This is a genomic window from Rhizobium sp. FKY42 (assembly GCF_005222835.1).
GTDB lineage: Bacteria > Pseudomonadota > Alphaproteobacteria > Rhizobiales > Rhizobiaceae > Neorhizobium.
Genome location: NZ_STGA01000015.1, coordinates 1 through 57,671, shown reverse-complemented (window position 1 = coordinate 57,671; position 57,671 = coordinate 1). Strand labels below are relative to the sequence as shown.

46 protein-coding genes and 3 pseudogenes (1 of these 49 running past the window's edge) are annotated in these 57,671 nt (G+C 55.4%); 28 read left to right on the top strand and 21 right to left on the bottom strand.

Annotation, left to right across the window (positions count from 1 at the left end; genetic code table 11):
• The 3 genes in view from E8M78_RS06935 to E8M78_RS06925 are tightly spaced (each overlapping or abutting the next) and all read left to right on the top strand, a layout consistent with a single transcriptional unit that may run on beyond the window.
• A protein-coding gene (locus E8M78_RS06935; protein WP_170973348.1) for a glycosyltransferase family 4 protein crosses the window boundary here: on the top strand, positions 1 to 430 show its end. It extends 824 nt beyond the left edge of the window; 430 of the gene's 1,254 nt are visible here — the last part of the coding sequence; the start codon falls outside the window, past its left edge; the stop codon is at positions 428 to 430.
• The gene (locus tag E8M78_RS06930; RefSeq protein WP_137134371.1) at positions 430 to 1,722 is read left to right on the top strand and encodes a glycosyltransferase family 4 protein; all 1,293 of its coding nucleotides are present in this window, start codon (positions 430 to 432) and stop codon (positions 1,720 to 1,722) included. The genes E8M78_RS06935 and E8M78_RS06930 overlap by 1 nt, the downstream gene beginning before the upstream one ends.
• Entirely contained in the window at positions 1,722 to 2,879 is a 1,158-nt protein-coding gene (locus E8M78_RS06925) for a glycosyltransferase (RefSeq protein ID WP_137134370.1), read from the top strand. Before E8M78_RS06930 ends, E8M78_RS06925 begins: the two co-directional genes overlap by 1 nt.
• Here E8M78_RS06925 and E8M78_RS06920 read toward each other — a convergent pair.
• From E8M78_RS06920 to E8M78_RS06895, 6 genes are all read right to left on the bottom strand, one after another.
• Complete coding sequence (locus E8M78_RS06920) at positions 2,861 to 3,469, bottom strand: putative colanic acid biosynthesis acetyltransferase (RefSeq protein ID WP_137134369.1); 609 nt, start codon at positions 3,467 to 3,469, stop codon at positions 2,861 to 2,863. The genes E8M78_RS06925 and E8M78_RS06920 overlap by 19 nt on opposite strands.
• Positions 3,469 to 4,746 (bottom strand): hypothetical protein, encoded by a 1,278-nt coding sequence (locus tag E8M78_RS06915; RefSeq protein WP_170973347.1) that lies wholly within the window; start codon positions 4,744 to 4,746, stop codon positions 3,469 to 3,471. Before E8M78_RS06915 ends, E8M78_RS06920 begins: the two co-directional genes overlap by 1 nt.
• Positions 4,743 to 5,453 (bottom strand): YdcF family protein, encoded by a 711-nt coding sequence (locus tag E8M78_RS06910; protein ID WP_137134368.1) that lies wholly within the window; start codon positions 5,451 to 5,453, stop codon positions 4,743 to 4,745. Before E8M78_RS06910 ends, E8M78_RS06915 begins: the two co-directional genes overlap by 4 nt.
• 4 nt (positions 5,454 to 5,457) lie before the next feature.
• Positions 5,458 to 6,609, bottom strand: a complete 1,152-nt coding sequence (locus tag E8M78_RS06905) for an MraY family glycosyltransferase (protein WP_137134367.1) — start codon at positions 6,607 to 6,609, stop codon at positions 5,458 to 5,460.
• Between the two features lie 356 nt (positions 6,610 to 6,965).
• The gene (locus E8M78_RS06900; RefSeq protein WP_246658248.1) at positions 6,966 to 8,279 is read right to left on the bottom strand and encodes a DUF4038 domain-containing protein; all 1,314 of its coding nucleotides are present in this window, start codon (positions 8,277 to 8,279) and stop codon (positions 6,966 to 6,968) included.
• A 78-nt stretch (positions 8,280 to 8,357) separates the two neighbouring features.
• Positions 8,358 to 9,557, bottom strand: a complete 1,200-nt coding sequence (locus tag E8M78_RS06895; RefSeq protein ID WP_137134365.1) for a glycosyltransferase family 4 protein — start codon at positions 9,555 to 9,557, stop codon at positions 8,358 to 8,360.
• Positions 9,558 to 9,796: 239 nt separating this feature from the next.
• Between E8M78_RS06895 and E8M78_RS06890 the strand changes: the two genes are divergently transcribed.
• The 3 genes from E8M78_RS06890 to E8M78_RS06880 all read left to right on the top strand — a co-directional run bounded on the left by E8M78_RS06890 (position 9,797) and on the right by E8M78_RS06880 (position 13,537).
• On the top strand, positions 9,797 to 10,999 hold the full coding sequence (locus E8M78_RS06890) for a polysaccharide pyruvyl transferase family protein (RefSeq protein WP_137134364.1): 1,203 nt from the start codon (positions 9,797 to 9,799) through the stop codon (positions 10,997 to 10,999).
• 92 nt (positions 11,000 to 11,091) lie between these two features.
• Complete coding sequence (locus tag E8M78_RS06885) at positions 11,092 to 12,567, top strand: oligosaccharide flippase family protein (protein WP_137134363.1); 1,476 nt, start codon at positions 11,092 to 11,094, stop codon at positions 12,565 to 12,567.
• 4 nt (positions 12,568 to 12,571) lie between these two features.
• Entirely contained in the window at positions 12,572 to 13,537 is a 966-nt protein-coding gene (locus tag E8M78_RS06880) for a glycosyltransferase family 2 protein (RefSeq protein WP_137134362.1), read from the top strand.
• A 128-nt stretch (positions 13,538 to 13,665) separates the two neighbouring features.
• On the opposite strand, the gene E8M78_RS06875 is transcribed toward E8M78_RS06880, so the two are convergent.
• On the bottom strand, positions 13,666 to 17,952 hold the full coding sequence (locus tag E8M78_RS06875; RefSeq protein WP_137134361.1) for a chemotaxis protein CheB: 4,287 nt from the start codon (positions 17,950 to 17,952) through the stop codon (positions 13,666 to 13,668).
• Between the two features lie 494 nt (positions 17,953 to 18,446).
• Here E8M78_RS06875 and E8M78_RS06870 point away from each other — a divergent pair, with 494 nt between their 5' ends.
• The 4 genes from E8M78_RS06870 to E8M78_RS06855 all read left to right on the top strand — a co-directional run bounded on the left by E8M78_RS06870 (position 18,447) and on the right by E8M78_RS06855 (position 23,574).
• Positions 18,447 to 19,217: a response regulator transcription factor gene (locus E8M78_RS06870; protein WP_137134360.1), complete on the top strand. Its 771-nt coding sequence runs from the start codon at positions 18,447 to 18,449 to the stop codon at positions 19,215 to 19,217.
• A gap of 247 nt (positions 19,218 to 19,464) precedes the next feature.
• Positions 19,465 to 20,838 (top strand): glutamate-1-semialdehyde 2,1-aminomutase, encoded by a 1,374-nt coding sequence (locus E8M78_RS06865; protein WP_137134359.1) that lies wholly within the window; start codon positions 19,465 to 19,467, stop codon positions 20,836 to 20,838.
• Between the two features lie 298 nt (positions 20,839 to 21,136).
• On the top strand, positions 21,137 to 22,210 hold the full coding sequence (locus tag E8M78_RS06860; protein ID WP_137134358.1) for an NAD(P)-dependent oxidoreductase: 1,074 nt from the start codon (positions 21,137 to 21,139) through the stop codon (positions 22,208 to 22,210).
• 71 nt (positions 22,211 to 22,281) lie between these two features.
• On the top strand, positions 22,282 to 23,574 hold the full coding sequence (locus E8M78_RS06855; RefSeq protein ID WP_137134379.1) for a DUF4910 domain-containing protein: 1,293 nt from the start codon (positions 22,282 to 22,284) through the stop codon (positions 23,572 to 23,574).
• Here the strand turns inward: E8M78_RS06855 and rfbC are convergent.
• Entirely contained in the window at positions 23,542 to 24,105 is a 564-nt protein-coding gene (rfbC, locus tag E8M78_RS06850) for a dTDP-4-dehydrorhamnose 3,5-epimerase (RefSeq protein WP_137134357.1), read from the bottom strand. The genes E8M78_RS06855 and rfbC overlap by 33 nt on opposite strands.
• 293 nt (positions 24,106 to 24,398) lie before the next feature.
• Here rfbC and E8M78_RS06845 point away from each other — a divergent pair, with 293 nt between their 5' ends.
• The 6 genes from E8M78_RS06845 (at position 24,399) to E8M78_RS06820 (ending at position 31,400) form a co-directional block, all read left to right on the top strand.
• On the top strand, positions 24,399 to 25,691 hold the full coding sequence (locus E8M78_RS06845) for a class I SAM-dependent methyltransferase (RefSeq protein ID WP_246658247.1): 1,293 nt from the start codon (positions 24,399 to 24,401) through the stop codon (positions 25,689 to 25,691).
• On the top strand, positions 25,688 to 26,503 hold the full coding sequence (locus E8M78_RS06840; protein WP_137134356.1) for a sugar phosphate nucleotidyltransferase: 816 nt from the start codon (positions 25,688 to 25,690) through the stop codon (positions 26,501 to 26,503). The genes E8M78_RS06845 and E8M78_RS06840 overlap by 4 nt, the downstream gene beginning before the upstream one ends.
• Positions 26,500 to 27,153 carry a PIG-L deacetylase family protein gene (locus tag E8M78_RS06835; protein WP_137134355.1) on the top strand — a complete coding sequence of 218 codons (654 nt, stop codon included), beginning with the start codon at positions 26,500 to 26,502 and terminating at the stop codon, positions 27,151 to 27,153. Before E8M78_RS06840 ends, E8M78_RS06835 begins: the two co-directional genes overlap by 4 nt.
• A gap of 77 nt (positions 27,154 to 27,230) precedes the next feature.
• The gene (locus E8M78_RS06830) at positions 27,231 to 27,917 is read left to right on the top strand and encodes a response regulator transcription factor (RefSeq protein ID WP_137134354.1); all 687 of its coding nucleotides are present in this window, start codon (positions 27,231 to 27,233) and stop codon (positions 27,915 to 27,917) included.
• A gap of 58 nt (positions 27,918 to 27,975) precedes the next feature.
• On the top strand, positions 27,976 to 30,129 hold the full coding sequence (locus tag E8M78_RS06825) for a polysaccharide biosynthesis tyrosine autokinase (protein WP_137134353.1): 2,154 nt from the start codon (positions 27,976 to 27,978) through the stop codon (positions 30,127 to 30,129).
• 50 nt (positions 30,130 to 30,179) lie between these two features.
• Positions 30,180 to 31,400 carry a polysaccharide biosynthesis/export family protein gene (locus tag E8M78_RS06820; protein ID WP_137134377.1) on the top strand — a complete coding sequence of 407 codons (1,221 nt, stop codon included), beginning with the start codon at positions 30,180 to 30,182 and terminating at the stop codon, positions 31,398 to 31,400.
• 110 nt (positions 31,401 to 31,510) lie between these two features.
• Here E8M78_RS06820 and E8M78_RS06815 read toward each other — a convergent pair whose 3' ends face one another.
• The 5 genes and pseudogenes from E8M78_RS06815 to E8M78_RS06795 all read right to left on the bottom strand — a co-directional run bounded on the left by E8M78_RS06815 (position 31,511) and on the right by E8M78_RS06795 (position 34,350).
• Complete coding sequence (locus E8M78_RS06815) at positions 31,511 to 32,032, bottom strand: 2'-5' RNA ligase family protein (protein ID WP_137134352.1); 522 nt, start codon at positions 32,030 to 32,032, stop codon at positions 31,511 to 31,513.
• A gap of 87 nt (positions 32,033 to 32,119) precedes the next feature.
• Positions 32,120 to 33,541 (bottom strand): annotated as a pseudogene (locus tag E8M78_RS06810) (IS66 family transposase).
• 69 nt (positions 33,542 to 33,610) lie between these two features.
• The gene (tnpB, locus tag E8M78_RS06805) at positions 33,611 to 33,964 is read right to left on the bottom strand and encodes an IS66 family insertion sequence element accessory protein TnpB (protein WP_137134351.1); all 354 of its coding nucleotides are present in this window, start codon (positions 33,962 to 33,964) and stop codon (positions 33,611 to 33,613) included.
• Positions 33,961 to 34,173, bottom strand: coding sequence for a hypothetical protein (locus E8M78_RS06800; RefSeq protein ID WP_137134350.1), 213 nt, complete (start codon positions 34,171 to 34,173; stop codon positions 33,961 to 33,963). The genes tnpB and E8M78_RS06800 overlap by 4 nt, the downstream gene beginning before the upstream one ends.
• Before the next feature lie 3 nt (positions 34,174 to 34,176).
• A complete protein-coding gene (locus E8M78_RS06795) occupies positions 34,177 to 34,350 on the bottom strand; it encodes a transposase (RefSeq protein WP_137134349.1) in 174 nt (57 codons plus the stop codon).
• Positions 34,351 to 35,194: 844 nt separating this feature from the next.
• Between E8M78_RS06795 and E8M78_RS06790 the strand changes: the two genes are divergently transcribed.
• Both E8M78_RS06790 and E8M78_RS06785 read left to right on the top strand, forming a co-directional pair.
• Positions 35,195 to 36,172: a GDP-L-fucose synthase gene (locus tag E8M78_RS06790; RefSeq protein ID WP_137134348.1), complete on the top strand. Its 978-nt coding sequence runs from the start codon at positions 35,195 to 35,197 to the stop codon at positions 36,170 to 36,172.
• 163 nt (positions 36,173 to 36,335) lie between these two features.
• Positions 36,336 to 37,925, top strand: a complete 1,590-nt coding sequence (locus E8M78_RS06785) for an MBL fold metallo-hydrolase (RefSeq protein ID WP_137134347.1) — start codon at positions 36,336 to 36,338, stop codon at positions 37,923 to 37,925.
• Between the two features lie 87 nt (positions 37,926 to 38,012).
• Here the strand turns inward: E8M78_RS06785 and E8M78_RS06780 are convergent, their stop codons facing one another.
• The 3 genes and pseudogenes from E8M78_RS06780 to E8M78_RS06770 all read right to left on the bottom strand — a co-directional run bounded on the left by E8M78_RS06780 (position 38,013) and on the right by E8M78_RS06770 (position 39,120).
• On the bottom strand, positions 38,013 to 38,402 hold the full coding sequence (locus E8M78_RS06780) for a DUF302 domain-containing protein (protein WP_137134346.1): 390 nt from the start codon (positions 38,400 to 38,402) through the stop codon (positions 38,013 to 38,015).
• A gap of 119 nt (positions 38,403 to 38,521) precedes the next feature.
• A pseudogene (locus tag E8M78_RS06775) lies at positions 38,522 to 38,719 on the bottom strand (VIT1/CCC1 transporter family protein); the annotation flags it as partial.
• Complete coding sequence (locus E8M78_RS06770) at positions 38,716 to 39,120, bottom strand: OsmC family protein (protein WP_137134345.1); 405 nt, start codon at positions 39,118 to 39,120, stop codon at positions 38,716 to 38,718. The pseudogene E8M78_RS06775 and the gene E8M78_RS06770, both read right to left, overlap by 4 nt.
• Before the next feature lie 247 nt (positions 39,121 to 39,367).
• On the opposite strand from E8M78_RS06770, the gene E8M78_RS06765 reads away from it, so the two are divergent.
• From E8M78_RS06765 to E8M78_RS06720, 10 genes are all read left to right on the top strand, one after another.
• Positions 39,368 to 40,444 carry a histidine kinase dimerization/phosphoacceptor domain -containing protein gene (locus E8M78_RS06765; protein WP_137134344.1) on the top strand — a complete coding sequence of 359 codons (1,077 nt, stop codon included), beginning with the start codon at positions 39,368 to 39,370 and terminating at the stop codon, positions 40,442 to 40,444.
• 134 nt (positions 40,445 to 40,578) lie between these two features.
• On the top strand, positions 40,579 to 41,385 hold the full coding sequence (locus tag E8M78_RS06760; RefSeq protein ID WP_137134343.1) for a transglutaminase family protein: 807 nt from the start codon (positions 40,579 to 40,581) through the stop codon (positions 41,383 to 41,385).
• 86 nt (positions 41,386 to 41,471) lie between these two features.
• Positions 41,472 to 42,551 carry an AI-2E family transporter gene (locus E8M78_RS06755; RefSeq protein WP_137134342.1) on the top strand — a complete coding sequence of 360 codons (1,080 nt, stop codon included), beginning with the start codon at positions 41,472 to 41,474 and terminating at the stop codon, positions 42,549 to 42,551.
• 224 nt (positions 42,552 to 42,775) lie between these two features.
• Positions 42,776 to 43,027: a hypothetical protein gene (locus E8M78_RS06750; protein ID WP_137134341.1), complete on the top strand. Its 252-nt coding sequence runs from the start codon at positions 42,776 to 42,778 to the stop codon at positions 43,025 to 43,027.
• A complete protein-coding gene (locus E8M78_RS06745) occupies positions 43,024 to 43,311 on the top strand; it encodes a DUF1488 family protein (protein ID WP_137134340.1) in 288 nt (95 codons plus the stop codon). The genes E8M78_RS06750 and E8M78_RS06745 overlap by 4 nt, the downstream gene beginning before the upstream one ends.
• A gap of 125 nt (positions 43,312 to 43,436) precedes the next feature.
• Complete coding sequence (locus E8M78_RS06740; RefSeq protein WP_137134339.1) at positions 43,437 to 43,757, top strand: hypothetical protein; 321 nt, start codon at positions 43,437 to 43,439, stop codon at positions 43,755 to 43,757.
• A gap of 215 nt (positions 43,758 to 43,972) precedes the next feature.
• Positions 43,973 to 44,227, top strand: a complete 255-nt coding sequence (locus E8M78_RS06735) for a hypothetical protein (protein WP_137134338.1) — start codon at positions 43,973 to 43,975, stop codon at positions 44,225 to 44,227.
• 273 nt (positions 44,228 to 44,500) lie between these two features.
• The gene (locus E8M78_RS06730; RefSeq protein WP_137134337.1) at positions 44,501 to 46,780 is read left to right on the top strand and encodes a glycosyltransferase family 4 protein; all 2,280 of its coding nucleotides are present in this window, start codon (positions 44,501 to 44,503) and stop codon (positions 46,778 to 46,780) included.
• Entirely contained in the window at positions 46,777 to 48,177 is a 1,401-nt protein-coding gene (locus tag E8M78_RS06725) for a glycoside hydrolase family 130 protein (RefSeq protein ID WP_137134336.1), read from the top strand. The genes E8M78_RS06730 and E8M78_RS06725 overlap by 4 nt, the downstream gene beginning before the upstream one ends.
• Complete coding sequence (locus E8M78_RS06720) at positions 48,174 to 49,337, top strand: AGE family epimerase/isomerase (RefSeq protein WP_137134335.1); 1,164 nt, start codon at positions 48,174 to 48,176, stop codon at positions 49,335 to 49,337. The genes E8M78_RS06725 and E8M78_RS06720 overlap by 4 nt, the downstream gene beginning before the upstream one ends.
• 316 nt (positions 49,338 to 49,653) lie before the next feature.
• Here the strand turns inward: E8M78_RS06720 and E8M78_RS06715 are convergent, their stop codons facing one another.
• The 5 genes and pseudogenes from E8M78_RS06715 to E8M78_RS06695 all read right to left on the bottom strand — a co-directional run.
• Entirely contained in the window at positions 49,654 to 50,334 is a 681-nt protein-coding gene (locus E8M78_RS06715; protein WP_137134334.1) for a CBS domain-containing protein, read from the bottom strand.
• A gap of 129 nt (positions 50,335 to 50,463) precedes the next feature.
• A complete protein-coding gene (locus E8M78_RS06710; protein WP_137134333.1) occupies positions 50,464 to 53,127 on the bottom strand; it encodes an HAD-IC family P-type ATPase in 2,664 nt (887 codons plus the stop codon).
• A gap of 236 nt (positions 53,128 to 53,363) precedes the next feature.
• Entirely contained in the window at positions 53,364 to 55,772 is a 2,409-nt protein-coding gene (locus E8M78_RS06705; RefSeq protein WP_137134332.1) for a phosphoketolase family protein, read from the bottom strand.
• A gap of 74 nt (positions 55,773 to 55,846) precedes the next feature.
• Positions 55,847 to 57,046, bottom strand: coding sequence for an acetate/propionate family kinase (locus E8M78_RS06700; RefSeq protein ID WP_137134331.1), 1,200 nt, complete (start codon positions 57,044 to 57,046; stop codon positions 55,847 to 55,849).
• Positions 57,046 to 57,603, bottom strand: a pseudogene (locus tag E8M78_RS06695) (bifunctional enoyl-CoA hydratase/phosphate acetyltransferase); the annotation flags it as partial. The pseudogene E8M78_RS06695 and the gene E8M78_RS06700, both read right to left, overlap by 1 nt.
• Positions 57,604 to 57,671 lie beyond the last annotated feature (68 nt).

Sequence of the window (57,671 nt, the reverse complement as noted above, 5' to 3'; positions counted from 1 at the left end):
CGACAACGTTATCTTCAAGCCTCTGCAACCTGTTTCGAGCCTGGCCGAAAGCCTGAGCGTAGCAGATGTCCATCTCATTTCACTGTTGCCAGAGCTGGAGCACTGCATAATTCCCAGCAAATTCTACGGCATTCTTGCAGCAGGGCGCCCAACCATATTCATCGGCGATCTCGACGGGGAAGTGCCCCGCGTTCTTCGTGCCAAGAGATGCGGCGAGAGCGTTGCAATCGGCGATGTCGATGCGCTTGTTACGATGATCGAGCAATTGCGCGACAGTCCGGAAACATGCGCTCAAATGGGTGAGGCGGCACGGCTGCTCCAGATCACCGAATATTCCCGCGACAAGGCCGCAGACGCCTGGTGCACCTTGATCGGAAGACTTCAAGAGGCGCAAAATCCAATAGCAACCAAGCCGCAGGAGATTGCATGATGAACGGCAAGGTGGTGGTAAGCCAATTAGGCGCCCGCATGCATTACGCGGTGCCCAGGATATTTGCTTCAGCCGGGAGGCTCGCCCATTTTTACACTGACATTTGCGCGACAAAAGGCTGGCCAAGAATTGTAACATCCCTTCCGTCCATGATGTTTCCGGCACCTGTCAAACGTCTTTCCGGTCGTCGGCCAACCGGAGTGCCATCCAAGCTAACAACGGTTTTTTCGAACTTCGGGCTTCGCTCCGTCATTCGCCATATGCAGACGAAAGACGCTGTAGAGGAAACCGCCCATGCAATCTGGGCTGGCTCTCTCTTCTCGCAAATGGTCGCGCAGAACGGATTTCATGAGGCCGCAGGCCTCTACGCCTTTAGCGGCGACGCTCTGGAACAAATGCAGGCCGCCCGGCAATTGGGGATGTGGACGGCCGTTGAACAGATGATAGCACCGCGCAATACGCTGGATATGCTGATTGCGAAAGAGGAAGAGCGATTTCCCGATTGGGCCATAACATCGCGAAAAAACCCCTATGCACAAGTCTTTGCTGACCGTGAAAAAGCCGAATGGGCGCTGGCAGATTTCATTATATGCCCCTCGGAGTTTGTGCGGACACATGTGATTGCACAGGGCGGCGATGCAGATCGCTGCGTGCTCGTGCCCTACGGTGTTGATCCAAACTTCGCTGCAGACCGCAGCGCGCGCAGGCTTGGTCCGCTTCACATTTTAACAGTTGGAGAAGTGGGGCTTCGCAAGGGATCGCCCTATGTGGCCGAAGCGGCGAGGATCGTAGGTGTGGCCGGGTATTTCAGGATGATCGGAAAAGTGGCGATTCCGGACAAGATTGTCAGACATATCTCCCAAACAGTGCAGCTAAAAGGAACTATTCCGCGCGCGCAAATGGCAGCCGAGTTCCGCTGGGCTGACGTTTTCCTGTTGCCCTCGGTTTGCGAAGGCTCTGCGACGGCAGTCTTCGAGGCACTTGCGGCCGGATTGGCAGTCATCACAACCGAAAATACCGGAAGCGTCGTACGCGATGGCATTGAGGGCTTCATCGTCCCTGTTGGCGATGCTCGTGCGATCGCAGCAGCTGTGGCAAAACTTGCCGCCGACGACGGATTGCGCGCGTGGATGTCGGGCAATGCGCTGAGGAGAGCCGCTGAGTTTACGGTGGAGCAGTACGGAAAGCGACTACTGGCGGCATTGCCCGATCATGAATCCTTGCCACCTTCCCATCACTCTTCCTACGGCCGCGGGAACTTTTCGATCTTCCCAGAGAGGCGCTACCCCTGATGAAGATTGTCCATATCATCGCCTCCATCGATCCCAAGTATGGTGGACTGCAGGCCGTTGCAATGCGTATTGCGGCTGCCCAGTGCGGTCTTGGCCTTCAGGTTCATATTGTCAGCTATGGCAGTCCCGCCGTGCAAAGGCAGGTTCGGGAGATCGGGCTGGGTATTCCCAACTTTTCCTCAATACAGTTTCATGTGCTGCCTGACCCGGGCAGGATCGAAAGGCTTTTGTGTATTGAAGGTCAGCGGGTCCTGCGTCAGGTGCTGGAGGGAGCGTCTTTCCTCCACATCCATGGTGTGTGGGAGCCGATCCTGGTCTATGGATCGAAGTTGGCGAAGGCCAAGGGAATTTCCTATTGTGTCTGCCCTGCGGGCATGCTCGATCACTGGAGCTTGCAGCAGAAATCCTGGAAAAAGTGGCTGGCCTTGCGCCTTTGCCACAGAAAGATGCTGAACGAGGCAGCGTTCCTGCATCTCCTGAATATAGACGAAGTTAATGCAATTCAGCCGATGGGTTTGCGTTCTGCAAGACTTGTCATTCCAAATGGAGTGTTCAAGGAGGAGTTCGACCCTCTGCCCGAAGAAGGTCTTTTCAAGAAGGCGATGTGCCTTCCTCCTGAGCGGGGCTACATTTTGTTTCTGTCCCGTCTGCACATCAAGAAGGGGCCGGATATTCTGGCCATGGCTTTTGCTGCAATCTGTGACTCCTTTCCCAACATTGATCTGGTGATAGCCGGTCCAGATGGCGGGGCGGAAGGTGACATCATGGATCTGATAGAGAAGCTGGATATCGATCATCGGGTTCATCTGGTCGGGCCGATCTATGGCGAGATGAAGATCAGGGCGATGGTGGATGCGAATTGCTTTTGCCTGCCGAGCCGACAGGAAGGTTTCAGCATGGCGATAACCGAAGCGCTTGCTTGCGGCACGCCGGTTGTGATCACGGACCAGCGCCATTTCCCTGAAGTTGGTTCTGCCAATGCAGGCCTCATTGTTTCCCTGGAACCTGCCGAAGTGGCAAAGGCGCTGGCAGTTATGCTGAACAACGCGATGCAGGCCAAATCGATGGGCAGCAATGGCCGCAGGCTCATCCTGGAAAACTACACCTGGCCCGCCATTGCCGATGCCACGCTTCGAGGCTACCGCCTCAGCGCATAGGAGGCTGCGGCCTCCTCGCGGCGGCGACCTACCGGTTTGGCAGGGTTCCCCACGTATATCGTCCATGGCCTCAGAGACTTGGCAGTTACGCCTCGCGCGCCGAGCACCGCTCCTTCTCCCACAACGACGCCCGGCCCGACGAAGGCCTCCGCCGCGACCCAGGCGTTGGCGGCAATTTCAATCGGCTTGGTCAATAACGGAAAGGCGCTATCCTGGACATCGTGCGAGCCGGTACACAGATGCGCCCGTTGAGAGACGGTCGCGAATTCGGCAATAGTAACCGTATCGACGCAATAACAGATCACGCCTGGCCCGATCGATGAATAGCGCTGCATGACGAGATGGCCCGGCCACCAGATGACGGCCTTTGCATGCACCATGGCAGTCGAATGGATATCGGCGCCGAACAGTCGCAGAAGATAATTGCGCCAAGGCCTGAAGAATGGTGGCGTCCAGACCGCAAACAGCTTCCAGGTTACCATCCAGATCAAGCGCTTCAGGCGAAATCTCAGCGCAAATGTAGGTCCGCCAAAACGGGGCAGCGTGGTGGTGGAATGGCTGAAGGCGGGATCTTTGTAACGTGAGAGCATTAATAGCCACCTGTCGCAGGATCGAGAGCAGTTGTCTGACGCCGGTTGCCTGCTTCCGCCGGGATGACCGCCAGCAGCAGGGCCGGAGCCGCAAACATCAGCATGTGCACCCATACCATCAGCACCCAATCGGTCTGATGCGAGATTGCATGCATTGCGGGGATGATCGAGAGCACATAAGTGAATTGTGCGGCAAACTCTCCCTGGTTCGCCGTGACCCAGATACGCCGCACAAGATAGGCCAGAAGATAGAATTTCAGCGCACCGAAATACCAGAATGACTGAAAGGCGTCTGCCATACCGGTTTCAGTCGTCCCGATAATCGGGTCGTAGTCCCGTGGCATGCTGGGAACGGGAAGCATGAAGGATTGCTTTATATCCGCGCCGACCAATTGTGCCGGGACGAAGTTGAAGACAAGCCGGTTCCAATGAAACTTGCCGAAATCGAATTGTAGCGTCGTCGCGGTATTTTGCATCCTGAAGATGGCATTACGCATCTCGTCTCCGCCATCAGTCAGTACCTTGGAAAGATTTCCGAGGAAATCGATTTGCCGGATCTCCTCCCACAAGGGGGCGGCGTTGGCCTTGGTGATGGCGCGGTAGTCGCCCATACTGTTCATGGAAAGCGTGCCAAGCAGAACGGCAGCGAGAACCAGCAGGCGCGGAATGGCCTTGCGGCGATAGAACCAGCAGGAGAGCGCAAAAATTATGATTAGTTCGATAGCTTCCGCGCGCTTGCCTGTGACGATGATGCGATCAAGATAAAAGACGAGGTCGAAGGTGACGATGGCGATGGCCCACCAGGAGAAGCGGCGGGCTATGCATAGCACTGAAATCGCCAGCCCGTAGCTGAGCAGGCGCGAAAAGAAGATATACACAACCGGAACACCGGTCATCTGGACAGCAATAGTCAGTTCACCGGGCAACCTACTTAGCTCGTAGTAGAAATAGGCCCCGGCAACGGAAAGAAGGGCGGCCACCAGTAACAAGCGACCCTCGTCGAAATCGATGCGAAAGAAAGATATCGGTTTTGCTTTGCTGTTCCATCCCCACCAGCACATGAAAAGGCAGAGCATCATGAACACTATCGTTCTGGCAAAGGCTCCGGCGGGTAGAAAGCTTTCCGATGCCAGGCCCGGTGCCTGTGGCAAGATGAAGCTGAACGTGATGACGCCCGTCAAAAAAGGAAATTCGTAGATTCTCTCCTGCCGCAGCATTCCCCATCCCAGCAGTAACAGGGTCGTCAGCAGAAGGCAGATCGCCAGAAAAGTGTTCATGGCAGCCTGCTTGTCTTGGCTGCTGCTTTGCGCGGCAACGCTGCACCCACTCCGAAAAGGCTGGTGCGCAGATCGTAGGCAATTGACTTTACATATTCCTTGAAGATTTGTGGTCCATCGACGTCAAGGGCCAGAACCCAGTAAGGTTTCGTAGTCTCCGCTGGCACTGAGACCCACTGAATGGACGGAATGACGGAGCGGAACCGTTTCACTGCCCGCTTGGAATGATACCAACTGGTGACGAGGATTGCGCGGTTGACCCTGAGGTCGTCCAGGATTGGCTGCGATAGCGTTGCATTATCCCATGTCGTCTTTGAGCGGCATTCTGTGACGATCGCCCGCGTCTCGACGCCTGCCGCAACCAATGCCTGCCGCAGATACTCGCACTCGTTATACCCTGTCACAAGAACGAACGCCGCCTTTCCGTGGTGCCACAGAGCTGCGGCCTGCTCAACGCGCGGCGGGCCGTCCCCGCCGAGCACTACGATTATGTCGGCATCAATCGGCTCATCCCGCTCCACCAGAAACGTCTCGGCAGAAACCAACGCTAAACCGTATAAACCCGTGCAAGCGATGGCGGTGACTGCCAGATAAAGAAGCGTACTGCCCGCCAGCCGTAAGCTACGGTTCAGTCTCGATGGTCCGGATCGTCTTTTCACGCTTTCGGTTCCGATGCCGCGGTGTCCCAAAGGTTCTCGCTTGTCCATCGCCTCATTCTCCGGCCAGAGGTGGAATGGTGACGCGTGGCGACAAGATCGCCTCTGAAGTGGATTGTTTGTCACTGCGATGATCGGCCAAAGGGCGAAAAGCGCCCTTGTGCACCCCGAGTTTCGATAGATTGCCGTCCGCCGCCAAGACCAAAAGAGTGTGCAGACCAATTGGAACGACAAGACCTATTGCCATCAGCTCGCTCGCGATATTTGCGCGAATTCCGAAATAGCCGATGGCCCCGCAAATGGCGGAGACGATCATAAGAGCATTTGTTGTTGCGGTGGCGCTCAGGCCATAATCCATCAAGAGATGATGAATGTGCCAGCGATCGGCAGACATCGGGCTGCGACCGGCCATAAGGCGGCGGACGATCAAACTCATGGTATCCGCGACCGGGAGGATCACCACCCATATCAGAGCCGGGAATGCAACTGCCATGCTCCCTGTGGCCAGAAGCAGAATGATGTAGCCAATCGTCGCGCCCAGAGCGGTACTTCCGGCATCGCCTAAAAACACGCTTGCACGCACCTGCCATGGGCTGCGCATATTGAAAACAAGGAATGCGCACAGGCACGCCGCCAGCGTCTCCAGCGGCGCTACGAGCCGCGTCATTCCCGCCAAATTCGCGATCAACATCAGCCAGATCAATGCAACGAGTGCAGTTCCGCCGGCAAGTCCGTCGACCCCGTCAAGCATGTTCCAGGCGTTCAGGAGGCCGGTGACGAACAGAACACCGACAAACAGGAACAACGGAAGAAAGATATGGGGATTTTGGAAAAACAACGCTCCGATGGAAAGTGAGCCGATATTCGTGCTGCTCACGAGTGCAACGGCCATGACCAGCTGCATCACGAACCGTACAGCAACAGGAAGTGGACGGCGATCATCGATGACTCCCATCAGGAGAATGACCATCAGTGAAAACCAGAAGCTGAAGCCCAATGTGTCCGTCTGCACAGTCGCCACGGAAACGATGGCGAATGCCGCGAATATGGCAATGCCACCGCATAGAGGAACAGCGCCGCTATGCCGCTTCCTCTTGGAATCGGGCAGATCGACAAGCTGGATGGCGACAACCAGACGACGGAGAATCAAAACAAGTGCTACGCTCAGGACAAATGTCACAATGGTATTGATGAACAATGCAGGCATAACTGTCCTCCTTTTCTCAATTCGGGCATTGGGCGGGAGAGGAGGGAGGTAGCGAGGCTCTGCCTTTTTCCTTCCGCATTGAATAGTCGAAAGCCGTTCGTGCTGCGCAGGCAGAGGCTCAGTTCTTAGAGTGATGGTGGTGACCCAGAGCCGATCGCAACTCTCAACCAGATCCTATGAGACCTCTATGCTGATGGGTATGAGCACCAATGAGTGTTGGTCCTCCACCATCGGATCAGGGAGTGGAGATTAGAGGCCGCCCGCCTTCAACCTATGGCGACCGGGAATCCAAAAGCGGTAGGATGTGCATCAATTGAGTTAGAAATGATCTGACGCGTCACAGTTTTGTAGTTTGCCTATTCGAAGCCAGACGCCTCAGCATTTGTGAATATGCCGATCCAATCGTGAAAGCCGGAACCGTTTGACTGATGGGGGGTGCCTACTGTCGGAGTTGAGGATCCATCAAGGTGTTCAAATTCAGATAGGGAAGAACCGTTGGAGGGATCGATCCACAGTAATCGTTTTGTTCCATCCGGGAGTAAACTGAGATCAAGCGTAACTCTGTCGATGCCGCGGGCATAAATAACGGCAAACCTTCCATCTATATCGCGTGCGGCAAAAATCGCGCCTTTTGCTCCCGTTGTGGCTTTCACCAAGACCCCCTGATCTGGCTGCAGCTTCCACCATTCAAGCTGTTTGAATAGGCCGGCAAGGATGCTGATGCTGCGCGCTCCCTCGCTGTAAAGAGCTTGCTTCCAAGTTACGGACGAATGGAAAATGCCCTTGCCGGAGAAATGCCATACGGGATTGTTTCCAAATATCTGGCCGCCCGCACCTGAGAGAAGCGCACCATAAGCTGCAAGCCGTATATCGCTTTCATCTGCGCCATTTTCTCCCTCATACTTAGCCTCGATGAGGAAAAACGGCCGGTGCGGTCCGGCCCGGTATCGTGCAATCGTGGAGCCTGCCGCATCGCCATAGGTATAGACGGTATCGATATCCAGCCAGCTTGCCGCCTGCCAGTACGCATGGGTGGTCGTATCCCTATTGGCATGAACGGTTTGAACGGCACCCGGAGCGACACTTGCGATACCCTTGGCCACCGCATTCACGAGGGTCCTGTCCGGAGGATCGTAATCTCCGCCCTGTACCCAGATCAGGTTTGGGAATTTTCCGAGACGCGCCCCGACATATTGTCCATAGGCACTGAGCCTGTCGGTTCCCGCAGCAACCATCTCCTCGTACCAACCTTCTGACCCTCCATTGGCCCCCAGATATGCGGGGCAGAGAAGGACCAACATGTCTTGACGTGCAGCCGCTTCGATGAAACGTGCAGCACGATCGAAGTAAGCATCGTTTGGCTGGGCGAAAGCCATGCCATTGAACGGAACCTCTCCATAGTGGTTGGCGGGCGCATTCCTTGCGAATTTGTGTTCGAGGAGCGAGACAAGGATAGTATTGAAACCCTGACGCTTTCGCGTGTCGAGGTAATGCTCGGCATCTTCAAGAGACAGGTCGGCGATCATCGACCATGCGCTGTCTCCTATGAGCAGGAACGGGTGGCCCCGGCTATCTTGGAGATAGCTGCCCTGAGGTGGCATGGACAATGGGAAAACGGCATCCTGAGCCATGGATGGAAAGATCGACAGCAGCCACACGATAGAGGCCAAACAGACAATGCCGCAGTGGCATCTCATCAGAAGAAGCCTCGGATGCTGGTAGGATCCGATCGATACAATCGGCATCGGTTAAAGTCTTTCGCGGACAACGCGAAGCCAGTTCTTGAGCGGTAGCGGCACATAGGTTCGCAAACCGGGACGCAGCCCCGCAGGTATGGTCCAACTGTCTATGTCAAGCGGTGGCGTCACGCCCCCTCTTTCTGCTGCAGCCGTACTTATTATCTCGTGATATCGCCTGGCCATGGTCTCGATACCGAAACGTTCAGGAACAATCCTTCGAGCGCAGAGCGATATGCGGTCCAGCATATCCCTGTTGCCGTCAAGCATGGCGATCGCGGAGGCCGCAGCCGTGTAGTTGCCTACCGGGAATAGAAAGCCTGTCGTTTCATGGTCGACTACTGTATCGGTAACGCCTCTGATACGGGAAACGACTGGGACGCATCCTGCCGCCATCGCTTCGATCAGGGTCATGGGCAAACCTTCATAGCGCGACGGCATGATGAGCACGTCATGATTGGCCATGATGGTCGGAATCTGCAATGGCGAGACCGCACCAAGATAGTCTACCTGCTTCCAGTATCCCGACAGCCGCCGTTTAAGCTTGGCCATGTCGGGACCATTGCCAACGATGGTCAACTTGATTTTTGTTGGCAACGCATCGAGAATTTCCCTAAGCCACAGGACGCCTTTTGACGCATCCTCAATTCTTCCCACATACAAGACGCGCAATTCGGATGGGTTCTTTTCCCGGTCCGGGACGCGCTCCTTGAACGCCTCCGTATCCACCGCATTCTCGATGACATGCGTGTTTCCTGCAGGAAAGCCGTATCGTTCGACAAGATCCATTCGACAGCGCTCCGACACTCCGATTGTCGTATGCGTATAGTCCCGTATCGACCTTGCTGCGGCATAAGTTCCAGGCGTTATGTTGTGAACGACCATGATGCGAAGGATATGTTCGGGCAAATATCGCGCAATATTGGTCTGTAGCCGGTCGCCGAGAACATTGATGATGACGCCGTCGAAATTGTGTGTCCTGATTGCATCCACCATTCTAACGGCGCAAGCTCTCTCGCCCAGCCCCACGGGTAACGTCAGCAGATCGCCAGTCGGTACCTCATCCTGCATCGTCACCGGTATTTCGTATCCTTCTTCACATGCACCGAACCATCGAACCTCATGACCATAGGGCGCAAGTCCGGCGCGGAGGCTTTTGAAGACGGAAAAGGTGCCGCCGACATGCGGAAGAACGAAATAGGCAAGTTTCATCGGTCAAAACCTCTTCCGGAGTGATCGCGGCGCGCACGAACGATTGCACTGAATACTAAAAGCTGAAGAACCCCAGGATAGCTGCAAACATGGGTGGCGGCATGCATCCTTCGGTGGATGCCAGGGCTGATTTGCTGCCGGACGAGGTAACAAAAGCGCCATAAGGCGCGATGGTCGTGTGATGCGCGTTTGATATGAGTGAGGAGCGCGGTCGGCGCGGCTCACGGTCAGGATATCCGATGAAAATAAGTCTGCTCGGACAGTTCGGCTCTGGCAATTCCGGCAACGACGGATCACTCGAGGCAATGTTGATATATTTGCGCAGATGTCGACCTGATGCAGAGTTAGTCTGCATTTGCTCCAATCCGGATCTGATCGCAAAACTTTACAACATCAAGGCCGTGGGTATTGGAGGCTCGCCGAACTCCTCCCGCTGGGCCAGAAACCTTGACAAGTTGATGCTTCGGCTGCCGGGCCGACTGTCTTTATTCTTTCTATCTATGGCACAACTAAACGGCTTCGATCTCATGATTATTCCAGGCACCGGCATACTCGATGACTTTCAGGAGAAGGCCTTTGGTTGGCCCTTTGTCTTGTTTTGCTGGTGCGTTACCGCCAAGCTCTGCCGAACCAAAATTGCCTTTGTCAGCATTGGCGCTGGTCCAATCAATGGCACGCTGAGCCGCTGGTTCCTTCGCTCCGCCGCTCTCATGGCTTCGTATCGATCCTATCGCGATGACTATTCGCTTGAATTCATGCGAACGCTTGGTGTCGATGTATCAACAGATCGCCGTTACCCGGATATAGCCTTCACGCTTCCGACTCCAAAGCCTTCAATCAAACCGACTGTATCAGACCGGTTATCGGTTGCGGTTGGGGTGATGCATTACCGCGGATGGCGCGTCAACGAGCCTCGATCAGAGGATATTTATGAAGACTACGTCGGTAAAATTTCCACCTTCGTCATTTGGCTCTTGGCCAAGGGATTGCACATTACCCTCGTCACCGGAGATATCGCGGATCAGGCTGCATTGCAGGATGTTATGAAGCGGGTCGTGTCTGCGGTCAGCGATGAGAGCGTTAGCCGGATGGAAATGGGCACGATTGGTTCCCTCCACACTGTTATGTCTCAGCTCAGCACGGTCGATCTGGCAGTTGTCTCGCGCTACCATAATCTGGTGAGTTCATTGAAATTGAATAGACCAACTATTTCAATTGGTTATGCGAGAAAGAACGATGATCTGATGGAAGAGTTCGACCAGCAGAGATACTGCTTTCAGATCGAGACCTTCGAACTTGATGAACTTAAACGCGTGTTCGATGAGCTTATCGATAGTCGTATCGTCATTCAAAAACGCATTGGACAGGTGAACAAGCGCTGGCAAATGCAACTCCTGGAACAGCAATTACTTCTCAGTGAGCGATTGCTTACCAAGGGATAGAAAACTGGAGAACATCGAAGCGTAAACGGCGTCAAACGAGGTCCATCCGGAGGGTGGCTCCCATATTCGATCTATTGGATTGAGAACACGACATGACCACACCACGCCGCGCATTCGTGATGTCATCGATCGAACAATATGTGTCGCTCGTCATAAACGTATCTGTTGTTGCAACGATGGCGAGACTATTGACGCCGGACGCCGTTGGGCACGCAGTTGCGGGGCTCGGCATAGGAGCAATCTTGCTCTCACTGAGGGAATTCGTGACATCGGAATTCCTCATCCAGAAAGCCGAGGTCAATCATGGCGATCTTTGTACCGCTTTCACTGTGCTGTTGCTGATCACTGCTTTAATCACTTCGGCAGTTTTGCTTCTATCTCCGGCAATCGCAACCTTCTACGGAGCCCCCGAGCTCTCGCCTTTTCTGTTCTTGGTCATGATGTCGGCTTTTGCTGAAGTGATCTCGCAGCCGATCATCACAATCCTCAGGCGCAATATGACGTTCGGTGTTCTTGCCAATATTCGAACCGCTTCCCTGGTCGTATCTGCATTGACCACGGTCAGCCTTGGAATGCTCGGCCTCGGCTATCTAAGTTATGCTTGGGCCATGCTTGCGGGCTCTGTTACACTTGCCCTTCTCGCCGTCCTCATTGCTCCTTTCCCACTGTCCTGCACATACAGGCTAAGCTTGGTCTCTTGGCCTGCGGTATACAGGTTCGGTCGATTCAAGGGTGCATCACAGGCAGTCGACCGGATATTTGAGAACGTCCCGCAATTGATCCTGGGCAAGGTCATCTCTATGGCCTCCGTCGGCTTATACAACAGGGCCAATACGATATGTGGCATTCCCGATCGTGTGGTCATGTCGGCGTTCTATGCCATGGCATTTCCCGTGCTTGCGAACAGTGCACGCGAGGGCAAAAATATCAAGCAAGCCTACATCCGCACCCTAAGCTATCTTTCGGTGCTGTACATGCCCGGTGCGCTCTTGGTCGCGGTCACTGCCGAGCCGATCGTCAATCTCGTATTGGGACCTCAATGGCACGAAGCAATCCTTCTGGTACGGCTGATGGCGGTTGCAGCTGCCTTCTGGTTCGTGGCTATTGTTACCAATCCGCTTTTACTTGCGCTGGGCCAAAATCGAGATGCGTTTTTATCAAGTCTTTTTTGCCGCAGCGTGGCTGCGATCACGCTTTGTGGTGCCAGCACCCATGGCGTCCTGGCCATGGCACTCAGCCAGTTCGTTTCTCTGCCAATCCAGATATTGATCGCAATCTATTTTGCCAAGCGGCATTTGGGCTTCACAACGGCGGAATTTCTATCGGCGATTTATCCAAGTTTGACTGTTACCTTCCTTGCGCTGACAGGGCCTCTGATCGTGCTGGCTACCAACGACAGCATGGAAATGATCCAGTTTGGCCTTACGCTCCTATGTGCAGCATGTGGCTGGCTGGCGGGTATAGTGATCATAAGACACCCATTTCTGGGCGAGGTCCAACTGATAGCAGGGCATCTCCTCCATTCCTATGCGAAAGTCTGCCGGTGCCTTACCAGTCGCGGAGTGTAGCCCAATGGCGAGCATCGATGTTGTGGTTCCGAACTACAATTACGGGAGATATCTGCGGGCCTGCGTCGAGAGTATTCTTGAGCAGGAACATGTCACGATCAGGGTCCTGATTATCGATAACGCCTCGACTGATGACAGCCTAGACATTGCCAAATCGTTGGCTCGGGATTCCCGCGTCGAGATCTCACTCCACCCGGTAAACCGCGGGCCGCATGCATCTTTCAATCAAGGTATTGACTGGGCTCAAGCTGATTACTTCCTGTTGCTGTTTGCGGACGATTTTCTCGTGCCGGGCGCCTTGAAGCGAGCGACCGATGTCATGGAAGCTGATCTATCAATTGCCTTTACCTATGGTAGGGACGTAGCCTTGACCGGTGATGGGCCAATTCCGCCTGTCCCAAATCAAACGGATCCTCCCTCGATACGCATTCATGAGGGTACCGATTTCATAAAGCGGTTTTGCCGCCTTGGTGTATTTCAAGTACCCGGACCCTCAATAGTCGTTAGGACAGCAGTGCAAAAGCGCGTTGGTCACTATCGTAGCGAACTCGTCCATAGCGACGACTATGAAGTGTGGCTAAGGCTGTCAATGCATGGAAAGATAGGAGAGCTTGACTGCATTCAAGCAGGAATCCGCTCGCATGGTGAGAACCGGTCGACAGAGCTTTGGTCACACCAGATACAGCATATCCTGCATACAGCTGCCGCCGCCTCAAGCTTCTTCGACAATGAAGGTGGGACCATGGCGGACAGCTACGCCCTGCGACAGCTTGCGCGGCGCGGCATTGCCGATCGGGCCTACTGGTCCGCATTCTCCCATCTTGTGCGCTGCGACCGAGAGGCAATCGAGCTCTTCAAACTTTCCTTTAACCTTCATCCCATGAACGCGGTGATCCCGCCCTTGAGCTATCTGGCGGCTCGACCGGACACTCTGAAAAGGATCCACACATTCTTCACCAGCCTTTTCTGATACACACAAGCCATCTGCAAAACCTCGCTTGCTTTTATGATATTCCAAAAGCTGATAGCCCAAGCGAAATTTTACGACGTACACCCAGCATGTGATGGTGTCGTGGATATGGATGTTAGTCGATTTGCCTAAATTTCAGCTGTCGCGACAAGACGAAGCAGCATGGATAGCGAAGTGGACCCCGTACGACGCATAATAGACGCTCGGTGGTTCTCGATGGTGCGCTGGCTGAGCTTCATTTCAGCGGCGATGATCTTGTTCGGCTCGCCGGCAACAATCCGTGCCAAGATCTGACTTTGCCGTTGCGTCAGTTGGGCGAGTTTCGTCCTCGCAGCTTCTCTGCGGGTTGTATGTTGGTCGTTGCTTTCCAGCAATTCAAACGCCGTTTGTACGCTTGCCTGGATTTCCTCAGCCGAGAACGGCTTTTCAATGAAGTCAATGGCACCATGCTTCATGGCTTCCACTGCCATCGAGACATCGCTATGGCCGGTGATGACGATAATGGGGGACCGGCATCCGCGCTCCTTGAGCAGTTTCAACAGTTGCAGGCCGTCCATTCCTGGCAGGTAGGCATCGATAAGGATGCAGGTAGCCTGCTGAAGAGAATGCCGTGCGAGATAGTCTTCGGCAGATGTGTAACTGACAACGAAAAAGCCGATACCGGTAAAAATTGCCTCCACATTTTCCCTCACGCCCTGATCATCGTCGATAATCTCAACACATCTCCTTGAAGCTGCTTCAGCAGCGGAGGGGGCTTTGGTCAAATTGGTTTCCTGTGCGTGAGATAGTAGATGATGGATAGCGGCAACAAGCTCTGGCAACTTAGTAGGTTTGGTGATGTGCGGGATCTGCTGTTTCGCATAGTTTTTCAGAGCGCGGCTTGATATATCGCCTGTCAGGATCAGTGCGGGTATCTTCCGCCCGAGGATGCTACGAATTTCTGCAATAGCTTCAAGCCCATCCGACCCGTACGGCAGATTATAGTCTGCCAAAATGAGATCCGGCCTATGGCCCATATACCGAACCGTTTTTACCGCTTCATCAGCATCTCTTGTCACGGTGACGATATGGCCCCCCTTTTCGAGGCCTATTTTAAGGAGATCGCGCATCGCATCTTCGTCTTCAATGACCAGTATTGATGCAGGCGCCACGCTTTCTTCACGCACGTGCTGGCGCACGCTTGGAGGGATACTTACCAACACTTCGCTGTCGTCGGCACGCTCGATGTCAATCGAAAATACAGAGCCCCTTTCCAATTGAGAGCGTACTTGAACATTGAGGTCAAGGAGGTCGCTGAGGCGCTTCACGATCGACAGCCCCAATCCTACCCCCTGTGAAGCCATGCCCGACCGTGGCTCTAGCCGATGATAATCCTCAAAAACGCTCTCTAGCTCCTTTTTAGGAATACCAATGCCAGTGTCCCAAATCTCGAGCCGCACCTTTCTGCCACGAGGTCTACATCCAACGAGAATCTTGCCTGTACGCGTATACTTGACCGCATTTGAAAGAAGGTTGCGAACGATCTGTTCCAACAATCGCGGATCGGTGGCTACCGCCAGACTGGATTGGACTATGCGCAGCTCCAGCCCTTTGGCCTGGGCCTGATAAGCTATGTCTTTCACGAGACGTTGAAGAATGCTTGTGATTGCGAAGCTTTCTGGTTTGACTTGAACTATCCCGGCCTCAATTCGGTTGATGTCTAGCACTGTATCAAGGAGGCCGGACATTGAAGCAAGCGTATCCTCCATCCGCTTTACCAGCAGTCGGGACTGATCGTTTTCTACGCTGCTCTCAAGCAACCCCTGGAGGAGCTTCAGCGTTTGCAAAGGTTGGCGAAGATCGTGACTTACCGCGGCTAGAAAGTGGGATTTGGCGGCGGTCGCGAGCTCTGCAGACCGCTTGGCGTGTTCCCTATCTTCCGAAAGCTGCCTTTGCGAACTCATGTCAAGAAAGGTAATGACAACGCCTTCGGTCATACCCTGCCCGGTGCGAAATGGCTTTATCCTACGAATGTACCATCGCCCGTCGCGGGCAGCTATCTCCTTATCGATTAGACCTCCAAGTTTCAGGGCTGCAATCGCATCTGGCTGCAGATCAGGATCATCCATAAGCATGCTGATATCAGAAAATGGTCTACCGATATCAGACGGGATGACATTGAAGAGCAACCGCGTGGCAGGTGTAAAGAACCGGATGTTCAGCGCACGATCAAGAAATAGCGTTGGTACATCGGTGCTATAGAGAACGTTTTCCAAATCTTTGGAAATCGCCCTCTGACGTTCCAACGTTTCGTGAAGCTGGGTGTTGAGAGCGGTCAATTCCTCGTTCAGGGATTGAAGCTCCTCCTTGGAGGTAACCAGTTCTTCGTTTGCGGACTGATACTCCTCGCTGAGAGAGAGCGCTTCAGCTGTAATAATCTTTTGTTCTTCACTTGAAAGTTCCAGGTTGCGTATCGAACTGTTCAGTTCAGCACGCGTTTCCTCGAGCTCTTGTTCAAGTTCAGACACGCGGTTTATGTCAATTTGTCCGCCCACTGGCCGGGCCGGCTTGGCCAAGACAGGGCCTTCCTCCATAAAGCAAATCAGGAAAAGCTGCTCTCCCTGATGAAGGAGTGGTTCCACGTGGATACTGAACCGATGATCCTTCTCGTCATACCGGATGGTGGAACCGCTAACGACAGCCTTCTTTTGATCTTGGCTCGCACAAAAAATGGCTGATCGAAGCTTGCTGTGTAGTGATTTCGGGGTGATGGCGAATAGGTCGAGAGAGGCAGGACCTGCCGCAATTTTCAGGAAGCGCTCTGTCGGACCAATCGAATAGAGGTATTCGTATCGACGATTGATCAGGATCGTTGCAGGCACATAGCGACCAAGCAAGGCATTAGAAACGACCTCGGCGAAGACATTTTGCCGCGCGGCGACAATCCTCCTGTTTGCGATTGCGGGAACGTGAACAGCGTCGCTGGATGTCATGTTGAACTGGAAATCGCCATATCCACGATGTGAGATTCTCTGGTAAACGCGCTCGGACTTTCCAATAAGTTTGAAACGATCGTCCAGGCGTCCAATCGTTTCCGACTTTCCGAGGACAAGGATCCCACTTTCGCGCAACGCGAAGCCAAAAAGGGCAAGCACCTTGGCTTGGGCTTCTGCGTTAAGATAGATGAGCACATTGCGGCAAGATACGAGGTCTATTTTAGAAAACGGCGGATCTGTTAGAATATTCTGAACCGCAAAAATGACGCAGGCACGCAATTGTGGTGCAACGTAATATCCTTTCTCGTTTCGAATGAAGTATCTCTCGAGCAGGTCCGGTGGCATGGAGGCGGCGGAAGCTTCCGAATATTGTCCCTCCCTTGCGAAGGCCACTGCCTCAGAGTCCGCATCGGACGCGAATATCTGCAGCTTGATCCTCAATTTGAGTGCCTTGATGCAATCGAGAAACAGCATAGCCAGTGAGAAGGCTTCCTCTCCCGTACTGCATCCGGCAACCCAGACTCTCAGAGAACCATCCTCTGCTTTGCTGGCCAGCATCCCAGGAATTATTTTCTCACGGAGAAGAATGAACAGATTATCATCGCGAAAGAATTTGGTGAAATTGATCAGAATATCGTTTGCGAGGGCCTGCCTTTCCTCGTCATCATTTCTGAGAATATCAATATATCGTCTGATATCGTCTTTTATGTTTAGAACGGCCATTCTTTTTTCTATTCTTCTTAAGAGCGTACCGTGTTTATACGAGGAAAAATCATTCGGAGTGGAGTTCTTCAGCACCTGGATGATTTCGAGAAGATTGGCCTTGTTCACAACCGAGTTCCCATCGGGCGGCAATGACGCGGCGTTGCGCTGCCGATTCATGATCGCATCGGCAATCTTGGCGACCGGCAGGACTTGCGCATCGATTGAATGTGACATTGCATTGCGCGGCATACCGTCAAATTCGGCCTCACTCGGATCCTGAATGAGCACTAGTCCACCGGCTTCTTCGATAGAGCTGATTGCAACCGAGCCGTCCGCCCCGTTGCCCGACAAGATTACGCAGATAGCCAACGACCCGTATTCTTGCGCCATCGATGTCAGCAGAAAATCAAAAGGGAGTCTGACTCCATGCCGTTTTGGCAGGGGGGTCAAACGAATTTCACCTGCCTTAACAGCCATCAGGAGTCCTGGTGGAATAACGTAGATATGATCAGGCTCGATGACTGCGCCATCATACGCCTGGATGACCTTCAGAGGCGTTTCACTCGAAAGCAATTCAACGAGAAGACTTTCGTGAACGGGATCCAGATGCTGCACCAGCAGAAAGGCAAGCCCCGTTTTGGAAGGAAGAGCATGTAGCAGCTCCCTGATCGCGGCGAGGCCTCCTGATGAGGCACCAATTCCGACAATATGTGTTTGGATATTTGAGCCCGACATACCCTTATCCGCGCGTTACGTTGGGCTATGCCCAGCAGATTGCATTTTCCGTTGCAGCAGATTCGAGCCATGACCGTTTGGGTCGAATGCATGGTCAGACGTAAGCAGTAAGTTGACGTCTTCTGTCAAACTTAGATGCGCAGACGCCAACAATCCGAAATAGAATATCACTAATTTCAAAACAACTTATAAATTGACGCGTAAATTAATTAGGTCGCCTGAACCCTACTGCCGTGCATCCAGAGTGAACATAAGGCAATGGCAGATCACAGGCAGTCTGGCGACATCTCATTAGGTTGATTAGCTTTCACTTGAGTATTTTCCGATGCTTTCGCGTTCACGTTATCCTGCTGTAGCTTTGCAATCACACGATGCCAAAACGCCGTTGTGAAGCCTCTAATAGTAGAAGGCATTCTCAAAGACCAAAAGTCCGATCCGACGATGCCTAGCAGTGAAGCCCTCACGACTTGGGAACCTTTTTTGGAGAGATCCATATGCAAAGTGAAACTTTTGCCTATCGCGCGGCCGCCGGCTACAAGCAACTTGCTGCTATACCACGATCTCAAACCACACTCGCCGTAACTCAGGAGTATCCGTTACAAAAGCTCGCAATTATCGATAATCGAGCTCTTGAGCGTGAATGTCTTGCTCAAAGCCTGACTGCTCATGGGTTGAATATGCACATGGATCTTTATTCATCCTTCGGCGATTGGCGCACGAGTTGCGACCAGTCACATTCAGGCCTTTTGACATACGTTGGACGAGGTGAACTCTCGCATGAAAGTCTGATGCGCGACCTGCAAACCTTGATTTTGGATTTTCCGAGCTTGCCTGTTGTTATTCTGGCAGAGACACCGGACATCCGGCAAGCGCTGCGCGCGTTCGAAGTCGGCGTGCAGGGTTACATCTCGTCTGCAACCGGGCTTTCGGTTTGTGTTGGCGCGATATCCCTCGCCCTGGCAGGGGGAGCGTTCATATCGGCAGAAGATCTGAGTGAGCTTCGACAGCTTCTACGGGTTGCGGAAAGCAAGGAACGTCACTGGGCAAATTTGTTCACTCAACGAGAAGCCGACGTTATCGATGCATTGACACAGGGCAAGCCTAACAAAATCATCGCCTATGAACTCGATTTGCGTGAAAGCACCGTCAAGGTCCATATCCGCAATATCATGAAGAAGCTGAATGCACGAAACCGGACTGAGGTCATCTTCAGAATTTCCGATCTTTTGCAGCAACAGGACAGGACTTGGGAAAGCACAAACTGATCCCGTTGCTGATCGCACACGCAGACGGTGACAGGTTCAAAGCTTTCTCTAGGAGCAATTGGATACACCTTTCCGGACAACAGTGTGCGAGACAAAACGCACCGAACTATTATTGTGCCGGACGAACGCTTTCGTAGCCGAACCACATTTAACCCTTTCGGTCGATCTCGTGAAACGAAAGGCTGACTAGGCTGGGTTGCCCTCTTCAGCTCCACTGCAGTTTTAGGCAACTGAGCGGGGCTGCGTGATGGGAAATCCGATTGAAAATTTCGAAAACTCCAACCGGCTGCGTCAACGAGCACACCAAATCATACCTGGTGGCTGCCATACCTATGCTAAGGGAGACGATCAGTACCCGATCCTGTCGCCCGGGTTCATTGCCAGCGGCTCCGGTTGCCATGTGCGAGATGTCGATGGCAATGAATACATTGAATATGGCATGGGCAATCGAGCTGTCGGGTTGGGACATGCCTATCCCCCTGTCGTAAAGGCTGCAAAGGCTCAGCTTGATCTTGGGTGCAACTTCACACGACCATCCGGTCTGGAGGTGGACTGCGCCACAGCATTCCTGGATATCATCAAGACTGCCGACATGGTCAAGTTCTGCAAGAACGGCTCTGATGCCACATCTGCTGCGATCCGGCTTGCCAGGGCGGTAACAGGACGTGACCTAATCGCGCGCTGTTCAGATCATCCCTTTTTCTCTACCGACGACTGGTTCATCGGGACAACCGAAATGAATGCGGGCATACCGAAAGTCATTCAGAACTTGACGCTGGGTTTTCGCTATAACGACCTCAGCAGTGTACAAGATCTGTTGACACGCCATCGCGGAGAAATTGCTGCCTTCATCCTTGAGCCCGCTCGCAACGAAGGCCCGAAGGACGGCTTTCTCCATAAGCTTCAGGATCTATGCCACCAAAACGGTGCCCTTCTTATTCTTGATGAAATGATTACCGGCTTTCGATGGGATATCGGAGGTGCGCAAAAAGCCTACGGTATCGTTCCCGATCTATCCTGTTTTGGGAAAGCGCTTGGCAATGGTTTCTCTGTCTCGGCCCTAGCGGGGAAAAGAGAGTTTATGGCGCTCGGAGGGTTGGAGCAGACATCAAAGCCTCGGGTTTTCCTGTTATCAACCACACACGGCGCGGAAACACACGCATTGGCTGCTGCGATTGCCACGATCAAGGTTTATCGGAATGAGCCGGTTATCAGCCACCTTGTAGAACAGGGAAAGGTTCTGACTGCTGCAATCGGGCAGATCGCAGTCGCGCACGGCGTAGACAAATATTTTGGCGTCCAGGGACATCCAGCTTGCCTCAGCTACTTTACCCTAGACGATCAAGCAAAGCCCTCTCAGGCATTTCGCTCCCTCTTCCTCCAAGAAACGATACGCCGGGGACTGATAGCCCCTTCGCTTGTCGTCAGTTACGCGCATGGAAAAGAGGACGTGGCAAAGACGCTCGATGCAATCGATGCTGCAATGGCAATCTACAAAAAGGCGCTGGAAAACGGCGTCGGAAAATATTTGGTGGGGAGGCCATCTAATGTTGTGTTTCGGCGCTTCAACCGCTTGAAACTCAAGACGTCCGCCGACCCTGTTGCGGAAAACACATTGTGAGCTCGGGCCTAGGGTGAGGACGCCATCATCTTGTTGAAATGGTGTGAAGCGATCCGGATGAGATACGAGGCGAAAAACTTGAGGCGATACCGAAGTATCGGCGAGCCTCTCCTCTCATATTCTTGCCGTTCATCGTGCCATTTCAATAATATGATGGGGTCCTCACCCTGGAGTATCCAAAAGAGGTAGCGCGCCAATCAAGCCGATCCTTTGGATGCCCTTTGCCAACGGTTTGCGCAATGCGGCACGAATGGCCGGAATGCTAGGATCTTTATCAATTGTCATAGAGGGGCGTGTGATGAAGGTTCTGCTGACTGGGCATCGCGGATACATTGGATCGATAATGATCCCGATTCTGCGCAACGCCGGACATGATGTCCACGGTTATGATTGCGAATTATATGAACGCTGCGCTTACAGTCCTGGAGGCGAACGCCCCACAACACCTGGCAATCGCAAGGATATTCGCGACATCACCGGCGCCGATCTCAAAGGCTTTGATGCCGTCATCCACCTCGCCGCGCTCTCGAACGACCCGCTGAGCAATCTCAATCCTGAAACGACCTTCGAGATCAACTATCGCGGCAGCGTCAGGGTTGCTACTGCCGCAAAGGAGGCAGGTGTGCAGCGCTTCCTCTTTGCATCATCATGCAGCAATTACGGGGCCGCTGGTGAAGGCATGATTGACGAGACCGGAGCGCTTAATCCCGTTTCAGCCTATGGAACCTCGAAAGTCCTTGCCGAACGGGAAATCGCGGGTTTGGCAGATGCAAACTTTTGCCCGGTCTATATGCGTCCAGCAACGGCATACGGGTTGTCGCCAATGTTGCGCTTCGACATCGTTCTCAACAATCTCACCGCCTGGGCAGCGACGCAGGGCCTCATCCTTTTGAAATCCGATGGCACTCCGTGGCGTCCGATTGTCCACGTCGAAGATATCTCGCGTGCTTTTCTTGCAGCGCTCGAAGCGCCAGCAGATGTGGTACGCAATCAGGCCTTTAATGTGGGACAAAATGAGCACAATTACCGGATCAAGGACATTGCCGAGATCGTTGCTCGGACGGTTCCCGGTTGCCAACTGCAATATGCAGAAGGGGCTGGGCCGGATACGCGTTCTTATCGAGTAGATTTCACCAAAATTCGTCGAGCGCTTCCGGCGTTCAAACCGACCTGGACCGCTGAAAAAGGCGCCGAGCAACTCTACAATGCCTATCTCAGTACAGGTCTTACCGTCGCAGAGTTCGAAGGACCGCGCTACCAAAGGGTCAGCCAACTACAGAAACTGATCCGCGAAGGCGAGATCAACAACCATCTCCGCCCAATTGTACTCTGGCTCGAAAGCAAGGGCGACAGGCGCCCGATCCAAGTTTGATGTTTGAGATGCTGACGACTGTACCTGTCGCTAAGCCCGATTTAACAAGCTTCCCTCATCCTTACCAGGCTATGGGAGACATAATCCATGCATTGGCATCCCGCATCTATCCCCTCTGCCGCAGCATTACCGGCCAGGGCGTGCGCGATACGATCGACGTTCTGAGAGACCATATCGATATCATTCGGAATGACGTACCAAGCGGAACGCGCTTGTTTGATTGGATAGTTCCGCAGGAATGGATCGTACGGAACGCCTATATCATCGATCCGTCTGGCAGGCAGATCGCGGAATTCAAAACCTCCAATCTTCACCTGTTGAACTACAGTATCCCTGTGCGACGAACCATGCCCCTGGCAGAACTCAAGGCCCACATCTACACTCTGCCAACCCAGCCGGACCTTATCCCGTACAAGACTGCCTACTATACCGACGCATGGGGTTTTTGCATGAGCCATAACGAGCTTCTGGCGCTCAAGGACGGCGACTACGAGGTGGTCATCGACACCGCTAAGGTACCAGGCATGCTCCACTATGGTGAATATCGCCATCAGGGATGGGGTGACAAGGAAGTCCTGCTCTATGCGCATATCTGTCATCCATCCTTGGCGAACGACAACTGCTCGGGCCTGGCGCTACTGACATGTCTTGCGGAATGGATGAAGTCGATCCGAACCTATTACAGCTATCGTTTCATTTTTGCGCCTGGAACGATCGGCTCCTTGGCTTGGCTATCCGCAAACGAGCATTGCCTGCCAAATGTCGCCCATGGACTCGTTCTCTCATGCATAGGCGATGGTGGTAATGCACATTACAAGCGAAGCCGCCGACACACCGCAATCATTGACCGAATTGCTGCTTGCACTCGTTGTGGCGAGGATCAGCATCCGCTGGCAATCGATGACTTCAGTCCCTTTGGATACGACGAGCGACAGTTTTGCTCACCCGGCTTTGATCTCCCGGTTGGCCTCTTGCAGCGAAGCGCATTCGGAACGTTTCCGGAATATCATACATCCGCGGACAATCTCGATTTCATCCGGCCTGAGCATCTGGGCTCTTCGTTCCGCATGGTCGTGGACATGCTGTCTGCTTTGGAAGGGAATTGGACGCCATTGAATAACTCCCCGAAGGGTGAACCGCACCTCAGCAGACACGGTCTCTTCCCGACAATCGGTGGTCACAAGGATCAAAGCCTTCAGACAGCGGCCTATCTTTGGGTTCTTAATTTTGCAGACGGCAACCACGACCTGCTCGATATTGCCGAAAGGTCAAACTTATCCTTCATGCAAATTGCTGCAGCGGCAGCCGATTTGCTGGACGCGCGACTGATCTCAAATCTCGGCTTCCTCGACCGAAAAATTTGACAGCCCGCGCCAATACGGCCATTCGAGATCCCGATCAGATATCACTGCGGGCTCGTGCGGCCAGACAATGCCGATCGCCGGATCGTCGTAGCGCAGCCCGGATGAGCTGTTCGGTACATAGGGGGTTGATATCAGATACGAGATCGCAGCATCCTCGCAGAGCGACAGAAAACCGTGGGCGCATCCTTGTGGAATGTAGAATTGCGTCCCCCTGTCTGCAGATAGCATTGCGCTGAACCAGACAAGATAGGTTGGAGAGTTCGGTCGCAAATCCACCGCTACATCCCAAACCTCCCCCCTGACGCAGGATACGAGCTTGATTTCCTGATGAGGCGGCGCCTGAAAATGAAGCCCTCGCAGCGTATGCTTACACTGAGATACAGACAGGCTGTGCTGAACGAACTCACTGTGCAGCCCATGCTCTTTAAAAGTTTCCTTGCAATAAGTCCGGGCAAATGAGCCACGCCGATCAAAAGCCCGTTCTGGTTCGATGATCCACAGGTCCTGGATCGGTGTAGATCTGAAATGCATCCCTCCAACCTCCCTTTCTCTCACGAGACTTCTCCTATGACTGTGGAGCCTTCCAGCAAGTCAGGAAACCGCATTTTTGGGAGTAAGATGACTGATCGTCATACGCGAAAGGGCTAAGGGAGCGTCTCTGACGGCCAGTATCTGGACAACTAACCCCTCCCTTTCAATCTGCTCTACCACTTATGGATGAGGGCATGATGCAAATTAGGGTATCGTAATAGATTTATATTTCCAATAAATTACAATTAAAAGGAACGCCGTATTTCATCTAAAATTCCAATCCGGAGCACGTGATGAATATTGAGATGAACTCGCCGTTGACAGACCGTGTCAAACAGAATGCTGTCAAATGTCGGCTTTGTGATGCTGCCCTTGAGCATACTTTTGTCAACCTCGGGATGTCGCCTCCCTGCGAAAGCTTCGTTTCCGCCGCGGCCCTTGACAGTATGGAGCCTTACTATCCGCTCCATGCATTCGTCTGTAGTGAATGCTTTCTCGTACAGTTGAAGGAATACGTGTCCCCTCTGGAGATATTTGAGGAATACGCCTATTTCTCCTCCTATTCAGACAGTTGGGTGACACACGCGCGGAACTATTGTGAAGAGGTCGTAAAGCGCTTTCACCTGGGACCCGAATGCTATGTCGTCGAGGTCGCGAGCAATGATGGATATCTCCTCCAACACTTCCAGAAACTGAAAATTCCAGTCCTCGGTATCGAGCCCGCGATCAATGTTGCCAAGGTAGCGGTGGAAAAGGGTATTCCCACGCTTACGGATTTCTTTTGTCATTCCCTTGCAAGGGAACTGGCCGATAACAACAAGCAGGCTGACCTGATTATCGGCAACAATGTTTTGGCCCAGGTGCCGGAACTTAACGACTTCGTCGCGGGCATGAAACTGTTGCTGAAGCAGACCGGGGTGATTACTCTTGAATTTCCGCATATCGCCAAGTTGATTGCGGGAAACCAGTTCGACACCATTTACCACGAACACTTCTCGTACTTTTCGCTCCTGACCATCGAGACATTGGCCGCACGCAACGGGCTTAAAGTGATCGATGTCGATGAACTCTCCACCCATGGCGGATCGCTCCGGGTCTATCTGGCCCATCAAGACGGTCCATGGCGACGCGAGCCGAAGGTTGATGCACTGCTGGAGCGCGAGCTGGAGATGGGTCTCGGCCGTTTAGAGGCGTATACCGCATTCGATCTCGCCGCCCGGCAGGCGAAACGGAACCTGCTAGCGTTTCTGATCCGCATGAAGGACATGCGCAAGGTGATCTGTGCCTACGGTGCGCCCGGCAAAGGCAACACTCTTTTGAATTATTGCGGCATAGGGACGGATTTTATCGACTTCACTGTCGACCGCAACCCCTACAAGCACGGTCGCTACACCCCAGGCATGCATATTCCGATTATGCCTGTCGACGAGATCACCAGGGTCAAGCCGGACTATGTCCTCATTCTACCTTGGAATCTGCAAAACGAGATTGTCGAACAGATGAAGGCAATAGGCGACTGGGGCGGTAAATTCATCGTTCCCATTCCGGATGTCCTGATCATTGATCCTAAGGAAGGTGCGCTATGAAGGTCGTACTTTTTTGTGGCGGCAGAGGCACGCGTATTCGGGACTATTCCGAAAGCATACCCAAGCCTCTTATTCCGCTCGGCGGGCAGCCGATCATGCATCACCTGATGCAATATTACGCAAGCTACGGGCATGAGGATTTTCTTCTCTGCCTTGGCTACAAAGCGAATGCCATAAAGGATTTTTTTCTGAACAGTCGGCCTGAAAGCTATGGTGACTGCGTTGTGACCGGCTCAGGACGGATCGAGATGTTGGACGCAATGCCGCGGGATTGGCGTGTAGCGCTCATCGATACCGGCATCTGGCGCAACATCGGCGAGCGCCTCTGGGCGGTTCGACATCACCTGAATGGCGAGGAGATGTTTCTCGCCAACTATAGCGACGGTCTGACCGATGTCGACCTGGATGATATGATCCGGCGTTTTGAGCAAAGCGACAAGCTTGCCTGCTTTCTCGCAGTCAAACCGCCTCTCACATACCATCTCGCCGATATCGATGACGATGGTCGCGTTTTGGAGTTTCGCTCATCAGAAAACTCCCCCATGCGCATCAATGGTGGCTTCTTCCTGATGCGGAGGGAGATCTTCGACTACATGCGCGAGGGCGAAGAACTCGTGCTGGAGCCTTTCGCCAGGCTGATCACTGAAAACAAACTGATGGCCTACAAATACGATGGCTTCTGGCGATCGATGGATACGCTACGCGACTGGCAGACTTTGGAAGCCATGATGGAACGTGGCGATACACCTTGGACAAGTAACCGAAGGGCAGACCTGAAGGCATTGCACCCGCCTGTTGGAACGCTGACATGAAGGCCCTTTCTCTTGCATCACCGGGCGATCGGCTCCGTGTCTTATGCTTGGGAGCGCATTCCGATGATATTGAAATTGGCGCGGGCGGCACTCTTCTCAGCCTGATTGCCAGAGGCGTTCTGCTCGACGTTCACTGGTGCGTGCTGAGCGCAAGCGCAGAGCGAGCAACAGAGGCCCTGCATTCCGCTGAAGCATTTCTTGCGAACGCGGCATCCTGCGCGATCGAACTGGGAATGTTTGAAGACAGCTATTTCTCGACACAGCACCGGGAACTCAAGATGTGGCTGATTTCTCTCCGTGAGCGGATCGATCCGGATATCATCTTTAGCCACAGCCGCGGGGACGCACACCAGGATCACCAGGAAATAAACCGGTTAACGGGCAACGTATTCCGCAACCATCTCGTTCTGGAATATGAAATTCCCAAATGGGACGGCGACCTAGCCATACGCAACGCTTACATGCCGCTGAGCGAAGAGGTCCTCGACCTGAAAGTGGAGCTCCTGCTCCGGCATTTCGGTAGCCAGCGATCCAAGGACTGGTTCGATGCAGAAACCTTTCGCGGGCTGGCTCGCCTAAGAGGAATGGAATGCCGCGCCCCGTCTCGCTATGCCGAAGCCTTTACTGTGAGAAAGCTGCTCCTGTCGTGAATGGCACAGGTTGCTGTGATTTTTTGCGGCTGAATGCGATCGCCTAGAGTGTCTGTCATATGGTGAAGGAGCTTAGAATGCATGAGGAACGAATTGCTTGGTCTGCGTCCGAGGGAGAATTGCCCGTTGCGACTGATAGTGGTTACCTCGCTCTGATTGATCGACGAATGCTGGAACGGGAGTGCCTAGCCCACAGCCTGAAATTTCCGCGTAGTGGTTGGCGTGTTCTAACATTCTCGAATGTTCAAGATTGCAAGAACGCTGCAGACAATTTGGGCTCACCTCTCGTTGTCGTCTTCAACACCGGAAGTTACGCCAAAGAGGATGCAATCAACGCAGTAGCCGAGATGATTGCCATCATGGCACCTGCTTCAGTCCTCGTTCTCTCCGAAGTTCAGGACATCAACACCGTCCTCGAAGTTATTGCTCTCGGGGTTAAAGGCTACATACCGAGTTCAGTAAGCATCGACATCTGTATCCAGGCCATCAGTTTAGCGATTGCGGGAGGGCGATTCATTCCAGCCAGCAGTGTCTTGGCAGTGCGCGAGTATTTGGGTGTCGCGCCGCAGAGCCCCGCAAGTGAAACCAGGTTTACCAATCGGCAGACTGCTATTGCAGAAGCTCTGCGGTGCGGAAAGGCTAACAAGGATATCGCATCAGAGCTGCATCTCTGTGAAAGCACCGTCAAAGTCCATGTCCGCAATGTCATGCGCAAATTAGGTGCGAGCAATCGAACCGAGGTGGCGTGCAAATTGACGAGATGATTTGCGGGCATCGTCTTCAAGACTCAAACCGCCCTCAGCGCTTATGGCAGGAACCGCAATGATTCACTCATCATCACCGTCCCACGAGCGAGAAGGCATTCCCCGGATTATTTTTATTATGAGGGAACGGAGGAAGGCAATCTTCTTCTGCATGCTCGCAGGCTTTGTCATTGGTGTCATAGGTTACGCCCGAAGCCCCGTTCAATATACATCCGAAGCAACATTAGCCCTCGATGTCCGAAAACTGCAGGCGCTACCGACCGAATCGGTGATCTCGCCGCTGCCGCAGGAAAGTCCTGTGCTACGGACCGAACTTGATATCATTGGCTCGCAATCGATGGCGGAACGTGTGCTGGCAAACCTGCAGGGCACTGGCCCGGCCGGCATTCAGATAAACAATGATCGCCTCGAAAGCGGAATTTCGCCAGGTCGCAGTGATCCTGGGCGATCGAAGCTGGTGAGTGAGTTGATGACTCATGTTCGTGTAAGGAATGACGGCAGATCCTACACCATCTATATTTCCTATTCCGCCGCTGATCCGGCTTATGCCGCCAAGGTCGCCAATGCGTTCGGAGAAGCTTACATAGATTATCAGATAAGTCTTCAGACCACAGCGACGCGCCGTGTCAGCGACTGGCTGGGAGAACGCCTTGGCAATCTCCAGACGAAGTTGCAACTTTCCGAGCGGCAAGCGCAGGAATTCCGCGAGAAAGCCGGCTTGATTGATACGGGCGGCATATCGCTTTTATCCCAACGCCTGTCCGGACTGAACCTTGAATTGACATCCCTGCAAACAAAACTCGCGGGAGCAAATGCCCGATTGGCCACCGCGCTTGAAGTTCAACGGAGCGGCCGTGGGCTGGGATTGAGTGAAGTTCTTTCTTCGCCGGCAATTCAACTTTTGCGTTCAGAACAGTCCCGTGTGATCCGGTCACTTAGAGAGATCAACGAAAGCGGCGCGCGGATGAACGCACAGTTGCCACAACTTCAGTCGCAGCTCGCGTCTCTCGACAACCAGGTCAATGAAGAAATATCGCAGATTATTGCCAGCCTGCGTAACGACATCGAGGTGAACGAGAAGCAGCAACGAGAGGTGGAGCGCAATTTCAGCGAGGTGCAGCATGCGTTGACGGAAACGAATATGGCGATTGTTCAATCCGGTCAGCTGGATCGTGAAGTGGCCGCCGACCGGACCATTTATGAAACCTATCTCACACGCTACAAACAAACCATCGAGCAAGTGGGCATAGCCACCGCCGAGGCGCGTATCATTTCGCGCGCCCTGCCAAGCACCAGACCCACTGCGCCCGATAAAGCTCTTTGGGCTCTGGTAGCCACACTCTTTGGCTGTGGCACCGGTATTGCAGTCGCTCTGATCCTGCATGTGACGGATAAATCGGTTGGTTCCATCTCCGCCCTTCAACAACGAACCGGCCTTGCGGTCATCGGCAGAATTCCGCGCATGGCTGGGGGAGATTTTCGCTTTGCTCCAGGGCTTCTGAATGGCGATACGGCGGATTTCTATGGCGCGTTGGCGGACCTCCAGACCTATATTCAGCTGCAACATCCCAAAGCACGCATAATTGCTTTTACGTCGTCGACGGACAGGGAAGGCAAGACATTCGTGGTTGCAAACCTCGCCAGATCTCTGGCGCTGAGCGGCGTCAAGTTGATCGTCATAGAGGCAAACTTGCGCAATCCGTCCCTTGAGGCCGAATTCGACATTAACCCTTCGCTCCATCTTGCGCGTGCAGTTGCTCAGGAGCTGACGTTTGAAGAGGTTATCCAGCGTGACGGCAACTCTTCTGTGGACGTCATCGTTGCCGAGCCAACGGTAACTCCACCCAATCTTGTTCTGGGAAACAAGCGTTTCGCTCACTTCGTCTCAGAGCTATGGCAGAGATACGAGCTTATTCTCATCGATGCTCCATCTGTGGCCTATGATCTTGATTTGCTGCGGATCGCAACCATGTCTGATGCGACCATCTTGGTGGTAAGGCCTGAATTTGCCAATAGTATGGGGATCCAGAACGCGCTCACCAAACTTCATACGGCCGGGAAGCACATCACCGGCATCGTCCTTAACGGTGTCCGGCGGCAAAAACATCGACGCAGATCTCCTTGGTTACGATTTTTTGGCAGGAAGCCCAAAGCACAGCCGTCAATGACGCCAGCTCTTGCAACAATCACACACAATGCGAGGCGAACATGAAGCCGCCAACCTTCGTTCGTACGGTCCTTCTGCGCCTTGCCTGTGCGAGCATGCTTGTCTTCACCTCACCGTCACCACCAGCCGCCGCCCTACAGGCAAAGCCATATCAAGTTGGCACCGGTGATGTACTGACAATTACAGTCTATGGCGATGCCGGGTTGACGGGTCTTTTTCCCGTTAGTGCAGAAGGCGTCATCGGATATCCTTTGCTTGGCAACATCACAGTCGTGAACATGACCGTCGATGAGATCGGCGCACAAATCAGTCGCGACCTGTCCACACATATGGCGAACCGATCAGTCGCTGTCGCTGTGAAGGAATATGCGCCAATCTTCATTGTCGGAGATGTTCAGAAACCGGGACGCTACGAATTCCGCCCGGGCATGATTGCGCTTGAACTCTTCGCTCTCGGCGGCGGCGCAAGAGTGACATCGGCGAGGATCGACATGTCGGCGATACAGCTTATTTCCGCCCAACAAGAATATGAAGACATGTCTCTCCAGCTCTTATCGCAGGATGTGAGGCGCGTGCGCCTTGAAGCGGAGCGCAACAACGTGCCATTCCGATATGAGGGAAACCGGATCGGCCCGGCCCGCGATCCGGCGGTCCTGGAGAAAATTGTTAGTACCGAGCAGAGCGTTTACGCTTTGCGCCTGTCTGTTCTGGAGGCTGAAAAGCAGAACCTCGAGGTTCAACGGCAAAATTTTGTTCATGAGATAGAGACCCTCGAAAAAGGCAATATCATGCGGAACGAGCAGTTCCAGCTGCTTGGCCTCGATGTGGATGCGTCTGCGGAACTCGTATCACGCGGAGCAGCGTCCCAGGCAGCACTTCGGGAACGGAAGAGGGAGTTGCTCGCAATGAATCAGCAATTACTGGAATCGACCTCATTTCTTGCGCGCGCCCAGCAGAACAAGAACGAGGTGGAGCGACGTGTAATGGAGCTTGAAAGCAAACGTAGAAACGATGCCGTCAGCGAATTGCGTGAGATCGAGCTCAATATGATACGGCTTCGAAAGAAAATGGCCTTCAGCGTGGAAACAATGGCTGAAATTGGCGTGTCATCACGGCGAATGATGAGCCTCGACCAGATGGTGCAAACCCGATTCTCTGTTGTCCGGCAAATATCGGGCGCCTTTGACGAGATCGGAGCAAACGAGCATACCAGTCTCAGGCCCGGAGATGTCGTACGGGTCACTATTCTAGCCTCAAGCTCTTTTGAAACCGCCAAACAACGTGTTGATCCGGGGGATCAATCTTCAGCGCAATGAGGTGTAACAAGGGTAAGCGGTGTTTTCCTCGCACATTGACCAAGCTCGATTGGCCATTCCGAAAAATGCCGCTACGATATTGATTGCAAGAATGCGCCACGTGCGGTCATTCAACGCAGCCGAAGCTCTTCGTGAATCATGACTGGCGGGAACTGCACAAAATCCGCCAGATCGAACTCAACGGTAAAGGCGAGCCTCCGACTCTTTGCCCACTCAATTGCTGCCGATTTGGCAGACTTCGGCACTTTGGTTGCAAGGGAGCAATGGGGAACCCATCGGCCAACGCGGTAGTGCTCGTGACAGGTATGCGGGTCGAAGTGGTCATGCAACCTCTCGTGAAGGCATGTTACAGCTTGGTTTGGACGAGGTTTTGCCCATAAAACCATAAGGTCGTTGTCGAAATATTTCACAGCGTCAAAGGTAATTGAAAGCTTTTCTTGCGCTGAAAAGACCGCCGTCATGATGGTACTTATGTCGACAGGCCATTGAGTTAGAACCGCAAGCGTGAGATGGGGCGGATATCCTAATTCGTGCATCGAGCCGGAAAGCTCGAAGATGCTTGCTTCATCCCAAAGGTTCTCGATTTCAAGAGCCGTAGTGTTGCAGCTTTTCACACTAATCCCGTAGGGCATTCGTTAGGTCCGTTCTGGTCTGTTGTTCGATCTTATAGCAATCTAGTGCGCTGGGTCGAGTATCCGCCGTCGGTCCGACAGCGGACTTCAGCCGTTTGTTCGTCCCGAATAATTCCACGGCAGAAGCTCATCGATCCGGCTTTGCTTGTGGCCTTTGACGATGGCGGTGAGCGTCGCGGTCAGATAGGCCTGCGGATCGACGGCATTGAGCTTGCAGGTCTCGACCAGCGAGGCAATGGTGGCCCAGTTCTCGGCCCCGGCATCATGTCCGGCGAAGAGTGCGTTCTTGCGATTGAGGGCAATCGGCCGGATTGTTCGCTCGACGTTTCGCCTCTTGCTCGAACCGGTGGCGCTGCGAGGCTCAATATTGTCGATCTCGATGCGACCGTCGGTCAGGAATAGCTGCAGGCCATCCGAGTATTTGGCGATGTAGGCCAAAGCCTCGCCGAGCGGAGACTTGGTCGCGACGCGAGCGCGGTGATGGACAAGCCAGGCCTGCATGTCGGCAATCAATGGGGCTGAACGTTCCTGCCGTCCAGCGAGACGAGCCTGCGGACACGGCCGCGCAGTCCGGCTTCGATCCGATACAGTTCACCGATCCGTTTGACGCCGTCCTCGGCAATCGGTGCTGACCCGTTGCGGACTATCTCCATCAGCTTGCGCCGGGCATGCGCCCAGCAATAGGCAAGCTGAATGTCTGGGCCGACACGCTCTGGCACAATCAGCCTGTTGTATCCGGCATAGCCATCGACCTGCAGGATGCCGGAGAAGCCCTGCAATATCCGTTCTGCATGAATGCCCCCGCGACCAGGCGCATAGCTGAAGGCCACGCCCGGCGGAGCACCGCCGCCCCATGGGCGGTCATCCCGCGCCAGCGAGAAGTATCCGGTCTTCGTCTTGCGGGAACCGGGATCGAGAACCGGTGCACGGGTCTCGTCCATGAACAGCTTGGTTGATCGCTTCCGTCGGCAGGCCTGCCTGGATCAACCGTGCAGGAGCCGGAGCCTGAACGACACCGTCAGTGCAGGCACGGCACGCATCTTTGGGCCGACGAGTGACGATCACGCGGAACTGTGCCGGGATCACGTCCAACCGCTCGGAGACATCCTCGCCAATGCAATGCAAGCAACCGCCGCAGGCGCAGATCAGGCTTTCCGGTTCGATTACCTCCTCCACACGGTGAAGATGCTTCGGAAGCGAGCCGCGATTGATCGCGCGTGGCTTGGCAATCCTGTTCCCCGCAGAAACGTCCGCCTCATCCTGGGCATGGATCGCGGCCATGGCAGTTTCCAGGTCTTCCAGTGCCAGATCGAACTGGTCGGGATCGGTCTTCTCGGATTTGCGTCCGAAGGCTGCCTGCTTGAAGGCTGCGACCAGCTTCTCAAGCCGTTCGATCCGCTCATCCTTGCGGGCAATCTGGGCGTCTTTGCTTGCCTCGCGTGCCTGCGCCGCAATCAGCATCGCCTTCAGGGCAGCAACATCATCGGGAAGGTCGGCGGCATCAAGCATGGCCGGAAACTACCAAATCCTGAGCTGATTTGCCCTCGGAATTTGGGGCGCTGAGTCATCGTGCCGCAGCTATTCGATGGCCTCCGGCGTTCTCGTCTGGACGGCATGAACCCGCCGCCAGTCGAGGCCCGCAAACAGGGCTTCGAACTGGGCGTGGGTGAGCGTCATCAGGCCATCCTTGATGCCAGGCCAAGTGAATGTGTGCTCTTCCAGCCGCTTGTAGGCCAGCACGATTCCGGAGCCATCCCAGTAGATCAGCTTCAGCCGGTCCGCCTTTCGGGACCGGAACACGAAGACCGTTCCAGTGAACGGGTCCTTGTGCAGCTCGTTCTTCACCAAGGCCGCTAACCCGTCATGACCCTTGCGGAAATCCACGGGTTTGGTTGCCACCATGATCCTGACGCGGTTCGACGGAAAGATCATGTCGCTGCCGCCAAGGCGCGAGCGATGGCAGCGATCTTGGCAGCAGACGCACCTTCCTCAAGACGGATCGTAACTGGACCGACGATAATCTCGGCGCGCGTAGCGGCCTTGATGGTCTGCGGCTCCGGCGCTGGAGCATCAACAACAATGGCCGCAAACTCGACTGCGTCTTCCGGCTCTGGCAGCACCAGCTTGCCCTGCCGCGCCAATGTTCACCAGGTAGAAAGGCTGTTGGCTCGCAATCCATAGCGCTGCGCAACTTCATTAACCGTAGTGCCGGGCCGCAAGCTTTCCGAAACGATCCGTGACTTGACCAGATCAGGCCATCGGCGGTGAACTTCACGCCCAGGCTTCCTGGAAGTGAGAAACTCCAATGAGGTCTCCATGGAGAAACTCCTTGTCGCTCATCCACGGAATGTTCGATCACAGATCAGACGGCAGCGAGCAATGTGGGGGCAGAACACCGGTTACTTTAGAGCGGGGTTCGACCTGATTGAATCATTGTGCGAAAATACATGTCGCCTGAACAGGTTGGCCGAAACCGGCCGTCCACTTTGTCGGAGGGCTTGGGCGTATGCTACGGCTACGCCACGCGCCCTTCTCCTCGTTGAACGACCGTTTTGGGCCAACAGAATTGATCCAATCAGGTCGAACTCCGCTTTAGCCTCCATGGCTGGCGGTTTTGCTGTCTTTGCGCTGTTGTCGACTGGTTCGGGTGGAGGGTTGGTCATGGAGTGTTGATAGTCGTGGTTGTAGATCAATTCGTAAGCAGCCAAATGGACAACCTTGACCGGTCGGAGCACCTACTTAAGGCCAGGATGTCAAAGGTACGAAGTGCTTCTATCTTCAGCAGACGAAGGCGGTTGAAGGAAATACGCAGCCATTGCGTATGACGGAAGGAACGGCGCAGCTGGAGGAACCTGGCGACGGGACGTTTGTCACCGGGGAGGCTTGGTTGGTCAACAAGTTCGTCGATTTGCTTTGGGAATGATTGGCCGGAAAAGAAATTGGGATGCAGAGATCTCCATGAGGTGAGCACCAATCGATAAGCGTGCATCCCATGATGGCATACGATCCACACTGGTTTCGCCCCACAGACCTGAACTGCCGTCGAGGAAATCCCGCTTAACGCACAAACGGAGTTCAATTGGAATCTCCAAGCTCGTTGAGTGTCGGGTGGCCGAGATGATTGGAATGACTTGAACATCCTGACGCGAGAGGAGAGGCGAAATGATTTCGTCAGCTATATCAGTATCGGAGCCATTCAGTTTCAAAGATAAGCGTGTGTGGGTGGCCGGACATACGGGCATGGTCGGATCCGCTTTAGTCCGCCGACTGAGGCAGGAGGACTGCGAGATCCTGACGGTCTCACGAAAGCAGCTCGACCTGACACGGCAAAGCGAGACCGAGACCTGGATCGAGTACCTTCGCCCTGACGTCATTTTGGTTGCCGCAGCAAAGGTCGGGGGAATTGCGGCTAATGCGGCCTCGCCTGTAGATTTCCTTTATATCAATACCATGATTGCAATGAATATCATGGCTGCTGCTGCCCATGCGGGCGTTGGCAAGCTACTCTGGATGGGTTCAAGCTGCATCTATCCAAAATTCGCCGCGCAGCCGATCGACGAGCATGCCTTGCTGACGGGCCCTTTGGAGCCTACAAACGAAGCATATGCGATTGCCAAAATCGCCGCTTTGAAGCTGGCAGAGGCCTACGCGCGGCAGTATGGCCTTAGCTCTCTGTTGGTGATGCCAACCAACCTGTACGGACAGAATGATAATTTTGATCCGCAGGCCTCACATGTCATCCCGGCGATGCTTCGAAAAATGCATGAAGCCAAAAGCTCGGGCGCCGAGACCGTGTCTGTCTGGGGAACAGGTAATCCCCTGCGCGAATTTCTGCATGTGGACGACTTGGCTGATGCCTGCTGCTTCTTAATGAAGAGCGAAGCAAACCTGCCGCTGACCAATGTCGGCTCAGGAGATGAGATTTCGATCCGTGATCTCGCCTACCTGGTGGCGGATATCGTTGGCTATCGTGGGGAAATTCTTTTCGACACCAGCAAGCCTGATGGTGCCCCGAGAAAATTGCTGAACTGTTCGCGGCTGGCAAGCTTGGGTTGGAAACCCAAGGTCAATTTGAGAAGCGGGATCGATGAACTCTACACAAGGTGGAGAGCTTCTGTAAGGCAATTCGAGCAATCCTGATCGCGGACCTGGTCAGAAACAGAAAATTCCGTTCTAGCGCCGCGCCTCCTGCCGTTTGACCAGTTTTAGACGCAGCTTTCGGAATGATCGCGACAGCAGTTGATGCTTATCAAGCAAAGAACGTCCCTTTGCGGTTACCCTGCTGGTTATGGAGGACGAGACAATGCGTTCAGGCCCAAAACTGAGTTTCCATGGCGCCGCCGGCACGGTGACCGGATCATGCTTCAGTCTTCAGACCCATGGTCGGCACATCCTCGTGGATTGCGGGATGTTCCAAGGTTCCAAGAGCGAAAAGCAGCTGAACTACAGGGCTTTCCCGTTCGATCCCCGCCAGATTGACGCTGTCATCCTGACCCATGCCCATATCGATCATTCGGGCCTTCTCCCGAAGCTCGTGAAGCATGGTTACGCCGGACCGATTTACGCAACGCGTGGCACGATTGATCTGTGTAGCGTGATGCTGCCGGATTCGGCCCATATCCAGGAATTCGAAGTCGAGCAGCTAAACCGCCGGAACCGGCGGCGCGGCCGTGAGGTCGTCGAACCGATCTATACCGCCGAGGATGCGGAGGCGACGCTCACCCAGTTCAGACCATTGTCGTTGCGTCAGTGGCAGGATCTGGGTGACAGCATTCGCATCCGCTTCTGGAATGCCGGGCATCTGCTTGGATCGGCCTCCGCGGAGATCGAGATCGGCGGCGAGGTGCCAGTCCGGCTTCTGTTTTCCGGTGATCTCGGGCCGGCCTTCAAACTGCTCCAGGCTGATCCGGAAGCGCCTCAAGGCTGGGACTACGTGGTGTGCGAGAGCACCTATGGCGACCGGGACCGCATCGACACGACCGACGAGATGCGTAGACGGATCTTGCAGGATGAGGTGAACGCCGCCGCGCGGCATCAGGACGGGGCTCTGATCATTCCCTCCTTCGCCGTCGAGAGAACCCAGGAACTTCTCGCCGATCTCGCCTTCCTGATGCAGCAAGGGAAGATCCCCGAATGCCCAGTCATCATCGACTCCCCGCTGGCAACAAGGGCGACCGAGATATTCAAGGCCCATTCCGGCGAATTGGACAATGGCGACCTTCTGGAGTGCGCGATCCGCTCGCGCTTCGTACGCTTCACCGAAAGCGTCGAGCAATCCAAGGCGCTGGACTTCGTGAAGGGGTTTCATGTCGTGATCGCAGCGAGTGGCATGTGCGAGGCAGGGCGCATCCGCCACAGGCTGAAAAACTGGCTGTGGCGGGAGGAGGGGACGGTGCTTCTCGTCGGCTTCCAGGCTGCGGGAACGCTCGGGCGCATACTCCAGGACGGTGCGGCGACCGTGAAGATCCAGGGCGACGAGATCGCCGTGAGGGCGAGGATCCGTTCGATTGATGTCTACAGCGGTCATGCCGATGGTGGCGAGCTGGCGGACTGGCTCTCAGCCCGAAAGCCGATCCGCCAAGCAGTTTTCTTGGTGCATGGTGAAGATCAGGCACTGGCCGCCATGAAGGCACGGGTCGCCGCTATTGTTGGCGAGGAGCGGATATTCATCCCCCACATCGATTCGGCCTTTCGGCTCGACGCCGATGGCCCCGTCGACATCTCGACCTTCCTGCCCCCGCCTCGTATCGAACCTGCGCAGGCGGGTCATCGCGATTGGAACAACGACTATCAGGGACTGATCCAGGATCTCCAGGCCGAGCTTCGCATGGCTGCAGACGACAAGGCCCGCCGCACCATCGTCCGCAAAATCAGGCGCGCAATCGAGACCTGAGACCTGCGCGAGCGGAGACGCCGCCGCAGGCCGGGCGCAATCCTGACCCGTTCAATGAGCCTGCGGCCGAGCCGGGGAACCGATGCCTCAGATGGCGGCGACGGCGTCTTGCAGGAGAGTCCGCACCTGGCCAGCCACCGTCTTGAGATGCGGGTTGTCGATCGCCTGCATCGAGGCGACGGGATCGATGGCGCTGACCATGATGGTCCCGTCCTCCAGCAATCGCACGATCACATTGCAGGGCAGCATGGCACCGACCCTGGGTTCCATCTTCATCGCCTCGAGCGCCATTTTCGGATTGCACGCGCCGAGAATGAGATAGTCAGCCACATCGACGTCGAGCTTCTTCTTCATGGTCGCTCGCACATCGATTTCTGTCAGCACACCGAATCCTTTGGTCGACAGGGCCTCCCTCGTGGCTGCGACTACAGCGTCAAATGGCATGCCTTTGATTGTCTTATCGAGTGTATAGGTCATGATCTCACTCCCTCGCGACCGGCGCATGCCGATCCTGTTGCCGGTGTGGGACCCACACCGAAGCATATCATTTAAGCGTTATGCAGCAGCTAGACGGCGGTTCCCACCAGAGCACCAATGCCCGCCGCCATGGACATGGCCCCGGCCACCAGTCCGGCGATGCCGACGATCAGGATCTCGGAACTCCCCGCCGCAGAGGCTGCCACCCCGACGATCAGGCTTGCGGTCGACACGATGCCGTCATTGGCGCCGAGAACGGCAGCCCTTAGCCATCCGATCCGGGAAACGAGATGCGTTTCGCTGTGAAGGCTCCTCACGAGGCCCTCCGGATGACGCCATCAAGGCGGGTCGCGAGAGCCACGGTGTTGGAGATCGTGCCGTATTTGCGGACGTTCTTGTGCAGGAGTTCAAGCCGCTGGTCGCTCTCTTCGGTATCGACCACGAGTTCGTAGTCGATGGAGACGATACGCGGCGGATCATCCTGCCGGGCGGCATGAAGCTTCACCTCGACGCCAGCGAGAGAGAAATCGAGGAGGGGCAGGACACGCTCGATCCCCTTGATCATGCAGGCTGCAACGGATGCCAGCAACAGTTCGGCCGGATTGAAGGCGTCGACTGGACCGGTCAGTCCGGTGGCAAGTCTGATCTCTGCACTCTCGCTACGCGCTACGCTCTGCCTGAGATCGATCCGCTGCGCCGAGATCCTGTATTCAAGCATACCACGTCCTCCTTACGGGATCCTCCCTAAGGATCATGAGATGTATCGTATCATCAGGCCCCATGCGGGACTTGATCGACATCAAGAGGCCTGAAATCAGTGGGGAACGTCTGCGCCAAGGTCTTTGATCGCATGACAAACAGCACATGCCGATTATTGTGGCGAAAGGGAACAACTAGGCGTAGTGTCTGCCCAAAGTGGGATTTGGCATCGATGGGATCGTCCCGTCTGCGATGGGGGATAGCCGATGCAGCAATTCGGGGACCCAGGTGACGCGAAAAGGCTCGCGCTCGCCATCGTTGAAAGCATACCGGAACCTTTCGTAGTTCTCGACGGTCATTTGCGGCTGGTTGCAGCAAATGGTGCCTTCTTCGAAACCTTCGAGATCGATCCTGGAATTTCGCATGGGATCAGCCTGTTCGATCTGGATGAGCGACAATGGGACATCCCCGTGCTGCGCCAGCGTCTTGCTTCAGCCCTCCCGGATCACCCGGAGATATCCGCCTTCGAATTCGACAGGGATGTCGCCAGGATCGGACGCCGCACGCTGCTGATGTCGGCACGAACCGTTGATTACGGCGGCTCTTCCGCCCCGAACACGCTGCTCGCATTTCGCGACATCACCGAAGCAAGGCGGGCGGAAGCTGAGAAACAGGCTCTTTTGGACCGCACCGAGGAATTGCTCGCCCAGCAACGCGTTCTCTTCCAGGAAATGCAGCACCGCGTGGCCAACAGCCTGCAGATCATCGCCAGCATCCTGATGCTGAAGTCGCGCGCGGTCACGTCGGAGGAAAGCCGTCGCCATCTCGAGGACGCCCACCAGCGCGTCATGTCGGTCGCAATGGTGCAGAACTACCTGCACCTGACGGATGGCGTCGACGAGATCGAAGTTTCGGCCTATCTGCAGAAGCTCTGTGATGGCCTTGCGAAGTCCATCATTGTGGACAGTCGGCCGATTGTCATCGACCTGCACGCCACAGAGAGCACGATCCCGTCCCGCAATGCCGTCAGCATCGGCCTGATCGTGACCGAACTCGTCATCAACGCCATCAAATATGCCTTCCCGATATCCACGGGGTCCGAACGGGTTCTCGTCAGCTATGAGACACGCGACACGGACTGGCGGCTGGTCGTCGCTGACAACGGTGTCGGTCGCAGCGTGACGGAGAAGCCGGCTGAGCCCGGATCTGGTCTCGGATCCCTGATCATCGAGGCGCTCGCCAAGCAGCTCGATGCGCGGATCCAGATTACATCCAGCGACAAGGGCATGAGCGTCACCGTGTTCCATGCGACGTTTCACTCGAATACGAGCACCGCAGCCTGAGGCTTCTCCCGCTAGACGACGGGGTAACGCTGACAAGCTCCTCCGTTCTGAATTCGGAATGGATCGGAACGCCGACGCGCCTCAACCGTTGCCATGACCAGATAGGTTTGGCGACATTGAAGAAAGACGGTGGCATGAAGATTCGCGCAGGGTTTTCCATTGAATACGAGTGTCAGAATGAGACGCCGATGTTGCTCGTTCTGAAAATTCACCCGTCGCGAGAACGGGATCTCTGCACCGAACAAAACCTCTCCTTCAGCCGCCCGATTAGCCATCGCGACTATCTCGATGGCTATGGCAACGCCTGCAGCCGGATTCTGGCACCCCCTGGCAGGACGATGATCTCCGCCGAGTTCGAGGTGAGCGACAGCGGGCTGCCGGACTTGCTACCCGAGCAGGCCGTGCAGCTTCCGATCCAGGATTTGCCCGATGACGTGCTGGTCTTCCTGCTGGGCAGCCGTTACTGCGACACAGACCGCCTGGCCGATTTTGCCTGGAAGCAGTTTTCCGCAACGCCTCTGGGCTGGCCTCGAGTGAAGGCTATCCTAGACTTCGTCCATGCTCATCTTCTTTTCGATTATGACAGGGCCGATGCGACCCGCACGGCTTACGGCGGCTTTATGGACAAGGCAGGCGTCTGCCGTGATTTCGCGCACCTTTCCATTACGCTCTGCCGATGCCTCAATATCCCCGCCCGCTATTGCACCGGCTATCTGGGTGACATTGGCGTGCCGAAGGATGCGCATCCCATGGATTTCAGTGCCTGGTGCGAGGTCTATCTCGGCGGTCGCTGGTGGACCGTCGACGCGCGCCACAATGTCCCGCGTATCGGGCGCATCCTGATGGCGAGGGGGCGTGATGCCACGGATGTGGCGCTTTCGACAGCCTTCGGACCAGCAACACTGACGCATTTCGAAGTCGTCACGCAAGAAGTCGACTGACGGCCATCGGGCATCTTGCGCGATGGACAAAGACCTCGACCCATCGCCATTTGCTGAGGGCGGAGCCGACAAGAGGAAGATGCCAAATGACCATCCAGCGAGCAAGCTTCTATGTCCTGCTTCTCATCATCACGATCGCCTTCGTGTGGCTTCTCATCCCCTACTACACGGCGGTGTTATGGGCCGTGATCCTGGCGATCCTTTTCTTCCCCGTCCACAAGCGGCTGGAGCGGTGGCTGGATGGTCGCCCAACGGTCGCGGCATTGCTGACGCTCCTTCTTTGCGTCTGCCTCGTCATCCTGCCGGCTCTCGGTATCCTGGCATCCCTCATTCAGGAAGGGACGAGCCTCTATCAGCGCATCAGCAGCAACGAAATCGACCTGCACGCCCATCTTCTGCGTTTGCAGGCGATGCTTCCTGAATTTGTAAGTACCTGGCTGATCCCGCTGAAGCTTGTTGGCTTTACCGAGTGGTGGGCACGGCTTTCGTCCGGTCTGATGGAGGCGGGCCAGTCAATTGCAGGTGGTCTGTTGAGTTTCGGTCAGAACACCCTGCAATTCTTCATCAGCATGGGGCTGATGCTCTATCTTCTCTTCTTCCTGTTCCGGGATGGCGCGTCCCTTGGAAAGACCCTGCGCCACTCCATTCCGCTGAGCGACGACTACACGCGACAGTTTGTCGACAAGTTCGCGGCTGTGGTCCGCGCCACGGTCCGCGGCAATGTGATCATCGCAATCGTCCAGGGCATCATCGGAGGCTTGACCTTCTGGGCCCTCGGCATAGAAGCAGCCCTTCTCTGGGGCGTGGTGATGACGTTCCTCTCTATGCTCCCGGCCATTGGCGCTGCGATCGTGTGGGTGCCAGCCGCCATCTGGCTTTTCCTCCTTGGTGCCTGGGTCAAAGGAATAATCATGGTGGTGGTCGGTGCCTTCATCATCGGCTTGATCGATAATCTCCTCAGACCTCCGCTTGTAGGGCAAGGTGCCAGGTTACCTGACTATGTCACTCTGATTTCCACCGCAGGTGGCATATCGCTTTTTGGCCTAAGTGGCTTTGTTCTCGGTCCCTTGATTGCGGCACTCTTCATTTCCGCGTGGTCATTGTTCACCAAACAACAAGATCAGTGGGCGGGAGATACCATGCCAGCCGATAGATACGAGAAATAGGCTGGGAAGAGTTTTCCTATTAAGTTACAGCTACTACGATGCCATTCCTAGGGCGCGGCTGATATCATAAACCGTCGATAGACCAGATTTGCATCTTTGCAATGTTTGCAGACGACTATTGCAATTTGTGATTTACGCCCTAGGTCGCTATCAATGGCAGCCACTTTACGGGCGCTGTCATTTTACGGGTGGCACGCACCCGAGCCCCAGCAAGGGAGGACGATATGTCTTCCGACAGCAATCAGCTTCTACCTGGCATTACAGATCTTGGCATCATCAAAGCCGTTCTTCGCTACACAGGGTTTCAATATCAGGAGCCGGTGTGTGAACTGGACTGCAATGCGGCCAGATACGCGCTCGAACCCTATCAGGATGGAATGAGGGAGCCAGATGTTCTGGTCGCTGCGGTCAGCATGTGGGCAGAACGCCTCTATGAGCATCGCGATCAAACGACGGTAATGGGGGGTGGCATATGACCCTCTCCTTTGCGAATAGAACACGGACCTTTGACAAGCGCCGCGGTGCTATCAGGTTTGTCGGCCACGACGGACTGAAACAAATCGTATTCTTGTTGTCGGTGGGGCTTTTCGAGCAGGACAGCTCTGCCTCGACCCTGCGGGAGCAGGGCTATCTGATGGCCTTCGATCAGTGCCGCAGCCGGATCGTGGAGATCGCGCGCACTCTGTATCAGGAAAACAACCGTTCGATGATCGAAATGGACGTGAACGCTGTCGGTTCTTCAATACGGTTCGCGAACTGACCGCTTACCCATCAGCGTTTCAGTAAAATCCAGATGAAGGAGATGATCATGGCACTTGCAGTCTTTGTTTCCGTCAACGCGGTGGAGGCCCAAAAACGTTCTTTCGGACGCTTGGTTGCTGAGCCATGGTAGGCCGCCTTAAGTCAGACGACGCTGAGAGGAAAGCAGAGCAGCGGACGCTACGATCTCTGCTCAAGCGTTCCAACTATTCGACTTCCGATCTCGAGGCCCTGGTGGGGCGCGATGGCGCACGTGGGCGACGAATCATCGAATTGATTAATGATGGGATGATCATGGCCGATGGCTACCCCGCGTCCAAGCGACAGATGGTCCTTGCAGAACGCGCTGCGCTTTCTCGCTGGGAAAATGAGGGTGGGAGTATTCCCCCTCTCGGAAAAGCAGGCAACCAGATGTTGATGAGGAGCGAAGATGGCGAAGGGCGCTGACATCGTGGTTCTGGCCAAATTCAGATCGAACACGACCACTGCCCGGTCGCTACATCCGACTTTGGTTGGGATCCAACCTATCGATCCGCACAAGACGTGCAAAGTCCTCATGTTCAATGGTCGGAGCAAAATGATTTCGGCAATCAGACCGTAGCATTCAGCGACTCTTGTGATGCCTCAAAATCGCAAGATCACCAAATGGATTGGAACATCAGATGTTCACGCGAACGAAAAAGAGAACAGTGCAATTCAAGGCACCCTTCACGCTGACAGGTCTTCAGGGCTTACATCCAGCGGGAAACTACGATGTCTTGGACGATGAGGAGGAGATCACCGGGATTTCCTGGCTCGCCTATCGGCGCGTCTCGACCATGATCGAGGTGACCTCAGGCAATTCGAAGAGCTTGGTTGAAATAAATCCGTTGGAACTGGATGCAGCCTTGGAAAAAGACAAGCTGCTTGCATCGTAGAAACTGTGATCGGGAACTGATCGTCCAACCCTCCATGCTCGCCGTCTAGCCAACTTTGATCAAACCCTCTCGTCGTCAGCCGCCGTCACCTACGCCGTTGCGGCCCCAATGCCCGCCTGTGAGAGCAACCCGCAATGCCGCCCCAGGAATACTGAACTTCAACAGAGACGTGTCGCTCTCGAACGCGAACCTGAAGTGGTGAAACCCCAATGACTTTGAAGTCTTAACGTTTGCGGCAACCTGCTTACCATTGTGTCCTGAAGGGGAACGTCCATGAACGAGCCAACGCGTATAGCCTTTATCGGCAACTCTCCCCCTCGTCAGTGTGGGATTGCCACTTTCACAGCTGATCTGTCTCATGCCATGGCCGAAAACAACGCTCATGTCGCGACGAGCATCATTGCCATCACGGACGAGGAGCAGAGTTATGCCTATCCGCCCGGTGTGATTTTTGAGATTCGGGAGTCTAAACCTGAAGACTATTTGACCGCGGCAAGGATCCTGAACGAGGGACGATTCGATGCTGTGTCCCTGCAGCACGAATTTGGTATTTTCGGCGGACCTGACGGCGAGTTCATCCTGACACTCCTGTCCAATTTGCGGGTGCCGGTTGTTACAACCTGTCATACGATCCTTGCGGATCCGACACCTTCGCAACGCCGCGTGCTGAAGAAGGTCACCGCGCACTCCAATCGAGTTATCGTTATGGCAGAGCGAGGGCGTGTCCTGCTCACGCAAGTCTATGGGGTTGAGCCAGAAAAGATAGATGTCGTTGCGCACGGCATACCGGATCGCCCGTTTCATGACCCGGAGTTAGTCAAAGTCGGACGGGGTTACGCGGGGCGACCGATTATCCTGACATTTGGCTTGCTCTCTGCGAACAAGGGTATTGAGGTGGTGATTGATGCCATGCCCGCGATCCTGGAGCAGAATCCTCGCGCGCTCTACATCGTACTTGGGGCCACCCATCCGACATTGCTGCGCAAGCATGGCGACACCTATCGGGACACCTTACGTCACCGCGCCGAAAAGCTCAGGGTCGACCACGCGGTGGAATTCCTCAATCAATTTGTTGACCTGCCGACACTCCTCGACTTTATCGCCTTGTGCGACGTCTATGTCACGCCTTATCTCGACGAGGCGCAGATGACGTCTGGAACGCTTGCCTACAGCTTCGGCATGGGCAGCGCGGTCGTGTCGACCCCCTATTGGCACGCCCTCGAACTTCTGACCGATGGACGCGGCGTTCTCGTTCCATTTGGCGACGCATGCGCGACCGGTAAGGCGATTGCCGCTCTGCTCGAAGACGATGAGCGTAGAATGGCCATGCGCCACCTCGCATACGATGCGGGGCGTTCGATGATCTGGTCCCATGTGGCCGCGCTCTATCTAGAGAGCATGGCGAAGGCACGCGTATCCTTTCGACCAAAACCGGTCGGTGACCTCGTCTCCCTGCGGATCAAGCGGCCGGCGCAGCGAACGGGCTTGAAGCTCGGTCATCTTCAGACCATGTGTGACGATACCGGTATCGTTCAACATGCCGTCTTCTCCGTGCCAGACAGGTCCCACGGTTACTGCGTAGACGACAATGCACGGGCGCTGCTTCTATCTTCTCTAATGTCGAAAGCTTCTGAGACAGGCGTAACCGATCAAATGACCGCATCGTTCGCGGCCTTTGTCGAACATGCGTGGAATCCGGATACGGGCCGTTTCCGTAACTTCATGACCTTTGATCACCGCTGGCTCGAAGACAAGGGATCCGAAGACAGTCACGGGAGGACGCTGTGGGCCCTGGGCTGCTGTGCGCTTCACGACACCGATTCGCCTCGCCGCCGTTGGGCGAGTGCACTCTTTGCGAAAGCCATGTCAGTCACGATCGACTTTCGTTCTCCCCGAGCCTGGGCTTTCACGCTTCTCGGGTTGAATGACTACTGCAAGGCAAACCCCCACGATCCCCACGCACGTATGCTGCGCGTTCGGCACGCCGAAAATCTGATGGACCTGGAACGGCGCGTGTCGAAGAGCGGACGCCGCTGGTTCGAGGAGGGTCTGTCTTACGAAAACGCGCGATTGAGCCAGGCTTTGATTGTCACGGGTCTGTCGACCAAGGTGTCAGCCTATGTCGAGACGGGTTTGGCGACGCTGCGATGGTTGATGGGTCAGCAGACTGCAGAAGCAGGCCATTTTCGCGCCATTGGCACGGATGGCTTCTTCGATATCGGCGAGCCACCGAAACCATTCGATCAGCAGCCCGTGGAGGCAACGGCAACGATATCGGCATGTCTTGCCGCATACGATGCCACCTCCGACAAGCACTGGATCGAGGTTGCCAACAGAACCTTCAACTGGTTCACGGGCAGCAACGATCATGGGATCTCCCTTGTTGATCCGGAAACGGGGAGTTGCCGAGACGGCTTGCATGCGGACCGTCCCAATGAAAATCGCGGCGCTGAATCCGTCCTCTGTTATCTGATCTCTTCAATCGAGATCGGGAGAGTTCATCAGGCGCAACCGCCCGTTCTTCCCCGTATCGTTTTCCGGCAACTCTCATGAGCCGGATCACACCTCATGCAGACAGAGCAGGTTCCCTTCTGCCCCAAAACGGCCTTCTGAACCGGCAGGCTCTTTATCTCAGGCCTGACCCGACACGCGTTATCGTGCGTCCCTTCAAGCCATCAACCGAGCCGCGCCACCTCAATCCCCGCGACAAGAGCAGGGCGAATGAGATCGTCGACCGTGTTTTGTCGCTGGACCCGATCGCCACGGCCAACCAGTTGCGCGATATCCTCGCCAATTTCGACGGACGACATCGCAACCTGTTGCGCCAGTTCGAGCTACGGGCGGATGCGATGGAAGATGCATTCCACCATCATCAGCAATTCAGCCAGCAACAGCGTCAGTTGGTCGGGGCCTATTTCATGAACGAGTATTCGTTCGAATCCGCCGCCCTCTTCAATCCCAGTATCGTTGCGCATCCAGATCAGGCTGGTATCGCCGAGGGCAGCAGGCGGGTGATCCTCAGCCTGAGGGCGGTTGGAGAGGGCCACATCTCCTCGCTAACCTTCCGCTCGGGTGTGCTTGATCCAGATGGCGCTTTGGCCATCGATCCTCCGACACGGTTGGCAGGGCTGCCGGTTATTCATGCCTATGACGGATTAGCGCCCGTCGGCTGTATCGGGCTGAGCTTCAACCATGACAGTGACCTCAGTGAACGCGTTGTCTTTCCGGTCACAGAAGCCCAAGCCAACGGCATTGAGGATGCCCGTTTCGTGGCCTTTGAGGACGAGGGCAAGACGATCTATTTCGCGACCTATACGGCATATAGCGGCTCCTCCATTCGTTCCGAGCTTCTTGAGACCGTCGATTTCCTGAATTTCACCCTGACCCCTCTCAGGGGATCTGCTGCCCGCAACAAGGGGATGGCGCTCTTTCCCCGGCGGATCGACGGCCGCTACGCGATGATTGCCCGGCAAGATAGCGAAAACCTCTTCCTCCTGTATTCCGACGACCTGCTCCACTGGGAGGAGGGGCAAATGCTGATGAAGCCGGAATTTGCCTGGCAGTTCGTACAAATCGGCAATTGCGGCTCACCAGTCGAAATCGATGAGGGCTGGCTCCTGTTCACCCACGGGGTAGGGCCCATGCGACGCTACGCGATCGGGGTGACCTTGCTCGACAAGCAGGACCCGAGCATCATTCTTTCGCGGACAGTCGAACCCTTGCTGCAGCCGGAACCGACGGAGCGCGAAGGCTATGTGCCCAACGTTGTCTATTCCTGCGGTGCTATGCGACACGGCGACCTGATCGCCCTGCCTTATGCTGTGTCGGACACCTATTCCAACTTCACGACGATAAAGATCCATGAACTGCTGGAGACGATGCGTCCCGTAGGGGGCGAGTTCATGACGATCAACCGTATCGAAACGCGACCCACAGGAGACTCATTGTGAGTTTGTGGCGTCTTAAATCACTGTTTCTTCAGGAGATCTTGCCGACTTGGGCGGCCGTGGGCTACGACGAGCGCTGCGGTCAGTTTGTCGAGCATCTGGAACTCGATGGATCAGTCCAGGCATCCGGAGAGGTGCGGACGCGGACGGTAGCGCGGCAGATCTATGTGCATGCGCATGCGGCCCATCTCGGCGTTGCGCCGCCCGCTTCACTTCAAATGGCTGAGGCGGCCTTTGCCCATCTGCACCGTGTCGCCTGGATTGGCGGCACGCGTGGCGGTTACGCTCGCGCCTTCAACCGCCATACTGACAGCATCACTGACCCCATCCGAGACCTCTATGACAGTTCCTGTATCCTGCTGGCCCTCTCCTGGCTGCTGACTGCCACAGGCAAGGACATGTACCGTGATCATATCGATCAGGCGCTTGTCGCAATCGACCGGACGTTGAAGGATCCTTTCGGCGGGTGGGCCGAAGACAGCGAGGGAAGCCTGCCGCGCAGGCAAAACCCGCACATGCATTACCTTGAAGCCACCCTGGCCCTTTGTGAAAATAACCGAACATCCGCTCACATGAGGGCCGAAGGTCGAGCCTTCGCACTCCTTGGTTCGCATTTCCTGGTCGGACCGAAAGGGCCGCTCCACGAGTTCTTCGGGCCGCAATGGCAGCTCTCCGCACAATACGGATCGGATCGGCTGGAACCTGGTCACATGTGCGAATGGGTGTGGCTGACGACACGGCATGACATGCTGACTGACAGCGACCACACCAGGATCTGCCTCGACTTGTTATCGACCGCTCTGGCGGTTGGACGCAGCGGGGGATCACCCTTCTTGGTCGATCTCGTCTCGGCGCTCAGGCCCGTCTCTCCTTCACGGAGACTTTGGCCGCAGGTGGAGATGCTCAAGGCCTTCTTGTCACTCTACGAGCGTTCCGGTTTTCAAGGATATCTTGCCGAGGCAGACGACCTGGCTTCTGCCATTATGGGCGCGTACATGACCGGAGCGCCTCCCGGTTGCTGGCATGACTGCCTCGATACGCATGACAGGCCGATTTCCAGGACAATCCCCGCAAGCTCACTTTACCATCTCTGGACTGCTGTTGCGGATCTCGTTGAGCATGACGCTCGCGCCCGCGTCCGGTCCCCAAGTGAAACATCTTGATCTCTGCTAGACGAGAAGCTTGCCGTCTTGACGCAGAGCATTTCCGGCAGACTCGGGATCATTCTGACGGAGCGATTTTATGACGAGATCAAGCCGAGACATGAAGGGCCATATCCCTTGATACGTTCGAGTGTAGCGGTGTGGAGATCAGTGCAAAAGCGGCCGTCCCGCCGATTGCTCCACTTCGCTCTAGCGAAGCGGAGCGATCGGTAGGTTTGTCCGTGTGCGCGTTTGCCAGAAATGCTCCAGAAACATAAATTTGCCAGTGGTTTTCAGGTTTTCGACATTTGCCTGCGAGGATCCTGCAATCATCCGATCAACTGCTTTGGTGAGATGGACTCGCAAGCTTCGAGGTCTCACGCGAAGAAAACACCACACCGGCAACACCAGCGATGCTCTCGGCGACCAATTCCATGGCACGCTGCTTGGCTGAACTAGCGCCTTGGGACGTCAGTTCTATCACGCAATCGGTTACATGGACTGAGACCTCCGTAGGGCCAAGGCCGAGTTCTTCCTGTAAACGGCTTTTCACGGCAAGCCGCAGAGCGTCTTCACCACTTGCCACGACATCGCGACCCGTCGTCATGGCCTTCAGGACATCATGTCGACTGACGACGCCGACCAGTTTCCCCTCGACAACAACCGGAAGGCGTCTGACTTTTCTGGCACTCATCAGTGATATGAGGGCAGAAAGCGTGTCCTCCGGCGAGACCGACACGACATTTCTGGTCATGCAATCGGACACAACGGAGGCATGGGCTCGCACATACTCCTCAAAAAATGCCTGGTCCGCCTGTTCGGGCTTCCGGTTTGCCAGATTGACCATTCCCTTATTGAGGAAGTCACTCTCGGTAATAATCCCGCACAAGACTCCGCTGTCATCGGTTATCGGCAACCCGCTGATGTCTTTTTCCAGCATCAACTCAATGGCCTTACGAACAGAGGTGTCGGGTGTGACGCTGATCGCAGGTCTCGTCATCAGGTCCTTGGCGAGCATGTTGTTCTCCCTCTGTCCAACTCAGTCGCAGTATCCATATGCTGCTGTTTGGATCATTGATCTTCCGCAACGCGTGATGCGCCTGGAGCGGCGTGCGTGGACAAGACCTTTTTCGCTGGTGGGATGTGGTCATGCGGCCGATGGCATCGAACGCCGGGACATCCATTTGTCGATTTCCGTTACGAACAGAAGTGATGCGGAAAGAGCCAGGAGGATGCCCCATTCAGGCCACGAAACCGGTGCGAGTTCCAATGTCTCCCGAAGCCACGGTACATACATCGCGCCAAGATGCAATGCCTGTGACGCGCATATCGCCAAAACAAGAAGCGGGTTGCGAAAGAATGCGGAATGAAAGACGGAATATCGTTCCGACCGGCAGGCCAGCGTCTGCACATTTTCAAAAAGTACAAACAGCAACAACAGCATGTTGCGGGCCGCAGGTTCCTCATAACCTTGTGCCAGTAGCCAGTAGAAAACCACAAAGCCGCCGCCGCCGATCACCAGAGTCGACTGGACGATCCGGCGTACCATCAGCCTGTCGAAGATTGGCTCCTTCGGGCGCCGCGCCGGGCGTGATAGCTCGTCGCCTTCGGGCTTTTCTCCGGCCAGCGCCACATCCTGTATGCCGTTCGTCACGAGGTTCAACCAGAGGAGCTGCACGGGAAGCAACGGCATTGGCAGGCCGAGTGGGATCGCCAACAGGAAGAGGAGCATCTCCGCCGCACCGGTTGCGGCCAGCATCAGGATCACCTTGCGAATATTCGCATAGGCCGTTCGTCCTTCCCCGATTCCGGTGACGATCGAGGCGAAGTTGTCGTCGGATATAACGATGTCGGCGCTCTCCTTGGCAACCTCTGTGCCCTTCAATCCCATAGCGACACCCACATGGGCGTGTTTCAGTGCAGGCGCGTCATTGACACCGTCGCCGGTGACCGCCACGAAGTGGCCGTTGCGGGCCATGGACAACACGATCGCGAGTTTCTGCGTCGGAGCAACGCGGGCGTATATGCGGGCGTGTCTGGTCAGTTCGTCCAGCTGTTCCGGGCCGGCAGCTTCGGCATCCCTCACCGCATTGCCGCTCGTCACCTGATCCGGGCGGAATTCAAGTCCTGCCTTCGCGGCGATCGCGGCCGCAGTCCTGGGGTCGTCGCCTGTTAGCATTGCGACATCCACGCCGGCTGCGCGGCAGCGGCTGATAGCCTGCGGAACTTCAGGCCTGATCGGGTCCTGCATTCCGGCTAGACCAAGAAAGACGAGATCAATAAGGTGACCATGTCCGAAGGTCTCGTCAGTGGTGCTGGCAATCTCACCCTCGGCAAAGGCGAGCACTCGGAGCCCGCGTGCCGCCATATCCTCCTTTTGTGCGAGAAGCGCGTCTCGCTCAATGTGGACAACACGGTCGCCAACGTCCATCCGGTCCGCCATATCGATCAGTGTTTCGGCAGATCCCTTCACGAAGATCCGAACTCGCTCGCCCTTGCGATGGAAAGATGCGGCGTATTTAAGGTCTGGTTCATAGGGAATGCGGTTGATCAGTGGGTAGTCGTCGGCCATTACCTCACGTTCGAGGCCAGCCTTTCTCGCTGCGGCCAAAAGCGCGACGTCCACAGTATCGCCGACGCCCTTCCAGCCGTTCACCTCCTGTGTAAGAGATCCTTCGTTCGGCAGGGAAGCTGCCCTTAGCAGATGAGCGGCACGCTCACTTGCTTTCGCTGGGGCCATATTGGCGCTTTTGATCAAGCAGGCCTCGAGATCGGCTCCCGTCTCCAACACCAAGTCAGTGCCGTCAGGCAGACGGATATCGGTAACCGTCAGTTCGTTCAAGGTTAGTGTGCCGGTCTTGTCGGTTGCGATCATGGTGCAGGAACCAAGCGACTCGACTGCCGACATGCGACGCACGATAACGTTACGCCGTGCCATGCGCCGCATACTGATTGCCAGAGCGACCGAAATTGCAATCGGCAGACCCTCCGGAATAGCGCTGACGGCAAGACCTACGGACATAAGAAAGAGATCGTTCCAGGCCATCTCACGCACAAGGCCGATGGCGAACAGAAGCAGCGACGCAATACCGACCGACCAGGCGACGACGTTGGAGAAATATGCAAGCCTGATCATCAAAGGAGGTCGGGAAACCGACGTTTTCGCGACCTCGACGGCGACCTTGCCGATTTCTGTCGACAGCCCGGTTGCCGTCACTATTCCTTTCCCGCGACCGCGGGTGACAAGTGTGCCGGCAAAGGCCATGGTGGCATGGTTGTTGTCGGCAGTGATGCCGTGATCGGCCGCTACCTTGCGAGCCGGCAGGGACTCACCGGTAAGAAGAGATTCATCGCAGAGAAGATCCGTTGCCTGAAGCAACTCCAGATCTGCTGGTACGCGCCCACCTGCCTCCATTGCCACCACATCGTCGGGAACCAGCAAGCGAGCCTCGATTTCCTGCATCCTGCCATTTCTGATGACAGTTGCCCGAGGTTGTTCGAGCTCGCGAAGCGCCGCCGCAGCCCTGCCTGCGGAATACTCCTGCACGCTGCCAATAGCCCCATTCAGAAGGAGGACCACGACGATCAATATGGCGTCTCCCGCTTCGCTGAGAACCAGCGACACTGCGGCGGCCAACAAGAGAATATAGATGAGCGGGCTCTTGAACTGCTGCAGGAAGATGGAAAGGAGCGAAGGAGCTTTCGGTTCGGGAAGTATATTCTCTCCAAACCGCGCCAGGCGCTCAACCGCCTCGGCCTGGCTGAGGCCAGCAATGTTAACGGCTGGCAACTGCTGATCAAGCACGGTCATATGTTCGCTCCCGCGTACCGCATCTGCCGTCGGCTGCCTTTATTGTGGCGAGCTAGATTGGCAGAACGACGTATAGGGGACGATATCAAGCCGTCGCTCCCCGATTTCGGCACCGCCCGTGGGGCGTGCAACACCAATGCGGCCAATGTGCTTCATCCGCTTTGCAAAGCATTGACCGTCGTCAACGGAGCAACTCTTCGATGGACGCCGCGGCGTGGCTGCTTGTTCGACTTTGGTCAGGTCGACGCTGTATCCTGAACCCGCCATCTCCAGTTCTTGATTTCGGGCATGTCCTCTCCATTTTCGCGGACATAGCGGGTGTGTTCCGCCAGCTTGTCCTTGAGCATTGCAACCACGCCGGTCGCCTTTTCCTTCAGTCCTGCAACGCGTTCGATTGCCTCGATCGCAAGATGGAAGCGGTCTAGTTTGTTCAGCACCGTCATGTCGAAGGGGGTCGTCGTCGTGCCCTCCTCGATGAAGCCGCGCACGTGAATATTCTGGTGGTTGGTGCGTTTGTACGTCAGTCGATGGATGAGGTAGGGATAACCGTGATAGGCGAAGATCACTGGTCGATCAGCGGTGAACAGCCGGTTGAAAATCTCATCGGAGAGACCATGCGGATGCTGGTCCTGCGACTGCAAGGCAAGCAGATCGACGATGTTGACGACGCGAATGCTGAGCTCTGGGATCGCCTCTCGCAGCAAGGAAACTGCCGCCAGGGTCTCAAGCGTCGGCACGTCGCCGGCGCAGGCCATGACGACGTCGGGCTCGAGCACGCCATCTTCGTTGCTTGCCCAGTCCCAGATGCCGATGCCAGCTTCGCAATGTCGAATTGCCTCGTCCATCGTCAGCCATTGCGGCTCGGGCTGTTTGCCGGCGACGATAACGTTCACGCGGTCCCAGGTCCTCAAGCAGTGGTCGCCGATCCACAACAGCGTATTTGCATCCGGCGGCAGGTAGATACGCACGATATCGGCCTTCTTGTTGGCGACGAGATCGAGGAAGCCGGGGTCTTGGTGTGAGAAGCCATTATGGTCTTGCCGCCAGACATGGGAGGTCAGCAGGTAGTTGAGCGAGGAAACGGGTTTGCGCCAAGGCAGTTGGCGAGACACTTTCAGCCACTTGGCGTGCTGGTTGAACATCGAATCGATGATATGGATGAAGGCCTCGTAGCACGAGAAGAGACCGTGCCGACCGGTGAGCAGGTAACCTTCCAGCCAGCCCTGGCAGAGATGCTCGGAAAGTACCTCCATTACCCGGCCGTCGCGGGAGAGATGCACGTCGTAGGGCTCGATCCGTTCAATCCAGACGCGGTCGGTGACCTCGAAGACGTGGCCGAGCCGGTTCGATTCCGTCTCATCCGGGCCGAAGATGCGGAAGTTGGAATTGTCGTCATTGAACTTCATGACGTCGCGCAGGTATTTGCCGAGGACTTCTGTCGTCTGCACCATGGTGGCCCCACGTTGTTCGATCGGTACCGCGTAATCGCGTATGCCGGGGACGATCAGTTCTTTGCGCAGTAACCCGCCATTGGCATGCGGGTTGGCACCCATACGGCGTTCGCCGATGGGCGAAAGCGCCCGCAGTTCCTCCTTCAGTCGGCCGTTGGCATCGAAGAGATCGTCCGGATCGTAGCTCCGCATCCAGTCCTCGAGGATCTTGCGGTGTTCTTCATCCTCGCGACAGCCTGAGACCGGCACCTGATGGGCGCGCCAGAAGCCTTCGACCTTCTTGCCGTCCACTTCCTTCGGGCCGGTCCAGCCTTTCGGGCTGCGCAGTACGATCATCGGCCACCGAGGGAGGCCTTCCGGTGTTGTCCCCTCGCGGGCGTCGGCCTGGATCGCGCGGATGCGGTCGAAGACAGCGTCAAAAGTCAGGGCCATCTCTCGGTGCATATCGGCCGGCTCATGGCCTTCGACGAAGAACGGCTCATAACCGTAGCCCTCGAAAAGACGTTTCACGTCCTCGTCGCCGTTGCGACCGAGAATGGTCGGATTGGCGATCTTGTAGCCGTTAACATGCAAAATCGGCAGCACGGCGCCGTCGCGGGCCGGGTTCAGGAATTTGTTGGAATTCCAGCTTGCGGCAAGCGGCCCGGTTTCAGCCTCGCCGTCGCCGACGACGCAAGCGACCACCAAATTCGGATTGTCGAAAGCGGCGCCATAGGCATGCACCAGTGCATATCCGAGTTCGCCGCCTTCGTGGATGGAGCCGGGCGTCTCCGGCGCGGCATGGCTCGGAATGCCACCCGGGAAAGAGAATTGCTTGAAAAGCTTTCGCATGCCGGCGGCGTCCTCGGAAATCTCCGGATAGATTTCGCTGTAGGTGCCTTCGAGATAGGTGCTGGCCACCATGCCGGGACCGCCATGGCCTGGCCCGCAGACATAGATCATGCTGAGATCGCGGTTGCGGATGACCCGATTGAGATGGGCATAGATGAAGTTGAGGCCGGGCGTCGTTCCCCAATGGCCGAGTAGCCGCGGCTTGATATGCTCCGGCTTCAGCGGCTCCTTGAGCAGCGGATTGTCGAGAAGATAGATCTGGCCGACGGAGAGATAGTTCGCCGCCCGCCAGTAGCGGTCGATGAGCGTCAGTTCTTCGGAGCCGATCTCCGCCGTTGCGGACGAGGGGGAGGTTGACTTCATCTTCTTGCTCCTTCGAGAGGGCGAGTTGTTGCGAAACATCGATCGTCAACTGGAGTAGGTGTCAGCGACGCTAGTCACGAAGCGTTAGGGTTAAACTTTGAATGAGAGACCGAAATGCATTCTTCCGCGATCATCTTTTCTTCATCCGTAGGGATGACGTGGACGGCGATGCGGCTTGCCGCGGTGCTGATCGTCAGTGCGCTCTCCTCATTGGCGGACCCGTCCAACTCTACGCCCAGCCACGAAAGTTGTTCCGTTACACTTTTGCGTATCTTCGGTTGGTTCTCTCCAATGCCGGCGGTGAACACCAGGGCATCAAGACCGCCGAGCGTTGCAGCAAGCCTCCCGACCTCACCGGCGATCCTGAGCGTGAAGAGGTTTATCGCCTCCCTTGCTTGACTTCCGTCGTTATCGATGAGTTCGCGGGTATCTCCGCTAAAGCCTGAAACGCCCAAGAGGCCGGATTTGTGATAGAGCATGTCTTCAACCTCTTTGACCGACTTCCCGAGCGGACCGAGCAAATGCAGGAGCACGCCAGGGTCGAGCCAACCCGGCCTTGTTGCCATGGGGATGCCATCCAGTGTCGAGAAACCCATGCTGGAATCGCGGCTCATTCCGTTTTCGATGGCGCAGAGACTGGCACCGCTGCCCAGATGGGCAATGACGACTTTACCGGCGGCGATATCAGGCGCTGCCTTGGCGAGTTCGGTTGCCACATATCGATAGGACAGTCCGTGGAAACCGTACCGTTTGATGCCTTGGTCATGATAGGCGCGCGGAATGGCGAGACGCCGCACGAGATCGGATTGCGTCGCATGGAAGGTCGTGTCGAAGGAGCCGGTCTGGAATAGCTTAGGGCGCAGGTGACGGACTGCTTCAATTATTCGCAAAGCATGAGGTTGATGCAGCGGTGCCAGTTTCGTCAATGGGTGGATCTTGGCGAGCGTCGCGGTCGTCAGTTCCACCGGACCGTTGAAGACGTCGCCGCCATGAACGATCCGGTGGCCGGCGGAGTTGACTGCGTCAAGGTCGAAATACGGGTGCAGTTCTCGGAATACTTCGTCCATCAGTCCGGCGAGATCGTTGCCGGCCTCGCCCTTGAGCGGCCGCTCGAATTGCTCCGGGCCTTCCTTCAAGTTCAGCATGAGCGAAGAGGTGGCTAAGTCGACGACTGCCTTGCCGATCCGCTGTGGTCTGTCGCCGTCCACCTTGAATATGCCGATCTTCACCGTGGACGAGCCAGCATTGAACGTCAGGAGGAGGTTGTCCGTCATTACACCGTCCTCGGTTCTAGTCGTTTCGCTGCCGTCAACCGTGCGAGAGAGGCGGATGCCGTGCGAACCTTATCAGGATCCGCCCGGCTTGTCAGAATGATTGGAACTTGAGCGCCGAGAACCAGCCCGGCAGCGTCTGCACCAGCAAAATAAATGAGTTGCTTGGCGAGCATGTTGCCGGCTTCGAGATCGGGAACCAGAAGGATATCTGCCTGACCGGCGACCGGCGAGGCGATACATTTAGCCTGCGCAGCCTCAATGCTGATTGCATTGTCGAAAGCAAGCGGACCATCGACGAGCGCCCCTTCGATCTGCCCGCGTGCTGACATAACGGTCAAAGCAGCGGCGTCCAGCGTCGAAGGCATCCTGCTGCTGACGGTTTCTATCGCAGCGAGCACTGCAACGCGCGGCATCTCGACTCCGAGAAGATGCATGAGATCGACGGCGTTTTGGCAAATATCCCGTTTCTGATCGAGATCCGGCTGGATATTGATCGCCGCATCGGTGACGATCAGCAGCTTGTGATAGGCCGGAATGTCCATAACATAGACATGGCTGTTGGTTTCCGCGCGAAACTGAGCCGGTTAGGCGCATAATTTCCATTGAGAATTGAGCCATGTGAACC

Bases quoted from the DNA above. Each gene is read 5' to 3' on its own strand.
- E8M78_RS06755 (WP_137134342.1), top strand. From the start codon at position 41,472: ATGACCATCCAGCGAGCAAGCTTCTATGTCCTGCTTCTCATCATCACG.
- E8M78_RS06765 (WP_137134344.1), top strand. From the start codon at position 39,368: ATGCAGCAATTCGGGGACCCAGGTGACGCGAAAAGGCTCGCGCTCGCC.
- E8M78_RS06890 (WP_137134364.1), top strand. From the start codon at position 9,797: ATGAAAATAAGTCTGCTCGGACAGTTCGGCTCTGGCAATTCCGGCAAC.
- E8M78_RS06825 (WP_137134353.1), top strand. From the start codon at position 27,976: ATGATTCACTCATCATCACCGTCCCACGAGCGAGAAGGCATTCCCCGG.
- E8M78_RS06735 (WP_137134338.1), top strand. From the start codon at position 43,973: ATGTTCACGCGAACGAAAAAGAGAACAGTGCAATTCAAGGCACCCTTC.
- E8M78_RS06820 (WP_137134377.1), top strand. From the start codon at position 30,180: ATGCTTGTCTTCACCTCACCGTCACCACCAGCCGCCGCCCTACAGGCA.
- E8M78_RS06730 (WP_137134337.1), top strand. From the start codon at position 44,501: ATGAACGAGCCAACGCGTATAGCCTTTATCGGCAACTCTCCCCCTCGT.
- E8M78_RS06905 (WP_137134367.1), bottom strand. From the start codon at position 6,609: ATGCCTGCATTGTTCATCAATACCATTGTGACATTTGTCCTGAGCGTA.
- E8M78_RS06760 (WP_137134343.1), top strand. From the start codon at position 40,579: ATGAAGATTCGCGCAGGGTTTTCCATTGAATACGAGTGTCAGAATGAG.
- E8M78_RS06870 (WP_137134360.1), top strand. From the start codon at position 18,447: ATGCAAAGTGAAACTTTTGCCTATCGCGCGGCCGCCGGCTACAAGCAA.
- E8M78_RS06855 (WP_137134379.1), top strand. From the start codon at position 22,282: ATGGGAGACATAATCCATGCATTGGCATCCCGCATCTATCCCCTCTGC.
- E8M78_RS06790 (WP_137134348.1), top strand. From the start codon at position 35,195: ATGATTTCGTCAGCTATATCAGTATCGGAGCCATTCAGTTTCAAAGAT.
- E8M78_RS06725 (WP_137134336.1), top strand. From the start codon at position 46,777: ATGAGCCGGATCACACCTCATGCAGACAGAGCAGGTTCCCTTCTGCCC.
- E8M78_RS06715 (WP_137134334.1), bottom strand. From the start codon at position 50,334: ATGCTCGCCAAGGACCTGATGACGAGACCTGCGATCAGCGTCACACCC.
- E8M78_RS06920 (WP_137134369.1), bottom strand. From the start codon at position 3,469: ATGCTCTCACGTTACAAAGATCCCGCCTTCAGCCATTCCACCACCACG.
- E8M78_RS06705 (WP_137134332.1), bottom strand. From the start codon at position 55,772: ATGAAGTCAACCTCCCCCTCGTCCGCAACGGCGGAGATCGGCTCCGAA.
- E8M78_RS06915 (WP_170973347.1), bottom strand. From the start codon at position 4,746: ATGAACACTTTTCTGGCGATCTGCCTTCTGCTGACGACCCTGTTACTG.
- E8M78_RS06740 (WP_137134339.1), top strand. From the start codon at position 43,437: ATGGTAGGCCGCCTTAAGTCAGACGACGCTGAGAGGAAAGCAGAGCAG.
- E8M78_RS06785 (WP_137134347.1), top strand. From the start codon at position 36,336: ATGCGTTCAGGCCCAAAACTGAGTTTCCATGGCGCCGCCGGCACGGTG.
- E8M78_RS06910 (WP_137134368.1), bottom strand. From the start codon at position 5,453: ATGGACAAGCGAGAACCTTTGGGACACCGCGGCATCGGAACCGAAAGC.
- E8M78_RS06780 (WP_137134346.1), bottom strand. From the start codon at position 38,402: ATGACCTATACACTCGATAAGACAATCAAAGGCATGCCATTTGACGCT.
- rfbC (WP_137134357.1), bottom strand. From the start codon at position 24,105: ATGCATTTCAGATCTACACCGATCCAGGACCTGTGGATCATCGAACCA.
- E8M78_RS06880 (WP_137134362.1), top strand. From the start codon at position 12,572: ATGGCGAGCATCGATGTTGTGGTTCCGAACTACAATTACGGGAGATAT.
- E8M78_RS06895 (WP_137134365.1), bottom strand. From the start codon at position 9,557: ATGAAACTTGCCTATTTCGTTCTTCCGCATGTCGGCGGCACCTTTTCC.
- E8M78_RS06770 (WP_137134345.1), bottom strand. From the start codon at position 39,120: ATGCTTGAATACAGGATCTCGGCGCAGCGGATCGATCTCAGGCAGAGC.
- E8M78_RS06840 (WP_137134356.1), top strand. From the start codon at position 25,688: ATGAAGGTCGTACTTTTTTGTGGCGGCAGAGGCACGCGTATTCGGGAC.
- tnpB (WP_137134351.1), bottom strand. From the start codon at position 33,964: ATGATCTTTCCGTCGAACCGCGTCAGGATCATGGTGGCAACCAAACCC.
- E8M78_RS06865 (WP_137134359.1), top strand. From the start codon at position 19,465: ATGGGAAATCCGATTGAAAATTTCGAAAACTCCAACCGGCTGCGTCAA.
- E8M78_RS06815 (WP_137134352.1), bottom strand. From the start codon at position 32,032: ATGCCCTACGGGATTAGTGTGAAAAGCTGCAACACTACGGCTCTTGAA.
- E8M78_RS06835 (WP_137134355.1), top strand. From the start codon at position 26,500: ATGAAGGCCCTTTCTCTTGCATCACCGGGCGATCGGCTCCGTGTCTTA.
- E8M78_RS06745 (WP_137134340.1), top strand. From the start codon at position 43,024: ATGACCCTCTCCTTTGCGAATAGAACACGGACCTTTGACAAGCGCCGC.
- E8M78_RS06930 (WP_137134371.1), top strand. From the start codon at position 430: ATGAACGGCAAGGTGGTGGTAAGCCAATTAGGCGCCCGCATGCATTAC.
- E8M78_RS06860 (WP_137134358.1), top strand. From the start codon at position 21,137: ATGAAGGTTCTGCTGACTGGGCATCGCGGATACATTGGATCGATAATG.
- E8M78_RS06710 (WP_137134333.1), bottom strand. From the start codon at position 53,127: ATGACCGTGCTTGATCAGCAGTTGCCAGCCGTTAACATTGCTGGCCTC.
- E8M78_RS06925 (WP_137134370.1), top strand. From the start codon at position 1,722: ATGAAGATTGTCCATATCATCGCCTCCATCGATCCCAAGTATGGTGGA.
- E8M78_RS06830 (WP_137134354.1), top strand. From the start codon at position 27,231: ATGCATGAGGAACGAATTGCTTGGTCTGCGTCCGAGGGAGAATTGCCC.
- E8M78_RS06750 (WP_137134341.1), top strand. From the start codon at position 42,776: ATGTCTTCCGACAGCAATCAGCTTCTACCTGGCATTACAGATCTTGGC.
- E8M78_RS06700 (WP_137134331.1), bottom strand. From the start codon at position 57,046: ATGACGGACAACCTCCTCCTGACGTTCAATGCTGGCTCGTCCACGGTG.
- E8M78_RS06885 (WP_137134363.1), top strand. From the start codon at position 11,092: ATGACCACACCACGCCGCGCATTCGTGATGTCATCGATCGAACAATAT.
- E8M78_RS06875 (WP_137134361.1), bottom strand. From the start codon at position 17,952: ATGTCGGGCTCAAATATCCAAACACATATTGTCGGAATTGGTGCCTCA.
- E8M78_RS06795 (WP_137134349.1), bottom strand. From the start codon at position 34,350: ATGGAGACCTCATTGGAGTTTCTCACTTCCAGGAAGCCTGGGCGTGAA.
- E8M78_RS06845 (WP_246658247.1), top strand. From the start codon at position 24,399: ATGAATATTGAGATGAACTCGCCGTTGACAGACCGTGTCAAACAGAAT.